General features: G+C 71.3%; 41 protein-coding genes (1 of these 41 cut by a window edge). 26 read left to right on the forward strand and 15 right to left on the reverse strand.

The window, feature by feature from the left end; genetic code table 11:
- The 7 genes from nadC to AAW13_RS06745 all read left to right on the forward strand — a co-directional run.
- Positions 1-406, forward strand: the end of a protein-coding gene (nadC, locus tag AAW13_RS06715; protein ID WP_046730884.1) for a carboxylating nicotinate-nucleotide diphosphorylase. 572 nt of this gene lie to the left of the window's left edge; only the last 406 of its 978 coding nucleotides appear in the window; the start codon falls outside the window, past its left edge; the stop codon is at positions 404-406.
- 4 nt (positions 407-410) lie between these two features.
- On the forward strand, positions 411-1,208 hold the full coding sequence (locus AAW13_RS06720) for a type III pantothenate kinase (RefSeq protein ID WP_046730883.1): 798 nt from the start codon (positions 411-413) through the stop codon (positions 1,206-1,208).
- A gap of 133 nt (positions 1,209-1,341) precedes the next feature.
- Complete coding sequence (locus AAW13_RS06725; RefSeq protein ID WP_046730882.1) at positions 1,342-1,959, forward strand: hypothetical protein; 618 nt, start codon at positions 1,342-1,344, stop codon at positions 1,957-1,959.
- Positions 1,960-2,417: 458 nt separating this feature from the next.
- Positions 2,418-2,600, forward strand: coding sequence for a hypothetical protein (locus AAW13_RS06730; protein ID WP_046730881.1), 183 nt, complete (start codon positions 2,418-2,420; stop codon positions 2,598-2,600).
- 179 nt (positions 2,601-2,779) lie between these two features.
- A complete protein-coding gene (locus AAW13_RS06735) occupies positions 2,780-3,193 on the forward strand; it encodes a BlaI/MecI/CopY family transcriptional regulator (RefSeq protein WP_046730880.1) in 414 nt (137 codons plus the stop codon).
- 9 nt (positions 3,194-3,202) lie between these two features.
- On the forward strand, positions 3,203-3,736 hold the full coding sequence (locus AAW13_RS06740; protein WP_046730879.1) for an amino-acid N-acetyltransferase: 534 nt from the start codon (positions 3,203-3,205) through the stop codon (positions 3,734-3,736).
- Positions 3,737-3,977: 241 nt separating this feature from the next.
- Entirely contained in the window at positions 3,978-4,313 is a 336-nt protein-coding gene (locus tag AAW13_RS06745) for a histone-like nucleoid-structuring protein Lsr2 (RefSeq protein WP_046730878.1), read from the forward strand.
- On the opposite strand, the gene AAW13_RS06750 is transcribed toward AAW13_RS06745, so the two are convergent.
- Positions 4,292-4,915 carry an SCO3374 family protein gene (locus tag AAW13_RS06750; RefSeq protein ID WP_071659459.1) on the reverse strand — a complete coding sequence of 208 codons (624 nt, stop codon included), beginning with the start codon at positions 4,913-4,915 and terminating at the stop codon, positions 4,292-4,294. The two genes, AAW13_RS06745 and AAW13_RS06750, sit on opposite strands and share 22 nt — an antisense overlap.
- A 429-nt stretch (positions 4,916-5,344) precedes the next feature.
- Between AAW13_RS06750 and AAW13_RS06760 the strand changes: the two genes are divergently transcribed.
- A complete protein-coding gene (locus tag AAW13_RS06760; RefSeq protein WP_046730877.1) occupies positions 5,345-7,870 on the forward strand; it encodes an ATP-dependent Clp protease ATP-binding subunit in 2,526 nt (841 codons plus the stop codon).
- A 63-nt stretch (positions 7,871-7,933) separates the two neighbouring features.
- Here the strand turns inward: AAW13_RS06760 and AAW13_RS06765 are convergent, their stop codons facing one another.
- Positions 7,934-10,984 carry an NACHT domain-containing protein gene (locus AAW13_RS06765; RefSeq protein ID WP_046730876.1) on the reverse strand — a complete coding sequence of 1,017 codons (3,051 nt, stop codon included), beginning with the start codon at positions 10,982-10,984 and terminating at the stop codon, positions 7,934-7,936.
- Between the two features lie 47 nt (positions 10,985-11,031).
- Positions 11,032-11,634: an HAD family acid phosphatase gene (locus AAW13_RS06770; RefSeq protein WP_046730875.1), complete on the reverse strand. Its 603-nt coding sequence runs from the start codon at positions 11,632-11,634 to the stop codon at positions 11,032-11,034.
- 521 nt (positions 11,635-12,155) lie between these two features.
- Between AAW13_RS06770 and AAW13_RS06775 the strand changes: the two genes are divergently transcribed.
- On the forward strand, positions 12,156-12,707 hold the full coding sequence (locus AAW13_RS06775) for a M23 family metallopeptidase (protein WP_046730874.1): 552 nt from the start codon (positions 12,156-12,158) through the stop codon (positions 12,705-12,707).
- Here AAW13_RS06775 and AAW13_RS06780 read toward each other — a convergent pair.
- The gene (locus AAW13_RS06780; protein ID WP_046730873.1) at positions 12,704-13,303 is read right to left on the reverse strand and encodes a TetR/AcrR family transcriptional regulator; all 600 of its coding nucleotides are present in this window, start codon (positions 13,301-13,303) and stop codon (positions 12,704-12,706) included. The two genes, AAW13_RS06775 and AAW13_RS06780, sit on opposite strands and share 4 nt — an antisense overlap.
- Positions 13,304-13,473: 170 nt before the next feature.
- Here AAW13_RS06780 and AAW13_RS06785 point away from each other — a divergent pair, with 170 nt between their 5' ends.
- From AAW13_RS06785 to AAW13_RS06800, 4 genes are all read left to right on the forward strand, one after another.
- Entirely contained in the window at positions 13,474-15,090 is a 1,617-nt protein-coding gene (locus tag AAW13_RS06785) for an MDR family MFS transporter (protein ID WP_046730872.1), read from the forward strand.
- Between the two features lie 102 nt (positions 15,091-15,192).
- Positions 15,193-15,693: a helix-turn-helix transcriptional regulator gene (locus AAW13_RS06790; protein ID WP_046730924.1), complete on the forward strand. Its 501-nt coding sequence runs from the start codon at positions 15,193-15,195 to the stop codon at positions 15,691-15,693.
- Positions 15,690-16,121, forward strand: a complete 432-nt coding sequence (locus AAW13_RS06795) for a VOC family protein (RefSeq protein WP_046730871.1) — start codon at positions 15,690-15,692, stop codon at positions 16,119-16,121. The genes AAW13_RS06790 and AAW13_RS06795 overlap by 4 nt, the downstream gene beginning before the upstream one ends.
- An 80-nt stretch (positions 16,122-16,201) precedes the next feature.
- Positions 16,202-17,059, forward strand: a complete 858-nt coding sequence (locus AAW13_RS06800; RefSeq protein WP_046730923.1) for a class I SAM-dependent methyltransferase — start codon at positions 16,202-16,204, stop codon at positions 17,057-17,059.
- 217 nt (positions 17,060-17,276) lie between these two features.
- Here AAW13_RS06800 and cseC read toward each other — a convergent pair whose 3' ends face one another.
- From cseC to AAW13_RS06825, 5 genes are all read right to left on the reverse strand, one after another.
- Positions 17,277-18,635, reverse strand: coding sequence for a two-component system sensor histidine kinase CseC (cseC, locus tag AAW13_RS06805; protein WP_046730870.1), 1,359 nt, complete (start codon positions 18,633-18,635; stop codon positions 17,277-17,279).
- A gap of 11 nt (positions 18,636-18,646) precedes the next feature.
- The gene (gene cseB, locus AAW13_RS06810; protein ID WP_046730869.1) at positions 18,647-19,351 is read right to left on the reverse strand and encodes a two-component system response regulator CseB; all 705 of its coding nucleotides are present in this window, start codon (positions 19,349-19,351) and stop codon (positions 18,647-18,649) included.
- Between the two features lie 60 nt (positions 19,352-19,411).
- Positions 19,412-20,077 carry a hypothetical protein gene (locus tag AAW13_RS06815; RefSeq protein WP_046734606.1) on the reverse strand — a complete coding sequence of 222 codons (666 nt, stop codon included), beginning with the start codon at positions 20,075-20,077 and terminating at the stop codon, positions 19,412-19,414.
- The gene (locus AAW13_RS06820) at positions 20,065-20,604 is read right to left on the reverse strand and encodes a SigE family RNA polymerase sigma factor (RefSeq protein WP_046734605.1); all 540 of its coding nucleotides are present in this window, start codon (positions 20,602-20,604) and stop codon (positions 20,065-20,067) included. The genes AAW13_RS06815 and AAW13_RS06820 overlap by 13 nt, the downstream gene beginning before the upstream one ends.
- Positions 20,605-20,885: 281 nt before the next feature.
- Positions 20,886-21,761 carry an HhH-GPD family protein gene (locus AAW13_RS06825; RefSeq protein ID WP_046734604.1) on the reverse strand — a complete coding sequence of 292 codons (876 nt, stop codon included), beginning with the start codon at positions 21,759-21,761 and terminating at the stop codon, positions 20,886-20,888.
- 191 nt (positions 21,762-21,952) lie between these two features.
- Between AAW13_RS06825 and AAW13_RS06830 the strand changes: the two genes are divergently transcribed.
- Positions 21,953-22,804: a hypothetical protein gene (locus tag AAW13_RS06830; protein WP_206306163.1), complete on the forward strand. Its 852-nt coding sequence runs from the start codon at positions 21,953-21,955 to the stop codon at positions 22,802-22,804.
- 103 nt (positions 22,805-22,907) lie between these two features.
- Here AAW13_RS06830 and disA read toward each other — a convergent pair whose 3' ends face one another.
- Entirely contained in the window at positions 22,908-24,032 is a 1,125-nt protein-coding gene (gene disA / locus AAW13_RS06835) for a DNA integrity scanning diadenylate cyclase DisA (RefSeq protein WP_046734602.1), read from the reverse strand.
- Positions 24,033-24,112: 80 nt separating this feature from the next.
- Positions 24,113-25,522 (reverse strand): DNA repair protein RadA, encoded by a 1,410-nt coding sequence (gene radA / locus AAW13_RS06840; RefSeq protein WP_046734601.1) that lies wholly within the window; start codon positions 25,520-25,522, stop codon positions 24,113-24,115.
- A 207-nt stretch (positions 25,523-25,729) separates the two neighbouring features.
- Between radA and AAW13_RS06845 the strand changes: the two genes are divergently transcribed.
- Positions 25,730-27,421 carry a BACON domain-containing protein gene (locus AAW13_RS06845; RefSeq protein WP_046734600.1) on the forward strand — a complete coding sequence of 564 codons (1,692 nt, stop codon included), beginning with the start codon at positions 25,730-25,732 and terminating at the stop codon, positions 27,419-27,421.
- 252 nt (positions 27,422-27,673) lie between these two features.
- On the opposite strand, the gene AAW13_RS06850 is transcribed toward AAW13_RS06845, so the two are convergent.
- Positions 27,674-28,477 (reverse strand): DUF3109 family protein, encoded by an 804-nt coding sequence (locus AAW13_RS06850; RefSeq protein ID WP_046734599.1) that lies wholly within the window; start codon positions 28,475-28,477, stop codon positions 27,674-27,676.
- Positions 28,478-28,620: 143 nt separating this feature from the next.
- Here AAW13_RS06850 and AAW13_RS06855 point away from each other — a divergent pair, with 143 nt between their 5' ends.
- The 4 genes from AAW13_RS06855 to ilvD all read left to right on the forward strand — a co-directional run bounded on the left by AAW13_RS06855 (position 28,621) and on the right by ilvD (position 33,046).
- Positions 28,621-29,553: a Ppx/GppA family phosphatase gene (locus AAW13_RS06855; RefSeq protein WP_046734598.1), complete on the forward strand. Its 933-nt coding sequence runs from the start codon at positions 28,621-28,623 to the stop codon at positions 29,551-29,553.
- A 93-nt stretch (positions 29,554-29,646) separates the two neighbouring features.
- Positions 29,647-30,471 carry a sugar phosphate isomerase/epimerase family protein gene (locus AAW13_RS06860; RefSeq protein WP_046734608.1) on the forward strand — a complete coding sequence of 275 codons (825 nt, stop codon included), beginning with the start codon at positions 29,647-29,649 and terminating at the stop codon, positions 30,469-30,471.
- Positions 30,468-31,085, forward strand: coding sequence for a TetR/AcrR family transcriptional regulator (locus AAW13_RS06865; RefSeq protein WP_046734597.1), 618 nt, complete (start codon positions 30,468-30,470; stop codon positions 31,083-31,085). The genes AAW13_RS06860 and AAW13_RS06865 overlap by 4 nt, the downstream gene beginning before the upstream one ends.
- A 107-nt stretch (positions 31,086-31,192) precedes the next feature.
- Positions 31,193-33,046, forward strand: coding sequence for a dihydroxy-acid dehydratase (gene ilvD, locus AAW13_RS06870; RefSeq protein ID WP_046734596.1), 1,854 nt, complete (start codon positions 31,193-31,195; stop codon positions 33,044-33,046).
- Between the two features lie 158 nt (positions 33,047-33,204).
- Here the strand turns inward: ilvD and AAW13_RS06875 are convergent, their stop codons facing one another.
- A complete protein-coding gene (locus tag AAW13_RS06875; protein WP_046734595.1) occupies positions 33,205-35,328 on the reverse strand; it encodes a serine/threonine-protein kinase in 2,124 nt (707 codons plus the stop codon).
- A gap of 180 nt (positions 35,329-35,508) precedes the next feature.
- On the opposite strand from AAW13_RS06875, the gene AAW13_RS06880 reads away from it, so the two are divergent.
- From AAW13_RS06880 to proC, 7 genes are all read left to right on the forward strand, one after another.
- Positions 35,509-35,832 carry an SH3 domain-containing protein gene (locus AAW13_RS06880; RefSeq protein ID WP_046734594.1) on the forward strand — a complete coding sequence of 108 codons (324 nt, stop codon included), beginning with the start codon at positions 35,509-35,511 and terminating at the stop codon, positions 35,830-35,832.
- A gap of 87 nt (positions 35,833-35,919) precedes the next feature.
- Positions 35,920-36,210 carry an SH3 domain-containing protein gene (locus AAW13_RS06885; RefSeq protein ID WP_046734607.1) on the forward strand — a complete coding sequence of 97 codons (291 nt, stop codon included), beginning with the start codon at positions 35,920-35,922 and terminating at the stop codon, positions 36,208-36,210.
- Positions 36,211-36,265: 55 nt separating this feature from the next.
- On the forward strand, positions 36,266-36,772 hold the full coding sequence (locus tag AAW13_RS06890; protein WP_046734593.1) for a hypothetical protein: 507 nt from the start codon (positions 36,266-36,268) through the stop codon (positions 36,770-36,772).
- A gap of 92 nt (positions 36,773-36,864) precedes the next feature.
- Positions 36,865-37,665 carry a class I SAM-dependent methyltransferase gene (locus tag AAW13_RS06895; RefSeq protein WP_046734592.1) on the forward strand — a complete coding sequence of 267 codons (801 nt, stop codon included), beginning with the start codon at positions 36,865-36,867 and terminating at the stop codon, positions 37,663-37,665.
- Positions 37,666-38,055: 390 nt separating this feature from the next.
- Positions 38,056-38,865, forward strand: coding sequence for an ABC transporter ATP-binding protein (locus AAW13_RS06900; protein ID WP_046734591.1), 810 nt, complete (start codon positions 38,056-38,058; stop codon positions 38,863-38,865).
- Positions 38,862-39,653 (forward strand): ABC transporter permease, encoded by a 792-nt coding sequence (locus AAW13_RS06905; protein WP_046734590.1) that lies wholly within the window; start codon positions 38,862-38,864, stop codon positions 39,651-39,653. Before AAW13_RS06900 ends, AAW13_RS06905 begins: the two co-directional genes overlap by 4 nt.
- Positions 39,654-39,724: 71 nt before the next feature.
- Positions 39,725-40,537 carry a pyrroline-5-carboxylate reductase gene (gene proC, locus AAW13_RS06910; RefSeq protein WP_046734589.1) on the forward strand — a complete coding sequence of 271 codons (813 nt, stop codon included), beginning with the start codon at positions 39,725-39,727 and terminating at the stop codon, positions 40,535-40,537.
- Positions 40,538-40,615: 78 nt separating this feature from the next.
- Here proC and trpS read toward each other — a convergent pair whose 3' ends face one another.
- Both trpS and AAW13_RS46345 read right to left on the reverse strand, forming a co-directional pair.
- Entirely contained in the window at positions 40,616-41,662 is a 1,047-nt protein-coding gene (gene trpS, locus AAW13_RS06915; protein WP_046734588.1) for a tryptophan--tRNA ligase, read from the reverse strand.
- Between the two features lie 475 nt (positions 41,663-42,137).
- Positions 42,138-42,408 (reverse strand): hypothetical protein (locus AAW13_RS46345; protein ID WP_206306164.1); only part of this gene is annotated, 271 nt, incomplete at its 5' end.

A 42,408-nucleotide genomic window follows, 5' to 3' on the forward strand; every position in this document is an offset into this window, starting at 1 on the left:
CGTGCGCTGCGGGGGCGGCGTCAACCACCGCATGTCGCTCTCCGACGCGGCCCTCGTCAAGGACAACCACGTGCTGGCCGCCGGTGGCGTCGCCCAGGCCTTCAAGGCCGTCCGCGAGGCCTTCCCCGACCTGGCCATCGAGGTCGAGGTCGACACGCTGCACCAGCTGCGCGAGGTCGTCGACGCGGGCGCCGACCTGATCCTGCTGGACAACTTCACGCCCGGGGAGTGCGAGGAGGCCGTCGCGATCGTGCACGGGCGCGCGCTCCTGGAGGCGTCCGGGCGGCTCACCCTGGACAACGCGCGCGCGTACGCCGACACCGGCGTGGACTTCCTGGCCGTCGGCGCCCTGACCCACTCCTCGCCGATCCTGGACATCGGCCTGGACCTGCGCGCGGCGGAGTGACGTCATGCTCCTCACGATCGACGTCGGCAACACGCACACCGTCCTCGGCCTCTTCGACGGCGAGGACATCGTCGAGCACTGGCGCATCTCCACGGACGCGCGCCGTACCGCCGACGAGCTGGCGGTGCTCCTCCAGGGCCTGATGGGCATGCACCCGCTGCTCGGCGACGAGCTGGGCGACGGCATCGACGGGATCGCGATCTGCGCGACCGTGCCGTCCGTCCTGCACGAGCTGCGCGAGGTCACCCGGCGGTACTACGGCGACGTGCCGGCGGTTCTGGTGGAGCCGGGGGTGAAGACCGGTGTGCCGGTCCTGACCGACAACCCCAAGGAGGTCGGCGCGGACCGGATCATCAACGCCGTCGCGGCCGTCGAGCTCTTCGGGGGACCGGCGATCGTCGTCGACTTCGGCACGGCGACCACGTTCGACGCGGTGTCCGCGCGCGGGGAGTACGTCGGAGGCGTGATCGCGCCCGGTATCGAGATCTCCGTGGAGGCGCTGGGCGTCAAGGGCGCGCAGCTGCGCAAGATCGAGGTGGCCCGGCCGCGGAGCGTGATCGGGAAGAACACGGTGGAGGCCATGCAGGCGGGCATCGTGTACGGGTTCGCCGGGCAGGTCGACGGGGTGGTCGGCCGGATGGCGCGCGAACTGGCGGACGACCCGGACGACGTGACGGTGATCGCGACCGGTGGGCTGGCGCCGATGGTGCTGGGCGAGTCCTCGGTGATCGACGAGCACGAGCCCTGGCTGACCCTGGTCGGACTGCGGCTGGTGTACGAGCGGAACGTGTCGCGGATGTGAGACGCGGGCGGGGTGGCGGTGAGCGCCGTCCAGGTGGGTGGCCCTCCCGCGCCACACCCGCACCGTATGTCGAGTTTGTCTGATTTACGCGTATCTTCGGTCCATGCCCACGCCATATGGATCCCGCGGCGGCATGGCGTTCGGTGCGGAGGAGCTGCGTGTGCTCCGCCGTGCTCTCGCCCTCGCCCTTCACCCCGGCCCCGCCTCCGCCGACGACATCAAGCACTGTCATCGGCTCGCCGAGTCGCTCGACGAGGCGACGCGTGAGGCGGCCCGGCTGCGTGCCTTCCTGGTGGCCGATCTCGCCCGGTACCGGGCGGCCCTGCCGGGGACCGTCACCGGCTACCTGGCCCTCCTGGAGGAGGCGCTCGGTGCCGGACACCGGCCCATTCCGGACGATCTCGCCGCGCTGCGGGCGCTGCGCGGGAACCCCGGCGCCGGGGCGCTGCTGGCCCGGTGCCAGGACCTCGCCGAGCGCGATGTGCGGGCCCGGCTCGCGCAGGGCGCCCGCAGGGTACCGGCGCCCGCCGTTCCGGCCTCCAGGGCCCGTCTGACGGCCCTGCCGGGCGGTGTGGCCGAGGAGCCGGAGCGCAAGCCGAAGGAGAAGCCCGCCGAGCGGCCCGCCCCACGGCCCGCGGCCCCCGACCCGGCCACACCGAAGCGCCCCATCCCCACCCCGGGCGAGGTGTTCCCCCGCCGCCGCCCCACCCCACCACCGGCCGGCCCCCCGCAGCAGCTCGCGGCAGGCTGAGTCGCCGGACGAGAGACCGCGAGCGGGCCCCGGGCGGGGCGAGACCGAGGCGGGGAGTCGAGGCGGGGCTAGGCGGGGACCGTGCGCGCGCAGGGCGGAGGCGAGAACCGAGCACCGGCTCGACGAAGGCCGAACGTCAGCGTGGTGGCCGGTGCGGCGGAGGCTGGGCGTCAGCGCGGCGGAGGCTGGGCGTGTGGGGCGGGCGCGGACCGGATCGGGTACGGCGTCGGCTTCGTCCGCGGAGCCACTGGCGGCAGATCGCCCCGTGCGGCGCCTGCGCGGACCGGATCGGTTGCGGCGTCGGCTTCGTTCACGAGAGCCACGGGTAGCGGGCCGCCCGCGGGACGGCCGAGGCCGAGGCTGAGCGCGCGCAGGGCGAAGGGGCTGCTCGGGGGTGTCGGGGAGTGGTTTGCGCACCCCGCCCCTTTCGCCCGGTGTCCCGTGGCTACTCTGGACCCATGGAATACGCCGCCGCGCTGCTGCCTCCGGTCGTCATGGCCATCTTCTTCATCGGCCTGGTCCGGGTGATCGTGAAGACCCAGGGAGGCGCCGCCAAGGCCAAGGAGGACGCCGCCGTCGACGCCGCCTTCGCCCATGCGGAGGGCGTCCGCCGGGCCGCCGCGCCGAAGAGCGAGGCCTGAGCCTCCGGCTGACGCCGGCCCGTACCGCCCCCGGCCCGCCCACCTGGGTTTCCGTGCCGCTCTGCGCCCTTTTTGCCCGTGTTTGTCGGCGGAAGGGCACGTCCGGCACGCCATTGGCGGGATCTCCCACTATTGTCTGAGCTGTGCCTCGCCCATTGGGAGAACTCGAAGACGCGGTCATGACGCGGGTGTGGAAGTGGAACCGCCCGGTGACCGTTCGGGAAGTCCTGGAAGACCTTCAGCAGGAACGGTCCATCGCGTACACCACCGTGATGACCGTTTTGGACAATCTCCATCAGAAGGGCTGGGTCCGCCGGGAGGCCGAAGGCCGTGCCTATCGATATGAGGCCGTCTCCACCCGGGCCGCCTACGCCGCCGCTCTGATGAACGACGCCTGGTCGCAGAGCGACAACCCGGCCGCCGCTCTCGTCGCCTTCTTCGGGATGATGAGCGACGAACAGCGCCAGGCTCTGCGCGACGCCGTGCGGATCGTGCAGGGACCGGATAGGCCGGAACAGCCCGAAGAACGCCAAGACCGGCCGGTCCGCCAAGAGGAGAACCCCGGCTCGGTGGTGGACCACGGCGGGCGATAGCGTCCGCTCATGTCAGCGATGCGCCCCGAAGTCACCGCAAAAGCCATCACCGTCAGGCGGGCCAGGACCAGCGATGTCCAGGCGGTGCGCCGCCTCCTTGACGTGTACGTCCGCGACCGCATCCTGCTCGACAAAGCCACGGTGACGCTTTACGAGGACATCCAGGAGTTCTGGGTCGCGGAACGCGACGACAACGCCGAGGTCGTCGGCTGCGGCGCACTGCACGTGATGTGGGAAGACCTCGCCGAAGTCCGCACTCTCGCGGTGAAGCCGGGCCTCAAGGGTGCCGGTGTCGGTCATCAGTTGCTGGAGAAGTTGGTGGAGACCGCGCGTTGGCTCGGTGTTCGCCGCGTTTTCTGTCTGACCTTCGAAGTCGAGTTCTTCGGGAAGCACGGCTTCGTGGAGATCGGCGAGACGCCCGTGGACACCGATGTCTACGCGGAGCTGTTGCGTTCCTATGACGAGGGCGTCGCGGAGTTCCTCGGACTCGAACGAGTGAAACCGAACACCTTGGGCAACAGCCGGATGCTTCTGCATCTGTGATCGCCGAGAGGGCGGGAGATCGATCCGCTATTCCGGGCCTCCCGCCTTCCCCCGGTGCCCTATGTCCGAAACGCGCATGTTTCCGGGTGGGAGCGGGCCCCTCGGTCTCTCCCAGGGGTTTGTGTTTTCTCCGCAAAAGCGGTTTGCTTTCCGACGTACTAGTACTGCATATAACAGGGGGCGGCGTAACGGCGGGCGCCGCGGACCCCCGGCCCTCAAGTTTTCGATGAAAGGAAATCCGGTGGCACAGAAGGTTCAGGTCCTTCTTGTCGACGACCTCGACGGCGGCGAGGCGGACGAGACCGTGACGTTCGCGCTGGACGGCAAGACTTACGAGATCGACCTCACGACCGCCAATGCGGACAAGCTGCGCGGTCTTCTCGACCCCTATGTCAAGGGCGGCCGGCGTACCGGTGGCCGTGCCTCGGGCGGACGCGGAAAGGCCCGTGCGGCTTCCGGCGGCAGCCAGGACACCGCGCAGATTCGCGCCTGGGCCAAGGAGAACGGCTACGAGGTCAACGACCGCGGCCGTGTTCCCGCGACCATTCGGCAGGCCTACGAGGACGCCAACGCCTGACGGTTCCCCGGCCCGCGGCCCGCGCCCGCGCGCCGCAGCCGGATGCGGTGGCACTCGGTGGCCACCGTGTCCACCAGTCGTACGAGATCGGGGGCGCCCCCACCGCCCCCCACGGCCGACAGCGTCGGCAGCGAGGCCTCGACCTCGCGCCCCGGCTCGGGGGGCCGCAACCAGACGGCGGCCCCCTGCGCGGGTTGCGCCTCCCCCCGCGAGGTCCCCTCGGCCCGTCCCGGCCGCGCCGGAGCCTCCGTCCGGCCCCCGGCGCCCAGCGCCCGAAGGTCGAGGTCCGGCACGCGCCACTCCAGCCAGTCCAGCAGCCCTGGCAGCTCCTCCGCGCTGCCCGCGGCCACCAGCAGCCGCATCCGGTCGCCCCTGAGTGCCACCGGAGAGCCCGGCAGCAGGTGCCTGAGCGCCTTCGCGCCCGCCTCGGCCGGCATGTCCAGCACGTCGAAACGCACGCCCGTGACCAGCCTCAGCGGCTCGCCGGGCGGTGCGGGCACTGTCGCCCACCCCAGATCGTTCTCGTACCAGTGCCGTACGGGATCGAGAGGACGACGGGGGTGAGGGACCGTGGAAGCAGCCAGGGGAACCGTGCCAGCCATGCCCCTGCAACCGCCGGAAACCCGCTCGGGTTACGCTGAGTGCGCGTACGACCGCGCAGAGTCCCGGAGAACGCGGCCTGCGGGGGTCCGGAGGGACGCAAGGTTGTTCGCCCGTAGCGGAGGGACCAGGGGCTCACGGCATGGACTGTCAGTCGCAGCGGGTAAGACATCCCTAGTGGGAGGGGGCGACACGCATGCGAGGCCGTCTCACGTTCGCCACGGGCGTACTGGCGGAAGGGGTAACTGCCTGGCCTGCGGGAACATCGTCTCGCACCATCGGGTTGGAGCAGATGTCGGCGTTCGGGGTCAGGAGGCCATCGACGGTGTCGGCAGTTGGAATGAGCGGTCCCCGCTTGCGGGACTAAGCTGCGGAAGGACAGGGAGGGGAAGTTCCCCCCACTGCCTGACCGCTCTGAGGAGCGATTAACGATGTTCGAGAGGTTCACCGACCGCGCGCGGCGGGTTGTCGTCCTGGCTCAGGAAGAAGCCCGGATGCTCAACCACAACTACATCGGCACCGAGCACATCCTCCTGGGCCTGATCCACGAGGGTGAGGGTGTCGCCGCCAAGGCCCTTGAGAGCCTCGGGATTTCGCTCGAGGCGGTCCGCCAGCAGGTGGAGGAGATCATCGGCCAGGGCCAGCAGGCCCCGTCCGGGCACATCCCCTTCACCCCCCGTGCCAAGAAGGTCCTGGAGCTGTCGCTCCGCGAGGCCCTTCAGCTGGGCCACAACTACATCGGCACGGAGCACATCCTGCTCGGCCTGATCCGTGAGGGCGAGGGCGTCGCCGCCCAGGTCCTGGTCAAGCTGGGCGCTGATCTCAACCGGGTGCGGCAGCAGGTCATCCAGCTGCTCTCCGGTTACCAGGGCAAGGAGACCGCCACCGCCGGCGGCCCTGCCGAGGGCACCCCCTCGACGTCCCTGGTCCTCGACCAGTTCGGCCGGAACCTCACCCAGGCCGCTCGTGAGTCCAAGCTCGACCCGGTCATCGGGCGCGAGAAGGAGATCGAGCGGGTCATGCAGGTGCTGTCCCGCCGTACCAAGAACAACCCGGTCCTGATCGGTGAGCCCGGCGTCGGCAAGACCGCCGTCGTCGAGGGCCTCGCCCAGGCCATCGTCAAGGGCGAGGTGCCCGAGACCCTCAAGGACAAGCACCTCTACACCCTGGACCTCGGCGCCCTGGTCGCCGGCTCCCGCTACCGCGGTGACTTCGAGGAGCGCCTGAAGAAGGTGCTCAAGGAGATCCGCACCCGCGGCGACATCATCCTGTTCATCGACGAGCTCCACACGCTGGTCGGTGCGGGTGCCGCCGAGGGCGCCATCGACGCGGCCTCCATCCTGAAGCCGATGCTGGCCCGCGGTGAGCTTCAGACCATCGGTGCCACCACCCTGGACGAGTACCGCAAGCACCTGGAGAAGGACGCGGCCCTGGAGCGCCGCTTCCAGCCCATCCAGGTCGCCGAGCCGTCCCTGCCGCACACGATCGAGATCCTCAAGGGTCTGCGTGACCGGTACGAGGCCCACCACCGGGTCTCCATCACGGACGAGGCGCTGGTCCAGGCGGCCACCCTGGCCGACCGCTACATCTCGGACCGCTTCCTGCCGGACAAGGCGATCGACCTGATCGACGAGGCCGGTTCCCGGATGCGTATCCGCCGGATGACCGCGCCGCCGGACCTGCGCGAGTTCGACGAGAAGATCGCCGCCGTCCGCCGGGACAAGGAGTCCGCGATCGACTCGCAGGACTTCGAGAAGGCCGCCTCCCTCCGCGACAAGGAGAAGCAGCTCCTGGCCGCCAAGGCCAAGCGGGAGAAGGAGTGGAAGGCCGGCGACATGGACGTCGTCGCCGAGGTCGACGGCGAGCTGATCGCCGAGGTCCTCGCCACGGCCACCGGCATCCCGGTCTTCAAGCTCACGGAGGAGGAGTCGTCCCGCCTGCTGCGCATGGAGGACGAGCTCCACAAGCGGGTCATCGGCCAGATCGACGCCGTCAAGGCGCTGTCGAAGGCGATCCGCCGTACGCGTGCCGGTCTGAAGGACCCGAAGCGCCCCGGTGGCTCGTTCATCTTCGCCGGCCCGTCCGGTGTCGGTAAGACCGAGCTGTCCAAGGCCCTCGCCGAGTTCCTCTTCGGTGACGAGGACGCGCTGATCTCCCTCGACATGTCGGAGTTCAGCGAGAAGCACACGGTGTCGCGTCTCTTCGGTTCGCCCCCCGGCTACGTGGGCTACGAAGAGGGCGGCCAGCTGACCGAGAAGGTCCGCCGCAAGCCGTTCTCCGTCGTCCTCTTCGACGAGGTCGAGAAGGCCCACCCGGACATCTTCAACAGCCTGCTTCAGATCCTGGAGGACGGTCGCCTGACCGACTCCCAGGGCCGGGTCGTGGACTTCAAGAACACGGTCATCATCATGACGACCAACCTCGGCACCCGGGACATCTCCAAGGGCTTCAACCTGGGCTTCGCGGCCTCGGGTGACACGAAGACCAACTACGAGCGCATGAAGAACAAGGTCCAGGACGAGCTCAAGCAGCACTTCCGGCCCGAGTTCCTCAACCGCGTCGACGACGTGGTCGTCTTCCCGCAGCTGACGCAGGAGGACATCCTGCGGATCGTCGACCTGATGATCAGCAAGGTGGACGAGCGCCTGAAGGACCGGGACATGGGCATCGAGCTCTCCCAGTCCGCCAAGGAGCTGCTGTCCAAGAAGGGCTACGACCCGGTGCTGGGCGCGCGTCCGCTGCGTCGCACGATCCAGCGCGAGGTCGAGGACACGCTCTCGGAGAAGATCCTCTTCGGCGAGCTGCGTCCCGGCCACATCGTGGTCGTCGACACGGAGGGCGAGGGCGACAGCGCGACCTTCACCTTCCGCGGCGAGGAGAAGTCGGCACTCCCCGACGTCCCGCCGATCGAGCAGGCGGCCGGCGGAGCCGGCCCGAACCTGAGCAAGGAGGCGTAGCCCTTCGGGGGTTCGCCGAGCGAGGGGCCGGTGCTTTTCGGAGCACCGGCCCTTTTCGCGTTCTCAGATCTGGTACATGGTGATGGCGGCGTTCGGGAAGACGGGTGTGTAGCGGTCGGCTGGGAGGTTCTTGTGGGCAAGGCCGTGGAGGATCACCCGTTGAAGACCCGGTAGCCGGGAAGCCAACGTGGAGAGGTCCTCGTGTCCGTTCAGGGGGGTGATGGAGAGAACCCTGATTCCCGGCAACTCGGGCATGGACTCGATGAAGTCCGGCGAGTCCCTGATCAGCCTCGCGTTGAAGGTCATACCGGCCAGCAGGGGGAGCTCGGCGACGGCCCGCCAGTCGGCGGCTGTCAGTGCCGAGGTGAGCGGGGAGAGGCTGAGCTGCCTGAGACTCGTCCAGTGCTGTAGCCCGCGCAGGCCGGTGCGATTCGTGCTGGTGCCGCCCAGGAGCAGGGATTGCAGCGGGGCGTCGAGTGGCAGCACGTCGGTGAGGCTGTCGCCGGGGAGTTCCTGGTTGTGCAGGAAGAGAGATTCAAGGGTGCGCAGCGATCCGAGACCGGTGAGATCCGCGATCTCCCCGCAGTCGAGATAGGTGAGAGGAAGTTCCGCGAGGCCGGCCAGACCGTGTGCGGCCGGGCACTCGAAGAACGTGAGGGCGTCGAGGGAACCGAACGGCAGGAGGACACTCAGGTCGGAGAGCAGAGGGTTGTCCCTCAGTTTGAGCGCGGTCACCGCCTCAGGTGCCGGGACCACGGCCCCGATCTCCTCGCCCCGGTGCTCACCACGGAATTCCAGGCGCTGCCAGGGCCGCATCCCGGCAAGTGCCCTCAGTTGTCCGGCCGACTCGCAGGTGAGGGAGAGATCCTCGCGATTCAGGTGGTCCAGCACCTCTCTCGCGTACTCCTCGGTCTCGAACCGCCCCCAGGTGCCTACGAGTTGGCGTCGCACGTCCAGGTTCAGGTGGTCCCGGAACCGCCGCAGCACCCCCACCGCTCCCGCCGGTTCCTCCGCCCCCAGGACCGACGCCGTGACCGTGACTCCCCGGGCCTCCTCGTCGCTCAGCCCCTCCGGCCCCGGCAGCAGTTCCAGCACGAGGGGCCCGGCCTCCGCGAGGAGCTTCGCGTCGTCCGTCGTGCGCGGCGGAATCAGCGCCGCCGCCCGCTGTTCCACCTCCGCCCTTACCCCCGGGTCCAGCGCCGTCACGTGCTCCAGGCAGGCCAGCGCCAGCAGGGTCAGCCGAGGGGTGCCGTGGCTCAGCAACCGCCGGAGCAGCGCGGCGCGTTCGCGGGGCCGGGCGTGGGCCACCGCCATGCGGATCACGTCCTCCCACTGGGTGTCGGCCGCATGGCTCGCGAGGACGTCCAGGTGGCCCTCCTCCACCGCGTACCGCGCGCCCAGATAGTCCTGGAAGGTGCGGTGCACGAAGTCCAGGACGCCGTCGGCCGGCTGGCGGACCAGTCCGCTGCGCAGCAACAGGGTGCGGACGACGGTCGACGCGTCCGAGCCGAGTGCCAGCGACGGCAGGCAGCGCTCCACGATGCCCTCGGCCGTCTCCAGGTCCATCTCGGTACGGCCGCTCAACACCAGCGCGTAGGAGAGGCGTTGCAGCAGCTCCAGCTGCACCTCCTCGCTCAGCTCCACCTCGTCCACCGCTCCCATGCCCCGCTCCCGGTCGCGGCGGGCCAGCAGCATCGCGAGGGCGGCGTCGTACAGCTCCTTGCGGCCGGTGGGGAGGAAACCGCGACGCTCCCGGTGCAGGGCGCAGATCAGGCCGCACATCAGGGGATTGGTGGCGAGGCGGGCCAGGTCGCGTTTGGTGCGCAGGGAGTCGAGGAGGGGGCCCAGGAACTGTGGGGCCTGGGCTGCCGTGTGCCAGCGCTCCACGAAGGTCGCGACGTCCGGGCGGCGCATGGGGGCCAGCGTGAGCTCGCGGAAGCCCTCGGCGGCGAGCCAGTCGGGGCGCACGGCGGTGGGGCGTGAGGTCAGCATCCAGCGGTTGCCCGGGAACGCGCGGATCAGGGCGAGCAGCCAGTCGCGGGTGCGGTGGCGGTCGGCCGCCGGGATCTCGTCGAGGCCGTCGACCAGGACCAGGCCCCGGCCGGCTGCCAGGACGCGTTCCGTCCAGCCCTCGGGGGGCGTGAGCGGGCAGCTGACGGCGGTCAGGAAGGCGCCCGGAGCGGGGAGCGCGCCCGCGCGTATCAGGGTGCGCAGGGGGAGGACGTACGGGATGCGCCCGCCGGTGCGCGCGGTGGTCACCGCGAGCCACTGGACCAGCGTGGTCTTGCCGGAACCCGCGTCACCGCGCAGCAGCACCCGGTCATGGCCGTGCATGGCGTCCTCGGCGGGCAGTTGGAGGGTGACGGGTGTGTGGTGTCCGGCCTCCGGCGGGTCGGCTGGTTTCTCGGCGGCCGTCGCCTCCAGGCTCAGATAGGCCACTTCCAGGGGCCAGCGGTCGGGGCAGTCGCGCAGGTCGATGCCGTAGATGGTGATGTGGTTGTGGTGTTCGGAGACGTACGGGAGATAGCGGCGCTCGAAGGCCGCGTCACGGGCGTCGGGCCGGGGGACGCGGGTGATCAGCTCGTCGATCCTGGCGATCAGTTCGGCCTGGGAGCGGCTCTGTTCGACCAGCGTGCGCGCCACGAAGGTGGACCGCCGGGTGAAGAACTCCAGGATCTGGAGGCAGGCCCATTCGGTCGCGGAGTCGAGGAAGAGGACGGCGTCGGAGGAGAGGCCGTCGGGCGCGGGTGCCGCGTGCTCCAGTTTCGCGGCCAGTTCGCGGTGGCCCAGCTGTACGGCCTGGACGTCGTCCATGTCCAGGTTTCCGAGGGCGAGCAGTCTGCGGGCCAGCGCGTCGGCGACCGCGATCTGCTCCCCGGCCCGGAAGGGCGGCTCACCGGGCGAGTCGACCGCCTGCCGGATCAGGTGCTCGGCGAGCTTGTGCACGTCCTTCTCGACCAGTGCGCGCTTCTCGCCCTTGAAGGACACCAGGTTCTTCAGCCGCACCGGCTTGTCGACCAGCCCCGCGCCCGGTCCGTCCGCCACGAACAGCTTCTTCAGCAGCGGGCCCATCAGGCTCGACGCCAGCTTGCCGCCCAGTACCGCCGGCTCCATCCGCCACCCCCGTGCGTCTTCGCGAACGGATGGAGCCTAGCGGCGGACTAGGACAGCTGGCCGTCGTAGTCCGGCAGTTTGAAGGTCTGGTCGGCGTGGCCGCCCGACAGGTCGGTGGCGCTGTTGCCGATGTTGGCGATGATGTCGTAGCCCTTGTTCTCGATGTCCACGCGCTGGGCGGTCTTGTAGGCGGCGACGTCCTTGAAGAGGTCGAAAAGACCGCGGACGTAGAGGCCGGAGACGTCGTAGCCGTCGTGTTCGAGGTTGTACTCGGTGGGCAGGTAGAGGATCCCCGGGCGGGCCGTCACGAAGAACAGGGAGACGCCGTGCTCCTGGGCGTACTCGGCCACGTCCAGGACCGGCTTGTTGGCAGGCTGGGGCCAGCTGAAGCCGAAGTCGGTCTCCAGCGTGGTGTTGTCGATGTCGAAGACGATCGCCTGCTTCTCGCCCGGCTTCGCGGCGGCGATACGGCTCTTCAGGTACGGCAGGGCCTGGTCCATCACGGACTGGCAGTCCTGCTGCCAGGTCGCGTAGTCGACCGTGGTGGAGGCGCTCTCCGTCGCGGCCTCGGCCGGCGCGGCCAGCCCGGCGAGCGCGGCCACGGCGACGGCGGTGACGGATATGCGGCGGGTCCAGGTGCCTGTGGTCATCGGTGGGGGTGTCCTCTCACGTCCACGACTGTCAGGGGCATGATGTGCGGGGCAGGTGGCGCGAGGGGAACCGTAGGGTTACCGGTGGGTAGGTGGCTAGAGGTGTGCGCCGATGAGGCGCCGCCGGCTTTCCGGCCGCCTTCACGCGGTCCGCGAACGGCGCTGGTCGGGCGGGAGTAGTGCCCGTCACATTTCCGCGGGTGCGGATCCCGGCGGTCGGTGACATAGCGCACGGGCGAAATGTCGGGTACTAGCGGAGATAGTGGGACCTATAGGGCGGGTAAAGGGGATTCTTCGCCCGGCAGTCCGGCAGGGGCGGCGACGTGGGGGCCCGGTTTCCCGGCCCGGCCGGTCTGTCAAGAAACGGTCAATTCCGGCGCCGGATACTAGGAGGAGTCGTAGCCGGGACGTTTGAGCGCGCACCGGTCTCCGGGTTACCAAGGGATGCCCCACCCGGAGCGCGACCGGCCAGAGCGCCGGTGCGCCGGTGGGACCCCCGTCGTCTACCCCACGAGGTTCCGATGTCCCTGCGCGCCACTCTCCGTGCCCCCCGTATGTCCTCGCTCCGCAAGCGTGCCGCCGTGCTGGCCGCCGGTGTCGGAGTGACGGCAGTCGTGGGGTCGGGGGTCGCGTCGGCGGCCACCTCCAGCGCCGCCGCCTGGGTCGACCCGGTGAAGAAGTACACCCTCTCCGCCAGCTTCGCCCAGTCCGGCAGCCTGTGGAGCGCCAAGCACAGCGGCCAGGACTTCGCCGTGCCGACCGGTACCGAGGTCGTCGCCGCGCACGGCGGCACCGTCGTCAAGACCGGCGGCAACGGCGCCGGTGACGGTCCCGCGTACGGCAACGCCGTCGTCATCAAGCACGCCAACGGCCAGTACTCGCAGTACGCGCACCTGTCGCGGGTCGACGTCCGGGTCGGGCAGGTCGTGAAGACCGGTCAGCACATAGCCCTGTCCGGCAGCACCGGCAACTCCACCGGCCCGCACCTGCACTTCGAGATCCGCACCACCCCGAACTACGGCTCCGCCGTCGACCCGGTCGCCTTCCTGCGCGCCAAGGGCGTGACCGTCTAAGCGGGCCGGTCCGACCCCTGGTGGGCCTGGGTCACCAGGTCGAGGGCGACTTCCAGAACGGCTTCCTGCTTCTTCTGGAGGTCGCCTTCGATGTCCTGCATCACGAACATGCCGGCGTGCAGCGTGAACATCGCGCTCACGCAGCGGACCTGGTCGGTCAGCGGTGCGTCCGGGTCCATGAGGATGTCGCGCAGCCCGCGCATGCGGTCCTTGAAGGTGTCGCCGATGCGCAGTTCGCGAACGGTCGCCTGGTTCTCCTGCATGAACCGGAACAGCGGCTCCGCGTCGGTGAGCGCCTTGCTGTAGCGCCGGAGGATCTCCTGCTTCGTCTCCAGCGTGTGCGGCTGGCCCTTGCCCCACTCGATCAGGTCGCCGATCGGCTGCGTCAGGTCCTCGAAGACGCTGACCAGGATCTCTTCCTTGGTCTTGAAGTGGTAGTACAGGGCCGCCTTGGTCACGTCGAGGCGCTCGGCGATCTCCCGCAGGGAGGTCTTCTCGTAGCCCTGTTCGGCGAAGAGTTCGAGGGCCACGTCCTGGATGCGCTGGCGGGTGTTGCCGCGCCGCTGCTGCTTGGTGCCGTCCATGGTGACGCCCATCCTCTTACTCCTCGCACTCCCGCGAAAATCGCCGCGTCGGACGCCGTCGTCCGGCTGACCGCCCCCCCGGGAAACTTACTTGACGCCCGGCTAGTGACAGGTCTACCTTCCCAGTGTAGTGAACTAGCCGGGCGGCAAGTAAGTACCTGTCGCCAGGGGGAGTGGGAGAGATGGCGGACACCCAGGCGGCCGACACCGGCCAGGAGACTCCGGGGGCACCGGAAACGGCGGAGCAGCCGGAGAAACAGCCGAAGAGCGTACGGGTCGTACTGCTCGCGCTCATGATCGCGATGATGCTCGCGATGCTCGACAACATGATCGTGGGCACCGCGATGCCGACGATCGTGGGCGAGCTGGGCGGTCTCGAGCACCTGTCGTGGGTGGTGACCGGGTACACCCTGGCGACCGCCGCGTCGACCCCGATCTGGGGCAAGCTCGGCGACATGTACGGGCGCAAGGGCGCCTTCATGACCTCCATAGTCATCTTCCTGATCGGCTCCGCGCTCAGCGGCATGGCCCAGAACATGGGCGAGCTGATCGGGTTCCGGGCCGTTCAGGGGCTCGGCGCCGGTGGTCTGATGGTCGGCGTCATGGCGATCATCGGTGACCTGATCCCGCCCCGCGAGCGCGGCAAGTACCAGGGCATGATGGCCGGCGTCATGGCGCTCGCCATGATCGGCGGCCCGCTGGTCGGCGGCACCATCACCGACAACTGGGGCTGGCGCTGGGCCTTCTACATCAACCTGCCGCTCGGCGTCGTCGCGCTGGTCGCCATCAGCGCCGTGCTGCACCTGCCCAGGAAGCGGACCAAGGCCCGCATCGACTACCTCGGGGCCGGCCTGCTGACCCTCGGCATCACCTCGATCGTCCTGGTCACCACCTGGGGCGGCTCGGAGTACGCCTGGACGTCCGCGCGCATCATGGAACTCATCGCCATCGGTGTCGCCGCGCTGGTCGGGTTCGTCTTCTGGCAGACCAAGGCCGCGGAGCCGGTGCTGCCGCTGCACATCTTCCGCAGCCGCAACTTCACGCTGATGTCGATCATCGGTTTCATCGTGGGCTTCGTGATGTTCGGCGCCACGCTCTTCCTGCCGCTGTACCAGCAGTCCGTGCAGGGCGCGTCCGCGACCAACTCCGGGCTGCTGCTGCTCCCGATGCTCGGCGCGATGCTGGTGACCTCGATGGTCGCAGGGCGGGTCACCACCAACACCGGCCGCTACAAGATCTTCCCCCTCGTGGGCGGTGTGCTGCTGGCCGTCGGCATGTACCTGCTGTCCACCATGGACACGGACACCACCCGTTTCACCTCCGGTCTGTACATGGCCGTCGTCGGCCTCGGCATGGGCTGCCTGATGCAGATCACCATGCTGGTCGCGCAGAACAGCGTGCAGATGAAGGACATGGGCGTCGCGTCCTCCTCCACCACCCTGTTCCGTACGCTCGGCTCCTCCTTCGGTGTCGCCGTCATGGGCGCGCTCTTCAACGACCGGGTCAAGCACGTCATGGCCGAGCGGGGCGGTGCGATGGCGGCCAAGGTCACCGAGAAGTCCGCCTCGCTGGACGCGGCGAGCCTGGCGAAGCTGCCGGCCCCGGTGCGCGACGCGTACCAGCACGCCGTGTCGGCCGGCACGCACTCGGCGTTCCTGCTGGGTGCCGTGATCGCGGTGGCGGTGCTGGTGGCGGCGGTGTTCGTCAAGGAGGTGCCGCTCAAGGGCGGGCCGCAGAAGGCCGGCGACTCCGGCGAGGCCGGCGAGGCGGCGCCGATGCCGGTGGTCGAAGCGGTCTGACGAGGTGGCTCAGAGGTAGCTCGGAGGTGGCTCGGCACACGCCGGATGGCTGGTTTCCCCAGCCCTCCGGCGTTGTCAGTGCCGCGTGCCACCATCGGCCTCATGGACAGACTGCGTCAGCTGCGGCGTGCCAAGGACGCCATGGACCGGGACTGGGCCGACCCGGAGCTGGACCTCGACGCGGTCGCCGCACACGCCGGGTACTCGCGGTACCACTTCGTCCGCGCCTTCAGGGAGGCGTACGGCGAGACGCCCGGCCGGTACCTGACGCACCGCAGGATCGAGCGGGCCGAGGAGCTGCTGCGCGCCGCCGACCTCACCGTCACCGAGATCTGCCACCTGGTCGGCTACGGCAGCCTCGGCAGCTTCTCGGCGACGTTCAAGGCCCGTACCGGGCTCAGCCCCACCGACTACCGGATCGCACACGTCGGCCGTGGCGCCTCCCTCATCCCCGGCTGCTACGCCCTGCTCTGGGCCGGCGGGTTCCCGGGCAGGAGCGCAATTCCCGAGAAGCGCGCCGACCGGACCGCTGCCTACCGTGACGGACAGGAACAGCAGCCGTCCGGCGGCAGAGGCCGGGGAAGCGGGAGAGCACAGCCATGATCCAGGGCCTGGCCATCAGCACCGTGTGGACCTTCGACCAGCAGCGCACCAAGGCCTTTTTCACCGAGAAGCTCGGCTTCGAGATCCGCGCCGACCTCGCGATCGGCGACCTGCGCTGGATCACCGTCGGCGCCAAGGACCAGCCCGGCGTCGAACTCGCCCTGATGAGCGTGGACGGCCCGGGCCTCGACGCCGAGTCCGCCGAGGCGCTGCGCAGGCTGGTCGCCAAGGGGGCCATCGGCGCGGGCGCCTTCCGCACCGACGACTGCCGGGGCGACTACGAGACGTTCCGGGCCCGGGGCGTCGAGTTCGTCCAGGAGCCCAAGGAACGGCCGTACGGCATCGAGGCGATCTTCCGCGACGACAACGGCAACTGGTACTCGCTGACCCAGCGCAGCGAAGAGCTCGACTTCTCCAAGGAGTTCTGAGCATGCCCAGTGAGCCGCCCACGGAGCCGGTCGTGGAGCCGCCCACGGAGCCGGTCGTGGAGCAGGCCGTGGAGCCGCCGATGGAGCCGGTCGTGGAGGCCGGACCCGATCACACCGCCGTCCGGACCGCCCTGTGGCGGGCGCTGCACCTGCATGCCGACGCACCGCCGCACGTCATCGAGGACGAGGTGGGGCTACGGCTGTCCGGTGCCGGTGACGACTGGCGGGCGCGCCCGGACATGGACGTCGCGGCCACCCGGCGGACCCGGGCGTCCATCGTGGCCCGGGCCCGGTTCGTGGAGGACCTGGTGCTGACGGAGGCCGCGCGCGGGGTGGACCAGTACGTCGTCCTCGGCGCCGGGCTCGACACGTTCGCGCAGCGCCGGGCGGCCGACGCGGAGGCCGCGGGCCTGCGGGTCTTCGAGGCCGACCGTGCCGGCGCGGTGGAGTGGAAGCGGGAGCGGCTGGCGGAGCTGGCGTACGGCGTGCCCGGCTGGCTGCGGCTGGTGCCGGTGGACTTCGAGGGGGACTGGTGGGGACAGCTGGTGGCCGCCGGATTCGATCCCGGGCGGCCGGCCGTGGTCGCGTCCGCCGGGGTCACCATGTACCTCACCGAGGACGCCCTCGCCGCCACCCTCCGGCGCGTCGCGCGGCTCGCGCCGGGGTCGACGCTGGTCACGACGTTCCTGCGGCCGATCGAGGACGTCGAGCTGGACCAGCGGGAGCAGCTGCGGGTGGCCGAGCGGGGCGCACGGGCCGCCGGCACGCCCTTCCTCAGCTTCTACGCGCCGGAGCGGATCGCCGAGCTGGCCCGCGCGGCCGGCTTCCGCCGGACCCGGCACGTCCCGGCGGAGGAACTGACGGCCCGCTGGTTCGCCGACCGCGCCGACGGCCTACGCCCGTCCCGAGGCGAGGAAATCCTGGTGGCCCACACCTGAAACACCTGGTCCGTGGAGCGCCCCGTAAGGGGCGCGGGGAACTGCGCGACCAGCCCCCACGGCCCCGCGGCAGCCCCCATGGACCCGCGGCCAGCCCCCATGGACCCGCGACCAGCCCCCACGGCCCCGCGACCAGCCCCCACGGCCCCGCGACCAGCCCCCACGGCCCCGCGCGCCAGGTATTCCTCACGGCCACGCACCAGTCGGCCTTCGCGGCTCACCGGCCCCCCGCCTGGGCGGGGCCCGGCAGCATCGGGTAGCTGCCCGTCGCCGTCGGGGCGTGTTCGGGGAGCCACAGAACGGCCACCGCGCCCTCCGCGGGAACGTGCGCGGGGGAGCCCGCAGGCCGGATGTTGCGGAAGGTCAGGCGGGCGCCCAGCACCCGTGCCTGCCCGGCCGCGATGGTCAGGCCCAGCCCGTGCCCCTGCCCCGCACGGTCCTCGCTGCCGGTGCGGAAGCGGCTCGGCCCCTCCGCGAGGAGCTTCTCGGGGAAGCCGGGGCCGTGGTCGCGGACCCGGATGACCCGGCCCTCGACGGTCACCTCGATCGGCGGCTTGCCGTGCCGGGCCGCGTTGGCGAGCAGGTTGAACAGCACCCGCTCCAGCCGCCGCGGGTCGGTGGTGACCTCCGACTCGTGCACCACCCGCACCTCGATCGCGGGGTCCTTCGCCGTCACCCGCCGCGCCACGAACTCGCCCAGCATGATGTCCTGGAGCTCGGCCCGCTCGGAGGCGCTGTCGAGCCGCGCCACCTCCAGCACGTCCTCGACGAGGGTGCGCATCGCCTTCGCCCGGTCCAGGACCAGCTCCGTCGGGCGGCCCGGCGGAAGGAGCTCGGCGGCCGTGAGCAGGCCCGTCACCGGCGTCCGCAGCTCGTGCGCGATGTCGGCGGTCACCCGCCGCTCGGCCTCCAGCCGCTGCTGCAACGCGTCCGCCATCGCGTCCACCGCGCGCGCCAGGTCGTCGGTCTCGTCCCGGACGACCCCGCCGATCGCCTCCCGCACCCGCACGTCCGGCTCGCCCTGGGCGACCTGGTTGGCCGCGGCCGCCGCCTTGCGCAGCCGGCGCGAGAGCTGCCCGCCGATCAGCACGCCGAGGGCGCTGCCGCCGAGGACGACCGCGATGGAGCCGATGACCAGGGCCTGGTCGAGGTCTTTCAGCACGTTGCTGCTGCGGTTCGGGAAGGTGCCGTGCAGGGACAGCACCCGCCCGTCCTTGGCCTGCACCGCCGCCCAGATGTCCGGCGCGCCGCTGCCGTGGTCGATGACGTCGGTCGCCCGGCGGCCCGCGTCGACCTTGTCGCGCAGGGCGTCCGGCAGCAGCGGGTCGTTGACCTTGACGTCGGGGAAGTTCGCCCGGCCGAACAGCTCGTAGTTGCGCTGCGCGATCTGGAGCCGCTCGTTGGCCAGGTCACGGGCGTTGTCCAGCATCGAGACCCGGGCGGCGTTGTGCACCACCAGGCTCAGCGCGATCGCGACCAGCGCGCCGACCAGTGCGATGGCCGCGCTCAGCTTCCACCGGAGCCCGGTGCGCAGTCCCGGGCCGCTGTGCCGGATGTGTCTGGTGATCCCCCGCATGGCCGCCCCGCTCAGGCCTTCAACTTGTAGCCGAAACCACGGACCGTCTCGATCCGGTCCTGGCCGATCTTCGTGCGCAGCCGCTGCACATGGACGTCGACGACCCGGGTGTCCCCGCCCCAGCCGTAGTCCCAGACGCGTTCCAGCAGCTTGTCGCGGGAGAGGACGGTCCCGGGTGCCGAGGAGAACTCCAGGAGCAGCCGCATCTCGGTCGGGGTGAGCGCGACCGGCTGCCCGGCCCGGCGCACCTCCATGCCCTCCGTGTCGATCTCCAGGTCGCCGAAGGTGAGCAGCCCGCCGGTGACCGGCGTCGCGTCCTCGTGCGGCTTCTCGCCGCCGCTCGCGTGTCCGAAGCGGCGCAGTACGGCCCGGATGCGGGCGACCAGCACGGCGCCGTCGAACGGCTTGGTGACGTAGTCGTCGGCGCCCGCCTCCAGGCCCAGCACCACGTCGATGGAGTCGGCCCGTGCCGACAGCATGATCACCGGGACGGTCGACTCGTCCCGGATCCGGCGGCACAGGCTCACCCCGTCGAGGCCCGGGACCATCACGTCCAGCAGCGCGATGTCGGGCCGGTCGGCCCGGAACGCCTCCAGGCCCGACAGCCCGTCGGGCATGGCGGTGACCGCGAAGCCGTCCCGCTCCAGGGCGAGCTGGGTGGCCTCGCGGATGACGTCGTCGTCCTCGACGAACAGGACGTGGGTCTGGTCTGCCATCCGGCTCTCTCGTGTCGTCGTTGGGGCGGGGGCGGGGCGGGGGTGGGGGTGGGGTCGGGTTCAGCCGGCGGCGGAGGGCGCCTCGGTGGGGTCGCCGCCGGCCGCGTTGCCGTAGTCGGTGTGGTGGAAGTCCTCCTGGACGAACCGCCCCGACGTCCAGCGATAGGTGATCACGTTCTCGCCCGAGGGACTCGACACCGGGTCCCCCTTCTCGTACACCTGCTTGGTCACGCTCAGGTCGCCCTTGTCGATCTCCGCGTAGACCGGGGACTCCTCGGCCTTGAACACATTCTTGTACGAGCCGCTGTCGCTGCGGTACACGTACGCCCCCACTCCCACGGCGTCCCCGCAGGTCAGCACGTTGACGACGACGTCGTCGACCTGGCCGCCGGTGAGGTCGCCGTAGGTCACGTCGACCGGGTAGTCGTCCCCGGCGCACGGCTTCAGGTCCCGTTTCACCGTGGCCGAGACCGCCGGGTCGGCCTTCACCAGGGCGACCGCGTCGACCTTCGCGTAGGTCTGGGACGGATTGGGCGCGGGAACCTTGGCGGCCGGGGCCTGCCCGACCGAGTCGGAGTGTGCCGGGCCCTCGTCACGGGCGCCGGTGCCGCCGGTGCCGCAGGCCGCGGCGAAAAGGGCGACGGCGGCGACCACGGCCGACGCCGTGATCACCGCCTGTGCGCCTGCCGGGCCCCTGTCGGGCCCCGCGTCGGTCAGGCCGCGCAACGCTCCCGCTCCTCACGCTCCAGCGCGCGTGCGTCGAGGTCGCGGGACTCCAGCTCCTCGCGGAGCCGGGCGAGCGCCCGGTGCAGCGTGCTCTTGACCGTTCCGGCCGACATGCCGAGGGCGGCGGCCGTCTCCTCCGTGGACATCTGCTCCCAGTGTCGCAGCACCACGACACTGCGCTGCTTCGGAGCGAGCACCTTCATGATGTCCATGAGCAGAGCGCGGTCCGCGTGCTGCTCGGTGGAGTCCGCCACCGAGGCGTCGGGCAGCTGCTCGGTGGGAACTTCCTCCAGCTTGCGGGCCCGCCACCACTCGGTCCGCGTGTTGATCATGACCCGGCGCAGGTAGGCGTCGGCGAGTTTCTTGTCGGCGATGCCTTCCCAGCGTCCGTACGTCCGTACCAGCGCGGTCTGGAGCAGGTCCTGGGCATCGGTCGGGTCCGGGACCAGCCGGCGGGCGCTGCGCAGCAGCGCGTCCTGCCGGGTGCGGACGTACTCCTCGAATTCGAGCACCTCGCCCTGCGCCATGATCAACCGCCTCCCGATCCCCGTTTTCCCCGGCCCTCGGCCTTGAGTTCCTGCTGTGGTCCCTGCCGTCCCGCCGGTCGTGGCGGGCACAGAAACGAAGCTACGGACTCGTTGTCACGGCGCTGTGCGGAGCAGCCTGCGGGTAGCAATCGGCTGTCCGTCGGTTGTGTAACGGAAGTAGGTTCGGGGTAAGCGGACGGGTTGATATGCCCGGTTATCAGGCTGTTTTTCTGGCACTCGGGGCCGTAACACGGCCCGTTGTCCTGTGATGTGGCTGTACGTCAGCCCTGCGGGAGCCGGTAGAGACCGCCCGCGAGCGGCTCCACCAGACCGTCCGAGACCAGCCCGTCCAGGGCGCGCGCCCGCTGCACCGGCTCGTGCCACACCCGGTCGAGCGCCGCCTGCGCGACGGGGGCGTGCGCCTCGCGCAGTACGGCGAGCAGCTTGCCGCGCACCTGCCGGTCGGTACCGGCGTACGTCTGCCCGCGCCGCGGCGGTCCCTCGTGCTCCGGCTTGCCGGCCAGCCGCCAGGCGCACTCGGCGGCGATGGGGCACCGCAGGCACGTCTCGTTCTTCGCCGTGCACACCAGCGCGCCCAGCTCCATGGAGGCGGCGGCCCAGCGGGCGGCGGTCCGCTCGTCGGCCGGCAGCAGCTCACGGGCGAGCTTGCGTTCGGCGGCGGTGGTGGCGTTCGGCGGGTACTGCACCCCGGTGACGGCCCGCGCGAGGACCCGCCGCACGTTCGTGTCCAACACGGCGTGCCGCTGCCCGTACGCGAACGACGCGACCGCCGCGGCCGTGTACTCGCCGATCCCGGGCAGCGCCAGCAGCTGCGCGTGATCGGTGGGCACGTCCCCGTCGTGCCGTTCCGTTATGGCGACCGCCGCGCCGTGCAGCCTGAGGGCGCGGCGCGGGTAGCCGAGCCGGCCCCAGGCGCGGACCGCCTCGCCGGGTGCCTCCGCGGCGAGGTCGGCGGGGCGCGGCCAGCGGGCCAGCCACTGCTCGTACACCGGCAGCACGCGGCTGACCGGCGTCTGCTGCAACATGAACTCGCTGACCATCACACCCCACGGGCCCGCCTCCGGGCGGCGCCAGGGGAGGTCACGGGCGTGGGCGTCGAACCAGGCGATCACAGGGGTGTGCAGCTTCTCAGTCATGGCCCTACCGATCCTGCCACGTCCGGCGACGGCTGGGGCGGACGTGGTGGGCGACGAGGCCGGGGCCGACGGCGCCGTCGACGAAGAGCAGCCATGCCGACGGGAGTTGCCGAAATGATGATCCGGAAAAGTTGAGGTTCGGGCGGCGGGTGGGGCGAGGAAGTGCACGGATCTCTCGTACAGTTTGCGCCGTGGGATCTCTGCGCAATCCGGTCGGGCCGCTTCCCTCCTCCATCTACTGGCGACGGAGGGTCATCATGCTGTCCGCGGTCGTCGTCCTGGCGCTGGTGATCGCGTGGATCGTCACTTCGGGCGGCGGGGGCGGGAGGAAGGGCGCCGACGGGTCGAACGGCAAGAATCCCGTCTCCACGATCACGCCGGGGCCGTCCGGCAGCGGGCCCGCGATCAGCCAGGCGCCGGGCGGCCGGGACGAGTCCGGCGGGAGCGGATCCGGCACGGGGTCCGGGTCCGGGTCCAGTGCCGGCGCGAGTTCCGGTGCCGGTGACGGGAGTTCGGACGGTTCGGGTGACGGCTCGTCCTCCGGTGCGGCCGGTTCCGGCGGTTCCTCGGCCGGCTCGGGCACCGACGTGACCTCCGGCTCCGGCGGTACGGCCGCCTCGCTGCCGGGGTCCTCCACGCTCCCCGACTGCACCGCCGGCGCGGTGTCGTTGACCTTGAAGAGCCTGCACAACTCGTACTCGCCGGAGCAGACGCCGACCTTCGAACTCACCGCGAAGAACACGTCGTCCAGCGACTGCAAGATCGATCTCGGCCCGAAGAACGCGGTGTTGACGATCACCGCGGCGTCCGCGGACGACAGCTACTGGTCCTCGGCCGACTGCCCGAAGGCGGCGGCGAGCCGCTGGTACCGGGTGCCGTCGGGCAGCAGCATCACGTACACCCTGAAGTGGGACCGCAAGCCGAGCGCGGCCCAGTGCGCGACACCCCCGGCGGGCTCGGCCGGCGCGGGCACGTACCTGCTGCAAGCGGCGGCCCCGGGCTACGCGAAGGCCCAGGCGTCCTTCGTACTGTCGGCGGACTGAGGCCCGGTCGAAGCGCCCCGTCAGGGGCGCGAGGAACTGCGCGATCAGCCCCCGTGGGCCCGTCGTCGCCGTACATCGCGACCGCCCGAGCCGGCAGGCGACATCAGACGTACCGCTCGAGAATCGAAGACTCCGCCAGCCGGGACAGACCCTCGCGCACACTGCGCGCCCGCGCCTCGCCGACGCCGTCCACCGTCTGGAGGTCGTCGACGCTCGCGGCGAGCAGCTTCTGTAGGCCCCCGAAGTGCTCCACCAGCCGGTCGATGATCGCGCCGGGCAGCCGCGGCACCTTCGCCAGCAGCCGGAAACCGCGCGGCGACACCGCCGAGTCCAGCGTCTCCGGCGACCCCGTGTACCCCAACGCCCGCGCCACCGTCGACAGTTCCAGCAGCTCCGCATGGCTCAGGGCGTCCAGCTCGGACAGCGCCTCGTCGACCGTGCGGGACCGCTTCGCCGTCGGCTCGGGCACGTAGTCCCGGACCACCAGCTCCCGCTCCGGCTCGACCCCGGCGATCAACTCGTCCAGCTGGAGTGCGAGGAGGCGCCCGTCGGTGCCCAGTTCGACCACGTACTCGGCGATCTCCGTGGCGATCCGGCGGACCATCTCCAGGCGCTGGGCGACGGCGGACACGTCCCGGACCGTCACCAGGTCCTCGATCTCCAGCGCCGACAGCGTGCCGGCCACCTCGTCCAGCCGGAGCTTGTACCGCTCCAGGGTCGCGAGCGCCTGGTTCGCCCGGGACAGGATCGCCGCCGAGTCCTCCAGGACCCGGCGCTGCCCGTCGACGTAGAGGGCGATCAGCCGCATCGACTGCGAGACCGAGACCACCGGGAAGCCGACCTGCTTGGAGATCCGGTCCGCCGTACGGTGCCGGGTGCCCGTCTCCTCCGTCGGGATCGTGGCGTCCGGTACGAACTGGACACCCGCCCGCAGGATCTTCGACAGGTCGGAGGAGATCACGATGCCGCCGTCGAGCTTGCACAGCTCGCGCAGCCGGGTCGCCGTGAACTCGACGTCGAGCACGAAACCGCCCGTGCACATCGTCTCGACGGACTTGTCGAAGCCGAGGACGATGAGACCGCCGGTGTTGCCACGGAGGACCCGCTCCAGGCCGTCCCGCAGGGACGTGCCCGGAGCCACGGCGCTCAGCGAGGCGCGCATCAGGCCATCGGAACCGGCGCTCCCGCCGGACTTTCCGGGAGCCGCTGCCCGGTCGTTGGCTGCCACTGCACTCCTCCGGTCGCAGGTTCTGAGGCGCCGCCGCACCCGCACTCGGTTCGTACGGACGGGCGAGACCAGGGCAAAGTCTACCGGCGCTCCTCCGCCTCCCGTGGGGCCTCCCGGCGACGGGAGCGCGGCAGCACCCGCAGCGCGTCCCCCATGTCGGCGACCTCCAGGACCTTCATGCCCGGCGGGACCTTGCCGGGATCGCCCGGTACGAGCGCGTGCGTGAAGCCGAGCCGGTGCGCTTCGGAGAGCCTGCGCTGGACGCCGGTGACCCGTCTGACCTCGCCCGCGAGACCGACCTCGCCGATGGCGACCAGGTTCTTGGGGAGCGGGGTGTCGCTCGCGGCCGACGCCAGCGCCAGCGCGATCGCGAGATCCGCCGCCGGCTCGGAGAGCTTCACGCCGCCCACCGTCGCGGAGTAGATGTCCCGCTTGCCCAGCGCGCTGATCCGGCCGCGCTGCTCCAGCACCGCCAGCATCATCGAGACCCGGGAGGTCTCCAGACCGGAGGTGGTCCGGCGGGGGGAGGGGATCTGCGAGTCCACGGTGAGCGCCTGGACCTCGGCGACCAGCGGGCGGCGGCCCTCCAGGGTGACGGTCAGGCAGGTGCCGGGGACCGGTTCGGCACGCCTTGTCAGGAAAAGTCCGCTCGGGTCGGCGAGGCCCGTGATGCCCTCGTCGTGCAGTTCGAAGCAGCCGACCTCGTCGGTGGCGCCGTACCGGTTCTTGACGCCGCGCACGAGCCGCAGGCGCGCGTGCCGGTCGCCCTCGAAGTGCAGGACGACGTCGACCAGGTGTTCCAGCAGGCGCGGTCCCGCGATCGCGCCGTCCTTGGTGACGTGGCCCACGAGGAGCGTCGACATGCCCCGCTCCTTGGAGGCGCGGATGAGGGCTCCGGCCACCTCCCGCACCTGGGCCATGCCGCCGGGCGCGCCGTCGATCTCGGGGGAGGCGACCGTCTGCACCGAGTCGAGGATCAGCAGCGACGGCTTCACCGCGTCCAAGTGGCCGAGAACGGCGGACAGGTCGGTCTCGGCGGCCAGATAGAGGTGGTCGTCGATGGCGCCGATGCGGTCCGCGCGCAGGCGGACCTGACTCGCGGACTCCTCGCCTGTGACGTAGAGCGTGCGGTGCTCGTCGCTCGCCGACTTGGCCGCCACGTCGAGCAGGAGGGTGGACTTGCCGACGCCGGGCTCGCCGGCCAGGAGCACGACCGCGCCGGGGACCAGACCCCCGCCGAGGACCCGGTCCAGCTCGGGCACGCCGGTGGTGCGGGCGGTGGCCTGACGGCCGTCGACCTGGCCGATGGGCACCGCGGAGGTGGTGACCCGGCCGGGTGCCGTCGTACGGACCGCGGGCGCGCCGTACTCCTCGATCGTGCCCCAGGCCTGGCACTCGGCGCAGCGGCCGAGCCACTTGGCCGTCTGCCAGCCGCACTCGGTGCAGCGGTACGACGGTCGGTCCTTCGCGGTCTTGGTACGGGTGGCCATGCGGAAACCGTAGCCCCCGCCACTGACAGCGGGGCCGGAGCGGCCCCCGTGACAGGTGTGGGTGGACCGGTCCCGGCCGTGCCGGGCCGGGAACGAGCCACGGAATCACGGCGTGCTGTCCCCTATTGAGGGATCGTTTCACCCGTACGGATTAAAAGTGCTCAAGCCGCAAGAAGGGACGTTACGCCGCCGCCTACGGTCGCACGGGTGACGAGCAGCACACCGGAGACCTCGACCCGCACGATCGGTGCACACCGGGCGCACCGGGAGGCGCGCGCGGCGCGTGACCGTACGGCGGCGCGCGCGCTGGCGCAGCGACCGCCGGCGCGCTACGAGCCGTACCTGGACGGGCTGTTCACCTACTGCCTCTCGGTGCTGTGCGACCACGACACGGCCACCGCCGCCCTCGGGGACGTCCTCGCCGTCGCCGAGCGGCGCGGCCAGCGTGTCCCGGCGGCCGCCGCGGACCGCAGGGCGTGGCTGTACGCACTGGCCCGCTGGGCCTGCCTGCGCGGGCTCGCCCAGGCCAAGCAGAAACGTCAGGCCACCCACGCGGCGGGCCGCCACAACGCGCCCGAACCGCAGGCGGCCACCGCCGACCAGGAGCAGCGGAGCCGTGAACTCGCCCTGCTCGCCTGGCCCGAGGCGGCCGGCACCACCCCCGAGCAGCGTGAGGCACTCGAACTCGCCGTACGCCACCACCTCACCGCCGACGAGGTCGCCGCGGTCCTCGGCATGGACCTGGCGGGCGCCCGCGAACTGCTCGCCTCCGCCGCCTGCGAGGTCGAACGCACCCGCGCGGCCCTCGCGGTGGTCGAGACCGGCGGCTGCCCGAGCGTCTCCCACCTCACCGGGGACAGCCAACTGGTGCTCAGCAGTGCCCTGCGCCGCGAACTCGTCCGCCATGTCGACGACTGTCCGCGCTGCCGCCGCACCGCCGAACGCGCGGCCCCCGGCCGGTGGCCCGGCGCGATGACCACCCCCGCCGAGCTGCCCGTCCTGGAGGCGCCCCGCGCGGCCCTGCACATGGCGATGGCGCACCAGCCGCGCGCGCGGGGTGCGGCGGCCCCGCGCTTCGACCGGCGCGGCTTCCCGATGGACCCGAAGGACCACGCCGCCCGTCGCGACCGGCTCCGCGCGCGTGCCGTCACGACGACCGTCGTCGCGACGGTGGTGGCGGCGCCGGTGCTCGCCCTGTGGGCCGCCTACCGGGGCTCGCCGGCGGGGGACGGGCACGACGGGCCGTCCGCGACCGCGCGCGAGGCCGCCGGTCCGGGCGTGCTGGGCGGTGACGACGCGGGCGGCTACGAGAACGCCGGCAACGCCACCACCAGACCCGGGCCGCGCGTCGGCAGTGGCGGCAAGGCCGACGTGTCGGTGGAGGTGATCAGCGTCGTCGGGGCCGACCGGAAGCAGGCCGGTGCGGGGCACCTCAGGGTGACGGCCGAGAACGACGGCGACACGACGCTGGTCACGCTGGCGGCGGCCGGGGACGCGCCGGTGCGCTGGTCGGTGTCCACTCCGGCGGGCTGGCTGTACTTCACGCGGTCCTCGGGGACGCTGCGGCCGGGCGAGTCGTTCACGGTCAAGGTGTACGTCGATCATCTGCGGGAGCCGTCGGGGCACTGGAGCGCGCGGGTGGCGGTGGCGCCGGCGGGGGCGGTGGTGTCGATCACCGGATACGGGACGGCTCCCCCGTCGCGCCGGGGACCGAAACCGACCCCTCCGGGGAGGCCGACGCCGACGATGCCCGCCTCGCCCCAGCCATCGCCACCGGCCAGCGAGCCCCCGACGCCGCCCGAGCCGACCCCGACACCGACGGAGTCGGAGACCGGCACCCCGACAGGTTCGGCCACGCCGACACCCCCCGAGACCGCCCCACCCCCACCGACACCGTGACGCGAGCCCCAGCCATGGGCGCCGTTGTGCTTGCTGTGCGTAGGGGGGGGTGCGGGCGCCGTGGTGGTTGCTCGCGCAGTTCCCCGCGCCCCTTCGGGCGCGGTGCTGCCTTCCCGCCGGTTTCTTCTTGCTGCCGCGATGGTGCTCGGTCACGACGGTGGAGGTCGGCGGTGCCAGCCGGGCAGGGCCGCGGGCGCCGTGGTGGTTGCTCGCGCAGTTCCCCGCGCCCCTGACGGGGTGCTGTTGTGGGTGTCAGTCGGTGGGGTCTGCTGGGTGGGGGGCCAGTAGGGGGAGCTGGGAGGCGAGGCGCTGTTCGCAGAGTTCCACCAGGCGGTCGTAGCCCGCCTTGCCCATCAGCTCGGTCAGTTCCGGGCGGTACGAGACGTACACCGGGTCGCCCGCGCCGTGCGCCGACGTCGCCGACGTGCACCACCAGTGGAGGTCGTGGCCACCCGGGCCCCAGCCCCTGCGGTCGTACTCGCCGATGGAGATCTGGAGGACGCGTGTGTCGTCGGGGCGGTCGATCCAGTCGTACGTCCGGCGGACGGGGAGCTGCCAGCAGACGTCCGGCTTGGTCTCCAGCGGCTCGCGGCCCTCCTTCAGCGCCAGGATGTGCAGCGAGCAGCCCGCGCCGCCTGCGAACCCCGGGCGGTTCTGGAAGATGCACGAGCCGTTGAACGGACGGGTCTGACGGGAGCCGTCCTCGTCCTCCGAGATCCAGCCGCCCCGGGTGCCCTCGTCATGGTGCTGCCAGATCTCCGGCGTGAGCCGCGTCACGTGCTCGGCGACCCGCTTCTCGTCGTCCTCGTCGGAGAAGTGCGCGCCCAACGTGCAGCAGCCGTCGTCCGCGCGGCCCGCCTGGATGCCCTGGCAGCCGCTGCCGAAGATGCAGTTCCAGCGGGAGGTCAGCCAGGTCAGATCGCAACGGAACACCTGCTCGTCGTCCGCCGGATCGGGGAACTCCACCCACGCGCGCGCGAAGTCGAGGCCCTTCTCGTCCTCGGCCAGGGCCTTCCTCGACAGCTTCGGCGTCTTCGACGGCCGCGGTGGCGTCACCCGCGAAGAACCGTCGGCTGATTTGGCGCCCTTGTGGTCCTTCGTCTTTTTCGTCTTTGGCACCCGTCCAGGGTAAGACGCCGGAGGTCCGCGCGGGGACTGCTCGACACCCGCTCCCAGCAGTGTTCCGTACAGTTCCGTACATGAGACTCGGTGTCCTCGACGTGGGATCTAACACGGTGCATCTGCTGGTGGTGGACGCCCACCCCGGCGCGCGTCCGCTCCCGGCGCACTCGCACAAGGCGGAGCTCCGCCTCGCCCAACTCCTCGACGGCAACGGGGCCATCGGCCCCGACGGGGTCGAGAAACTGGTCGGTGTCGTCAAGGACGCGTTGCAGGCCGCGGAGGACAAGGGCGTCGAGGACCTGCTGCCGTTCGCGACCTCCGCGGTGCGCGAGGCCAGCAACGCCGACGACGTGCTCGCGCGCGTGCAGGCCGAGACCGGTGTCGAGCTCCAGGTCCTCACCGGCGCCGAGGAGGCCCGGCTGACCTTCCTCGCCGCCCGCCGCTGGTTCGGCTGGTCCGCCGGAAAGCTGCTGGTCCTGGACATCGGCGGCGGCTCCCTCGAGGTCGGCTACGGCATCGACGAGGAGCCCGACGCGGCCGTCTCCCTCCCGCTCGGCGCCGGGCGGCTCACCGCCGGCTGGCTGCCCGGCGACCCGCCGTCCGCCGACGACATACGGGCGCTACGTCGCCATGTACGCGCCGAGATCGCCCGTACGGTCGGCGAGTTCAGCCGCTTCGGCGCGCCCGACCACGTGGTCGCCACGTCCAAGACGTTCAAGCAGCTGGCCCGTATCGCCGGCGCGGCCCGCTCCGCCGACGGCCTCTACGTGCAGCGCGAACTCAAGCGGAACTCCCTGGAGACCTGGGTCCCGCGGCTGGCGGCCATGAGCACGGCGCAGCGCTCCGCACTGCCGGGGGTGTCCGAGGGCCGGGCGAACCAGCTGGTGGCGGGCGCACTGGTGGCGGAGGCCGCGATGGACCTCTTCGAGGTGGAGAGCGTGGAGGTCTGCCCGTGGGCCCTGCGGGAGGGCGTCATCCTGAGGCGCCTCGACCACATGGGTTCGGCGTAGCGGAGCGCGAGAGCCGCGCATGACGGTGGTCACAACGGCGAGTAGGCGCCCCCTGCCCACTCGTCCCCACCCCGTAACCTGTCCCTCGTGGCAATTCCAAGGCACGTCGTCCGCATCCCGGATGCGAAGGTCGCGCTCTCCACGGCCTCCGTCTATCCGGAGTCGACGGCGACGGCCTTCGAGATCGCCGCACGCCTCGGCTACGACGGCGTCGAGGTCATGGTGTGGACCGACCCGGTCAGCCAGGACATCGAGGCCCTGCGCAGGCTCAGCGACTACCACCGCATCCCCATCCTCGCCGTTCACGCCCCCTGTCTGCTGATCACCCAGCGGGTCTGGTCCACCGACCCCTGGGTCAAGCTCCAGCGGGCCCGGTCCGCCGCCGAGAAGCTGGGCGCGAGCACGGTCGTCGTGCACCCCCCGTTCCGCTGGCAGCGCCAGTACGCCCGCGACTTCGTCGAGGGGATCTGGCGGATGGCGAACGAGACGGATGTGCGGTTCGCGGTGGAGAACATGTACCCGTGGCGCTACCGCGACCGCGAGATGCTGGCGTACGCCCCCGACTGGGACGTCACCAAGGACGACTACCGGCACTTCACGATCGACCTCAGCCATGCCTCGACGTCCCGGGTGGACGCCCTCGCCATGCTCGACCGGATGAGCGACCGGCTCGGCCACGTCCACCTCGCCGACGGCCGCGGTTCCGCCAAGGACGAGCACCTGGTGCCCGGCCGCGGCACCCAGCCCTGCGCCGAACTGCTGGAGCGCCTCGCGCTCACCGGTTTCGACGGGCACGTCGTCATCGAGGTCAACACCCGGCGCGCGATGTCCGGCGCGGAGCGCGAGGCCGATCTCGCGGAGGCCCTGGCCTTCACCCGCCTGCACCTGGCCTCGGCGGTGAAGGTGCCCCGCCGATGACCGACGCCGACCACGGCTCCGGCGCCCGCCGCCGTGGCCGCCCACCGCGTACCGAGTCGGCCGGCACCCGGGACCGCATCCTCGTCGCCGCCCGCGAGGAGTTCTCCGAACGCGGCTACGAGAAGACGTCCGTGCGCGGTATCGCCAAGGCCGCCGGCGTCGACTCCGCCCTGGTCCACCATTACTTCGGCACCAAGGAACAGGTCTTCGAGGCCGCCATCTCGGTGGCCTTCGCCCCCGCGCTGAACGCGCCCGCCGCGATCGCCGACGGCCCGCTGGACGGGGTCGGCGAGCGCCTGACCCGGTTCATCTTCGGTGTCTGGGAGAACCCCACCACCCGGACGCCCCTGCTGGCGATCATCCGCTCCGCCGTCAACAACGAGGCCGCGGCCGCCGTCTTCCGCCGTCTGATCGCCGCCCAGCTGCTGCGCAGGATCGCCGGACAGCTGGACCTGCCGGACGCGGAGCTGCGCGCCGAACTGGCGGCGGCCCAGCTGGTGGGCTGCGCGATGCTGCGCTACGTGATCAAGGTGGAGCCGCTGGCCTCGGTGGACCTGGAGCAGATCGTGCGGCGGGTCGCCCCGGTGGTGCAGGGACATCTGACCGGGCCGTGACCTGCGCCGCTGAGACATGTGTCCCGCATTCCGGACACCTCGTCCCGAGGCCTGAACAACGGGCGTACGCTCAATAGCAGCCCTATCTGTCTGAAGGAGCGAGCGCGATGCCCGAGCTGAGGTCCCGCACAGTCACCCACGGCCGCAACATGGCGGGCGCCCGCGCCCTTATGCGCGCCTCCGGTGTACCCGGCGCGGACATCGGCCGTAAGCCGATCATCGCCGTGGCCAACTCCTTCACCGAGTTCGTGCCGGGCCACACCCACCTCCAGCCGGTCGGCCGGATCGTCTCCGAGGCGATCAAGGAGGCGGGCGGCATCCCGCGCGAGTTCAACACCATCGCCGTGGACGACGGCATCGCGATGGGCCACGGCGGCATGCTGTACTCCCTGCCCTCCCGTGACCTGATCGCGGACTCGGTCGAGTACATGGTCGAGGCGCACTGCGCCGACGCCCTGGTCTGCATCTCCAACTGCGACAAGATCACCCCGGGCATGCTGATGGCCGCCCTGCGCCTGAACATCCCGACGGTCTTCGTCTCCGGCGGCCCCATGGAGGCCGGCCGCGCGACCCTCGTCGACGGCACGGTCCGCACCCTCGACCTCGTCGACGCGATCTCCGACGCCGTGAACGACAAGATCTCGGACGAGGACATCCTCCGTATCGAGGAGAACGCCTGTCCGACCTGCGGCTCCTGTTCCGGCATGTTCACCGCCAACTCGATGAACTGCCTGACCGAGGCGATCGGCCTCTCGCTGCCGGGCAACGGCTCGGTCCTCGCCACCCACACGGCCCGCAAGCGGCTGTACGTCGACGCGGCCACCACGGTCATGGACATCACCCGCCGCTACTACGAGCAGGACGACGACACGGTCCTGCCCCGGAACATCGCGACCTTCGCCGCGTTCGAGAACGCCATGGCCCTCGACATCGCGATGGGCGGCTCCACGAACACGATCCTGCACCTGCTGGCCGCCGCCCAGGAGGCGGGCGTCCCCTTCGGCCTGGAGCAGATCAACGAGGTGTCCCGCAGGGTCCCCTGCCTGGCCAAGGTCGCCCCGAACGTCGCCAAGACCCGCACCTACTACATGGAGGATGTGCACCGCGCCGGCGGCATCCCCGCCCTCCTCGGCGAACTGCACCGCGGCGGCCTCCTCAACGAGGACGTCCACGCGGTCCACAGCCCCTCCCTGGCCGACTGGCTGAAGACCTGGGACGTGCGCGGCGGTTCCCCGTCCCCCGACGCCGTCGAGCTGTGGCACGCGGCCCCCGGCTGCGTCCGCTCCGCCGAGGCCTTCTCCCAGTCCGAGCGCTGGGAGGCGCTGGACGAGGACGCGGCGGAGGGCTGCATCCGCAGCGTCGAGCACGCGTACTCCAAGGACGGCGGCCTCGCGGTCCTCAAGGGCAACCTCGCCGTCGACGGCTGCGTGGTGAAGACAGCCGGCGTCGACGAGTCCATCTGGACCTTCGAGGGCCCCGCGGTCGTCTGCGAGTCGCAGGAAGAGGCCGTCGAGAAGATCCTCAACAAGCAGGTGACGGACGGCGACGTCGTGGTCATCCGCTACGAGGGCCCCAAGGGCGGCCCCGGTATGCAGGAGATGCTCTACCCGACGTCCTTCCTCAAGGGCCGCGGCCTCGGCAAGACCTGCGCGCTGATCACCGACGGCCGCTTCTCCGGCGGCACCTCGGGCCTGTCCATCGGCCACGCCTCCCCCGAGGCGGCCTCCGGCGGCACCATCGCCCTCGTCGAGGACGGCGACCGGATCCGCATCGACATCCCGAACCGCACGATCGAGCTCCTCGTCGACGAGGCCGAGCTGTCCCGCCGCGAGCAGGCCCTGAACGGCGTGTACGCCCCGAAGAACCGCGAGCGCAAGGTCTCGGCGGCGCTCCGCGCCTACGCGGCGATGGCCACCAGCGCCGACAAGGGCGCCGTCCGCGACGTCTCCAAACTGGGCTGACCCACAACACCCGACAAGGGGCCGCCTCCCACACGGGGGCGGCCCCTTCTCGGTGTGGGGCCGGGCTCGTGTCCGGGGTTCTGGTTCTGGGGCCGCGTCCGGGTGGTGACCGGGCTCTGGGTTCGGCTTCCGGTCCGGGTCCCGGGGCCGCTACGCCGTCACCAGCCCCCAGGAGCCTCGGCATCGACGGCGAAGACGGAGCCGTCGGGGGCGGTGGCGTAGACGTGGGTGCCGAGGACGAGCGGAGCCGACAGAGACGCGGTCACCTCGCTGGCGTTCGCACCCAGGCGCGCCGGGGTCTGGCCGACGAGGGTTCCCTTCCGGGCGTCCGCGGCGAGCAGACGTCCGTCGGCCGCCGTGACGTAGACGTACCGGCCGTCGGCGGCGGGCGCCGAGCCCCGGGTCACCGAGGTCTGGAGCTCCCAGAGCTGCCGGCCGCTCCCGACGTCGACGGCCTCCAGCGAGCCACCGGCGGCCAGCAGGTAGACGACGTCGCCGCGCACCGTGGCGGCCGGTGCCACCCGGGGCACGGGCAGCGCCACCCGGCGCGTCGCCCCGGTGCCGGGCGTGTAGCGCACGACCGCGTCCGTCTCCCCGGCGGACGTGTCCAGGGACAACAGGAACAGGGACCCGCCCGCACTGCCGACCGGCCGCAGGTCCCCCGCCGGCCGGCTCTGCCAGCGCTGGGCACCCGTGACCGGGTCCAGCGCGGTGACCAGGGTGTGCGCCCCCGTGTCCGACGTGCTGGTCACGTACACCAGCGGATCTCCGGCGAACGAGCTCAGGGACGGCGTACCGCTCCCGGACAGGGACCGGCTCCACTTCGCGCGGCCGGACGTGCTGTCCATGCCGGTGACCTTCCCGTCGGCGCCGACCGCCAGCAGCATGCTCCGGGTGATCTCCATGCCCTGGAACGCCGAGAGGTCCCGTTCCCAGCGCGGCGAACCGGTGGCGGGATCCAGGGCGGTCACCTGCCGGCGCCCGTCCGTCGGCAGCAGCAGAAGCCCGCCCGACAGGGACGGCGAGTCGCTCGACCGCTCGTCCGCGACCCTGTGCCGCCACAGCAGACGACCGTCCGCCGGGTCGAGGCCGAACGCCAGCCCCGACCGGACGCACAGCAACTTCCCGGCACCGGCCACGCATCGGGGCATCCCCGAGCCGTCCTTGGCCGCCGCGTCGGCGTGCCAGGCCGTGAACGCGGGGGCCGAGCCCTGCCCCGTGGCGCCCGCGGGCGTCGGGTCGCCGCCCCCGAGCCACAGCACCGAGCCGACCAGACCGCCCAGCACCAGCACGCTCGACCCGGCGGCGACGGCCATCCGTCGCCGGGTGGCCTTCCACGGCCCGCGCGGCTTCGGCTCCGGCGCGGCGGCCGACGGCTGCTCGCCCGGCGTCGCGCTGTCGCCGTCCTCCTCCCTGATCCGCTGCGCCGGTATGAACGCCTGTGTGTCGTACGACGCCGACAACGACCTGAGCTCCCGCATCAGCTCGTCGGGCGTCGGCCGGTCCTCGGGCTCCTTGGCGAGGCAGCGCAGCACCAGCGGCGCCAGCTCCTCCGGCACCCCGGCGATGTCCGGCTCGTCGTGCACGACCTGGTAGGCGACGACATAAGGGCTGTCGGAGTCGAACGGACCCCGCCCGGTCGACGCGTGCACCAGCACCGACCCGAGCGCGAAGATGTCCGCGGCGGGCCCCACCTCACGCGGCCGCCGGAACTGCTCGGGCGCCATGAACGGCGGCGTACCGATCAACTTGCCCGTCTCGGTCCGCAGTTCGCTGTCTTTCGGCCGGGAGATCCCGAAGTCGATGACCTTGGGACCGTCCTCGGCGAGCAGCACGTTGCTCGGCTTCAGGTCCCGGTGGACCACGCCGACCCGGTGGATGTCGCGCAGCGCCTCCGCCAGTCCGGCCATCAGCCGGCGCAACTGCGCAGGGGGCATCGGCCCGTTCCGCTTCACATGCTCGGAGAGAGTCGGGCCGGGGATGTAGAGGGTGGCCATCCAGGGCCGGTCGGCCTCGGGATCGGCGTCCACGACGGGGGCGGTGAAGGCACCGCTGACCTTCCGCGCGGCGGCCACCTCCTGCCGGAAACGGCCCCTGAACTCACGGTCCTTGGCGAACTCGGCATGCACGACCTTCACCGCGAGCTTCAGCCCCGAGGTGCTGCGGGCCAGATGCACCACGCCCATGCCGCCCGAGCCCAGGCAGGACTCCAGACGGTAGTGCCCGGCGTACTCGGGAAGTTCCGCTTCCGCGCCCGCTCCGGTGTTGCGCTGTGGCGTCAAGGGACCACCCCCGTGCTGATTCCGCGGAGCGCGACGCACGGAGCCTAGTCGATGACGCGTGCGACACAGAGGCGGCTTGCTAGCGTCCGCTATCGAGTTACGAACATGTGTTTCGTGGCTCGATTCAGGGGAATCAACGGGACTCCATGACACTCATGGGTCCAATGGGGGGAGCACCACATGTCTGTCGAACAGGCTCAGGAAGCGGTGGGCGGCGGCGAGGACGAGGCCGTCACGACGCTGGCGGCGGCGTCCGTCAAGACGTACGCGGTCGCCCCGGGCGTCCGCCTCAACGTCCGCAGCGGCCCCGGCACCAGCTACAGCATCACGCGCACCCTGGCCGAGGGCACCCGCGTGCCCATCTTCTGCCAGACGCCCGGTACGACGGTGTCCGGTTACTACGGCACGTCGAACATCTGGGACAACATCGACAACGGCGAGTACGTCTCGGACACCTACGTCCACACCGGCAGCGACGGCTACGTGGCCGACCGCTGCGCCTGATCCGGTCTTCGTCTCCAGGGGATTCGCATGACATCGCTCAGACGCAGAACCACCCTGCTGGCAGCGGTCACCGGCAGTGCCTTCCTCATGCTTCTCGGCTCCGCCGCCACGGCGAACGCGGCCGCCAGTGTCCGCTACTACGACACCGCCCCGGGCATCCGCCTGAACGTCCGCAGCGGCCCCGGCACCAGCTACTCCATCACCCGCGTCCTCACCGAGGGCGCCAAGGTGCCGATCTACTGCCAGACCCCGGGCTCGACGGTGTCCGGTTACTACGGCACGTCGAACATCTGGGACAACATCAGCAACGGCGAATTCGTCTCGGACACCTACGTCCACACCGGCAGTGACGGCTACGTGGCCGACCGCTGCGCCTGAGTCCGTAGCGACCCCGACCCGGAGCCCGTGGAGGAGCCGGAGCCATAATCGTCCCGTGAGCGACGAACCAGGCACCCCGGACACCTCCGCGGGCTCCACCGGCGGACCCCGCCCCGAGCCCCTCCGCTTCTTCGGCACGTCCTGGGTCAACCACGACGACGGCTACACTGCCCGCCGTATCGGCGTCGCCGCCGGCTCGCTCGCCGCCGCCGTCGTCTCCTGCCTGGTCCTGCGCCTCGCCTACGAGGGCGTACAGCTCGCCGACACCGGCGCCTTCGTCACCGTCCTCGTCGTCGCGATGTTCGCCATCTGTAGCGCCCTGGCCTTCCGCAACACCTGGGAGTCCTTCGGCAAGCGCCCCGACCCCGAACGCCAGGCCTCCCTGCGCGGCCTCCTCGCCATCGGCTTCGTCGGCTTGCTGCTCGCCTACTTCTTCCGCTCCCTCGTCGAGGCGCCCGGCGAGAAACTGCACCGCGCCGAGTACGACACCGCCGTCCAGGACCACGAACGCCGCACCACCCGCCGCACGGGCAACCCGTCGAAGAAGAAGCGGAAGCGCTGAGCCCGCCCGTGCGGCAGTGACGCGGGACCCCTGCCGGCCCCAGGACCCGAGACGCTCTGTCGCGCTCGTCCCGGCCCCGCGACCATGGCCGCATGACCACACGCCAGCCGGACCCCCGCACCCCCTTCCCCTCCTCCCACGCCGCCCGCGCCCACTCCTTCAACGCCGCCGCGGCCCAGTACGCCGCGAACCGCCCCTCCTACCCGGCCGCCCTGCTGGACGCCGTCGAGGAGGAGGCCGGCCGCGTGCTCGCGGGGGCCAGGGCGGTCGACGTCGGCGCGGGCACCGGCATCGCGACCGCCCTGCTGCACGCCCGCGGCGCCGACGTGGTCGCGGTGGAGCCGGGGGAGGGCATGGCGGCGCAGTTCCGGGCCGCCCTCCCCGGCGTCCCCGTCGTCCGTGGCAACGGCAACGCCCTTCCCCTCGCCGACGCCACCGCCGACTTCGTCACCTACGCCCAGGCCTGGCACTGGACCGACCCCGCGCAGTCCGTGCCGGAGGCCCTGCGCGTGCTGCGCCCCGGCGGTGCGCTGGCACTGTGGTGGAACACCAACGCCGCCGACGTCGACTGGATCGCCGGACAGGGCGACCGGCTGGCCCGCTTCTTCGGCATCGACGTCGCCGCCGAGAAGCGCGCGAGGGCCGACCACACGGAGCTCGCCGACCCCACCGGGCGGCTCCGCTTCAGCCGCCGTGAGGTCCGCTGGAGCCGGCGTGTCCCCGTCGACACCCATCTCGCCAACATCGGCAGCCACTCGGCGTTCCTGGTCATCCCGGAGGACCACCGCACCGCCTTCCTCGCCGAGGAACGGTCCCACCTGCTCACGGCCTTCCCGGAGGGGGTGGTGGAGGAGACGTACGACGTCCTCCTGCTCGTCGCCCGCAACGACTGAGCGAGGGGTTCGAGGACTGGGCACGGCCGGGTCGGGGGTCGGGTGCGGGTGGTGACTACCCGGGCACGGCCGGGTTGGGGGTCGGGTGCGGGTGGTGACTACCCGGGGTGTCCGGGTCGGGTGCGGGTGGGTGGGGGCTGGGCGCGCAGTTCCCCGCGCCCCTGGCGGGGCGTTGGCGCGGGGGGTGTGACGGGGGCCCCGCTTCTCTTCTGACGGGACCGGTGTCCCTGGGGTTGTGACGGGGGCGCCCCTTCTGCCCCTGACGGGGCGTTGGCCCTGGGCCTGTGGCGAGGCCGCCTTCGTGTCCCTGGCGGAGCCGCCCCGTGTCCCTGGCTGGGCGGTAGCCCTGGGCGCTTGACGGGGTCTGGGGTCCGGCGCATTATTCATCGCATGGTGAATTACTCGCCGGAGCCCGCCGAGGCCCCCGGCAGCACAGCCCTGCCCCCAGCCGTCGAAGCCCGCGGGGTCGAGGTGACCCGCGGTTCCCGCACCGTCCTGCGCGGGCTCGACTTCACCGTCCCCCGCGGTCAGATCACCGGCCTGCTCGGCCCCTCCGGCTGCGGCAAATCGACCCTGATGCGTTCCGTCGTCGGCACCCAGGCCAAGGTCACCGGCACCCTGAACGTCCTCGGCCGACCGGCCGGCCACCCCACCCTGCGCACCCGCATCGGCTACGTCACCCAAGCCCCCTCCGTCTACAGCGACCTGACCATCCGCCAGAACCTCGACTACTTCGGCTCCGTCCTCGACCCCACCCGCGCCTCCGCCGACCGCCGCGCCGACACCGAACGCGTCCTCGGCGAAGTCGACCTCACCAGCCACGCCGATGCCCTCGCCGGCAACCTCTCCGGCGGCCAGCGCAGCCGCGTCTCCCTCGCCGTCGCCCTGCTCGGCACCCCCGAACTCCTCGTCCTCGACGAACCCACCGTCGGCCTCGACCCCGTCCTGCGCCGAGACCTCTGGCACCTCTTCCACTCCCTCGCCGCCGACCGCGGCGCCACCCTCCTCATCTCCTCCCACGTGATGGACGAGGCCGAGCGCTGCCACCGTCTCCTCCTCATGCGCGACGGCCGGATCCTCGCCGACGACAGCCCCGAGGCCCTCCGCACCCGCACCGGCTCCGAAACCGTCGAAGCCGCCTTCCTCCACCTGGTCGACGAAGCGGCCGCCCACGCCCGCGCGAAGGAAACAGCACGATGACCTCTCAGACGGAGACCACCGCGACAGCCACAACCGCCCCCGTCAGCGCCCTCAGCCTCGCCCGCACCACCGCCACCGCCGCCCGCGTCCTGCGCCAGCTCCGCCACGACCCCCGCACGATCGCGCTGCTCCTCCTCATCCCCTGCCTGATGCTGGTCCTGCTCCGCTACGTCTTCGACGCCAGTCCGCGCACCTTCGACAACATCGGCGCCTCCCTCCTCGGGATCTTCCCGCTCATCACGATGTTCCTGGTGACCTCCATCGCCACCCTCCGCGAACGCACCTCCGGCACCCTCGAACGCCTCCTCGCCATGCCCCTCGGCAAGGCCGACCTCATCGCCGGCTACGCCCTCGCCTTCGGCACACTCGCCATCGTCCAGTCGGCCCTCGCCACCGGCCTCGCCGTCTGGTTCCTGGGCCTCGACGTCACCGGCTCACCCTGGCTGCTGCTCCTGGTCGCCCTGCTCGACGCCCTGCTCGGTACGGCCCTCGGTCTCTTCGTCTCGGCCTTCGCGGCCTCGGAATTCCAGGCGGTCCAGTTCATGCCGGCGGTGATCTTCCCCCAACTCCTCCTCTGCGGCCTCTTCACACCCCGCTCCGACATGCACCCTGCCCTCGAGGCCGTCTCCGACGTACTGCCCATGTCCTACGCCGTCGACGGCATGAACGAGGTCCTGCACCACACCGACATGACCACCACCTTCGTCAGGGACGTCCTGATCGTCGCCGGCTGCGCCGTGCTCGTCCTGGCACTGGGAGCGGCGACCCTGAGGCGACGCACCGCATAACGGCCCGGGACGGCGTCCGGCCAGCGGACGGCCACCCCCGCCGCCTCCACCCCGGTGCCAGACTGAACCGCATGAGCCAGAAAGTCGCAGTCCTCGGCACCGGCAAGATCGGCGAAGCCCTGCTCAGCGGAATGATCCGCGCCGGCTGGGCACCCGCCGACCTCCTGGTCACCGCCCGCCGCCCCGAACGCGCCGAAGAACTCCGCACCCGCCACGGAGTCACTCCGGTCACCAACGCCGAGGCCGCGAAGACCGCCGACACCTTGATCCTCACGGTCAAGCCCCAGGACATGGGCGCGCTCCTCGACGAACTCGCCCCGCACCTGCCCGCCGACCGCCTCGTCATCAGCGGCGCCGCCGGTATCCCCACCTCCTTCTTCGAGGAGCGCCTCGCCTCCGGCACCCCGGTCGTCCGTGTCATGACCAACACCCCCGCCCTCGTGGACGAGGCGATGTCCGTCATCTCCGCCGGCAGCCACGCCACCGCCGGCCACCTCGCCCACGCCGAGGAGATCTTCGGCGCGGTCGGCAAGACGCTGCGCGTCCCCGAGTCCCAGCAGGACGCCTGCACCGCGCTCTCCGGCTCGGGTCCGGCGTACTTCTTCTACCTGGTCGAGGCCATGACCGACGCCGGCATCCTGCTCGGCCTGCCGCGCGACAAGGCCCACGACCTGATCGTCCAGTCCGCGATCGGCGCCGCCGTGATGCTCCGCGACAGCGGCGAACACCCCGTCAAGCTCCGCGAGAACGTCACCTCCCCCGCGGGCACCACCATCAACGCCATCCGCGAACTGGAGAACCACGGCGTACGGGCCGCCCTCATCGCCGCCCTCGAAGCCGCCCGCGACCGCAGCCGCGAACTCGCCACCGGCAAGAAGGACTAGCCACCGGCAAGAAGGACCGGCCACCGGCAAGAAGGACCGGCCGCGCCCGGCCCGGTGACGCTCACCGGGCCCCGGCGCCTACCGCGCCGCGTTCAACGCGGGCCCGGACGCGGCCGTCTCCGCGAAGGCACCCGGCGGCAACAGCCCGATCGCCCGGTAAGCCGTATCGACGATCGGCCGGGCGATCGCCCGAGCCTTCTCCGCCCCATGCCGCAGCACCTCCTCCACATGTCCCGGATCGGCACACAACTCCTTGTGCCTGGCCTGCACGGGCCTCAGCACCTCCACCACCGCCTCCGCGGTGGCCTGCTTCAGAGCGCCGTACGAATCGTGAACGGTCGCCAGTGACTCAGGGTTCCCGCCCGTGCACGCAGCGAGAATCTCCAGCAGATTCGCGACCCCCGGCCGCTCCTCCCGGTCGTAGACGACCTCCCGCCCACTGTCGGTCACGGCCCGCATGACCTTTTTGCGGATCACGTCCGGTTCGTCGAGGAGATAGACGATTCCGGGGCCCGAGTCGTCGCTCTTGCCCATCTTGGACGTCGGGTCCTGGAGGTTCATGACCCGCGCGGCCACGGCCGGCACGGTGGCCTTCGGCACCACGAACGTGTGCCCGTACCGCTGGTTGAACCGCACCGCCAGGTCCCGGGTCAGCTCGACGTGCTGCGACTGGTCGTCCCCGACCGGCACCTCGTCCGCCCCGTAAGCCAGGATGTCCGCCGCCATCAGCGCCGGATAGGTCAGCAGGGACAGCCGCACCCCGCGACCCCGGCCACCCTCGCTCGCGACCTTCTCCTTGTACTGGATCATCCGCCGCATCTCACCGTCGGTCGCCACGCACTCCATGACGTACGACAGTCGGGTGTGCTCGTCGACGTGACTCTGCACGAACACGGTGCACAGCTCAGGATCCAGCCCCGCCGCCAGCAGCAGCGTCGCCGCCTGCCGGGTGAGCCTGCGCAACCGCGCCGGATCGTGGTCCACGGTCATCCCGTGCAGGTCGACGACGCAGAACAGGGCGTCCGCCTGGTGCTGGTCCACGGCAGCCCACTGGCGCATGGCTCCCAGGTAGTTCCCCAGGGTCAGGTGCCCGGTCGGCTTGATCCCGCTGAAGACCCGTGTCATTCCTTCTCCACCTCCTGGTCGCGGCCGCCGTCCCGGGCGGCCGGCCCTCAGGAGCTCCGGAGGGGGAAAAACGAACGGCCGCCGAGGCGGCGGCCGTTGAACGCGTACGTGAGCGCGGCCGCCGTCAGGCGGCCCACCACTGCTGGGTGCACGTACGCGTAGTCATGCGGCCCACCATACGCCGCCGGGGTGTCGTTCCGCCCGCGAGTTGACACGCCCAGACCGGATACGTAGTGTTCTCCGAGTTGTCCGACGTGAGCGCCGACTCCGGTCGGTCCCCGGACAGCCATTCCGCAAGTACCTACCAGCAATCGGCGCCATGGTGTCGTGTTGCTTCGGTGTGCGTATTTGCGAAATGAGGAATCCACGTTCGAAAGGACGCGGCCCCCGATTAGCTCGGAGGCTGGGAATCCGCTAAAGTCTCACTCGTCGGAACGGCCCAACGGCCGGGAAGACAACTCCCGCTGACTGGGAATCAGACGCCGAAAGGATCTGATAGAGTCGGAACCGCCGGAAAGGGAAACGCGAGAGCGGAAACCTGGAAAGCGCCGAGGAAATCGGATCGAGAAAAGATCTGATAGAGTCGGAAACGCAAGACCGAAGGGAAGCCCGGAGGAAAGCCCGAGAGGGTGAGTACAAAGGAAGCGACCGTTCCTTGAGAACTCAACAGCGTGCCAAAAGTCAACGCCAGATATGTTGATACCCCGTCTCCGGCCGAACATCGGCTGGGGCGAGGTTCCTTTGAA

This window comes from Streptomyces humi (genome assembly GCF_001005085.2).
GTDB lineage: Bacteria > Actinomycetota > Actinomycetes > Streptomycetales > Streptomycetaceae > Streptomyces > Streptomyces humi.

Excerpts from the sequence above, each read along its gene's own strand:
- AAW13_RS06720 (WP_046730883.1), top strand. The coding sequence starts at position 411 with ATGCTCCTCACGATCGACGTCGGCAACACGCACACCGTCCTCGGCCTC.
- AAW13_RS06725 (WP_046730882.1), top strand. The coding sequence starts at position 1,342 with ATGGCGTTCGGTGCGGAGGAGCTGCGTGTGCTCCGCCGTGCTCTCGCC.
- AAW13_RS06730 (WP_046730881.1), top strand. The coding sequence starts at position 2,418 with ATGGAATACGCCGCCGCGCTGCTGCCTCCGGTCGTCATGGCCATCTTC.
- AAW13_RS06735 (WP_046730880.1), top strand. The coding sequence starts at position 2,780 with ATGACGCGGGTGTGGAAGTGGAACCGCCCGGTGACCGTTCGGGAAGTC.
- AAW13_RS06740 (WP_046730879.1), top strand. The coding sequence starts at position 3,203 with ATGTCAGCGATGCGCCCCGAAGTCACCGCAAAAGCCATCACCGTCAGG.
- AAW13_RS06750 (WP_071659459.1), bottom strand. The coding sequence starts at position 4,915 with ATGGCTGGCACGGTTCCCCTGGCTGCTTCCACGGTCCCTCACCCCCGT.
- AAW13_RS06760 (WP_046730877.1), top strand. The coding sequence starts at position 5,345 with ATGTTCGAGAGGTTCACCGACCGCGCGCGGCGGGTTGTCGTCCTGGCT.
- AAW13_RS06765 (WP_046730876.1), bottom strand. The coding sequence starts at position 10,984 with ATGGAGCCGGCGGTACTGGGCGGCAAGCTGGCGTCGAGCCTGATGGGC.
- AAW13_RS06770 (WP_046730875.1), bottom strand. The coding sequence starts at position 11,634 with ATGACCACAGGCACCTGGACCCGCCGCATATCCGTCACCGCCGTCGCC.
- AAW13_RS06775 (WP_046730874.1), top strand. The coding sequence starts at position 12,156 with ATGTCCCTGCGCGCCACTCTCCGTGCCCCCCGTATGTCCTCGCTCCGC.
- AAW13_RS06780 (WP_046730873.1), bottom strand. The coding sequence starts at position 13,303 with ATGGGCGTCACCATGGACGGCACCAAGCAGCAGCGGCGCGGCAACACC.
- AAW13_RS06785 (WP_046730872.1), top strand. The coding sequence starts at position 13,474 with ATGGCGGACACCCAGGCGGCCGACACCGGCCAGGAGACTCCGGGGGCA.
- AAW13_RS06790 (WP_046730924.1), top strand. The coding sequence starts at position 15,193 with ATGGACAGACTGCGTCAGCTGCGGCGTGCCAAGGACGCCATGGACCGG.
- AAW13_RS06795 (WP_046730871.1), top strand. The coding sequence starts at position 15,690 with ATGATCCAGGGCCTGGCCATCAGCACCGTGTGGACCTTCGACCAGCAG.
- AAW13_RS06800 (WP_046730923.1), top strand. The coding sequence starts at position 16,202 with ATGGAGCCGGTCGTGGAGGCCGGACCCGATCACACCGCCGTCCGGACC.
- cseC (WP_046730870.1), bottom strand. The coding sequence starts at position 18,635 with ATGCGGGGGATCACCAGACACATCCGGCACAGCGGCCCGGGACTGCGC.
- cseB (WP_046730869.1), bottom strand. The coding sequence starts at position 19,351 with ATGGCAGACCAGACCCACGTCCTGTTCGTCGAGGACGACGACGTCATC.
- AAW13_RS06820 (WP_046734605.1), bottom strand. The coding sequence starts at position 20,604 with ATGGCGCAGGGCGAGGTGCTCGAATTCGAGGAGTACGTCCGCACCCGG.
- AAW13_RS06825 (WP_046734604.1), bottom strand. The coding sequence starts at position 21,761 with ATGACTGAGAAGCTGCACACCCCTGTGATCGCCTGGTTCGACGCCCAC.
- radA (WP_046734601.1), bottom strand. The coding sequence starts at position 25,522 with ATGGCCACCCGTACCAAGACCGCGAAGGACCGACCGTCGTACCGCTGC.
- AAW13_RS06855 (WP_046734598.1), top strand. The coding sequence starts at position 28,621 with ATGAGACTCGGTGTCCTCGACGTGGGATCTAACACGGTGCATCTGCTG.
- AAW13_RS06865 (WP_046734597.1), top strand. The coding sequence starts at position 30,468 with ATGACCGACGCCGACCACGGCTCCGGCGCCCGCCGCCGTGGCCGCCCA.
- ilvD (WP_046734596.1), top strand. The coding sequence starts at position 31,193 with ATGCCCGAGCTGAGGTCCCGCACAGTCACCCACGGCCGCAACATGGCG.
- AAW13_RS06880 (WP_046734594.1), top strand. The coding sequence starts at position 35,509 with ATGTCTGTCGAACAGGCTCAGGAAGCGGTGGGCGGCGGCGAGGACGAG.
- AAW13_RS06885 (WP_046734607.1), top strand. The coding sequence starts at position 35,920 with ATGCTTCTCGGCTCCGCCGCCACGGCGAACGCGGCCGCCAGTGTCCGC.
- AAW13_RS06895 (WP_046734592.1), top strand. The coding sequence starts at position 36,865 with ATGACCACACGCCAGCCGGACCCCCGCACCCCCTTCCCCTCCTCCCAC.
- AAW13_RS06900 (WP_046734591.1), top strand. The coding sequence starts at position 38,056 with ATGGTGAATTACTCGCCGGAGCCCGCCGAGGCCCCCGGCAGCACAGCC.
- AAW13_RS06905 (WP_046734590.1), top strand. The coding sequence starts at position 38,862 with ATGACCTCTCAGACGGAGACCACCGCGACAGCCACAACCGCCCCCGTC.
- proC (WP_046734589.1), top strand. The coding sequence starts at position 39,725 with ATGAGCCAGAAAGTCGCAGTCCTCGGCACCGGCAAGATCGGCGAAGCC.
- trpS (WP_046734588.1), bottom strand. The coding sequence starts at position 41,662 with ATGACACGGGTCTTCAGCGGGATCAAGCCGACCGGGCACCTGACCCTG.